This window comes from Nostoc sp. (assembly GCF_036916985.1).
In the GTDB taxonomy this organism is placed as follows: Bacteria; Cyanobacteriota; Cyanobacteriia; order Cyanobacteriales; family Nostocaceae; genus Nostoc.
The window spans coordinates 115,343-173,013 of record NZ_JBALFD010000014.1; the positions used below are offsets into that span (position 1 = coordinate 115,343).

46 protein-coding genes are annotated in these 57,671 nt (G+C 40.9%); 23 read left to right on the plus strand and 23 right to left on the minus strand.

Translation table 11 applies throughout. The features are described 5' to 3' along the window. Positions 1–167: 167 nt before the first annotated feature. The 7 genes from cax to V7L07_RS04150 all read left to right on the plus strand — a co-directional run bounded on the left by cax (position 168) and on the right by V7L07_RS04150 (position 9,982). A complete protein-coding gene (cax, locus tag V7L07_RS04120; RefSeq protein WP_335055325.1) occupies positions 168–1,259 on the plus strand; it encodes a calcium/proton exchanger in 1,092 nt (363 codons plus the stop codon). Positions 1,260–1,457: 198 nt separating this feature from the next. Next, positions 1,458–2,597 carry a serine/threonine-protein kinase gene (locus V7L07_RS04125; protein ID WP_335055327.1) on the plus strand — a complete coding sequence of 380 codons (1,140 nt, stop codon included), beginning with the start codon at positions 1,458–1,460 and terminating at the stop codon, positions 2,595–2,597. Between the two features lie 273 nt (positions 2,598–2,870). Then, positions 2,871–3,767: an alpha/beta hydrolase gene (locus V7L07_RS04130; RefSeq protein WP_335055329.1), complete on the plus strand. Its 897-nt coding sequence runs from the start codon at positions 2,871–2,873 to the stop codon at positions 3,765–3,767. A gap of 97 nt (positions 3,768–3,864) precedes the next feature. Next, complete coding sequence (locus tag V7L07_RS04135; protein WP_335055331.1) at positions 3,865–5,535, plus strand: phosphatidylglycerol lysyltransferase domain-containing protein; 1,671 nt, start codon at positions 3,865–3,867, stop codon at positions 5,533–5,535. A 329-nt stretch (positions 5,536–5,864) separates the two neighbouring features. Then, a complete protein-coding gene (locus V7L07_RS04140) occupies positions 5,865–7,256 on the plus strand; it encodes a hypothetical protein (protein ID WP_335055333.1) in 1,392 nt (463 codons plus the stop codon). A 556-nt stretch (positions 7,257–7,812) separates the two neighbouring features. After that, on the plus strand, positions 7,813–8,088 hold the full coding sequence (locus V7L07_RS04145) for a DUF485 domain-containing protein (RefSeq protein WP_334695823.1): 276 nt from the start codon (positions 7,813–7,815) through the stop codon (positions 8,086–8,088). Between the two features lie 325 nt (positions 8,089–8,413). After that, positions 8,414–9,982: a sodium:solute symporter family transporter gene (locus V7L07_RS04150; RefSeq protein ID WP_335055335.1), complete on the plus strand. Its 1,569-nt coding sequence runs from the start codon at positions 8,414–8,416 to the stop codon at positions 9,980–9,982. A gap of 216 nt (positions 9,983–10,198) precedes the next feature. Here the strand turns inward: V7L07_RS04150 and V7L07_RS04155 are convergent, their stop codons facing one another. Further along, complete coding sequence (locus V7L07_RS04155) at positions 10,199–11,041, minus strand: tetratricopeptide repeat protein (protein WP_335055337.1); 843 nt, start codon at positions 11,039–11,041, stop codon at positions 10,199–10,201. Between the two features lie 233 nt (positions 11,042–11,274). Continuing rightward, the gene (locus V7L07_RS04160; RefSeq protein WP_335055339.1) at positions 11,275–12,195 is read right to left on the minus strand and encodes a ribonuclease D; all 921 of its coding nucleotides are present in this window, start codon (positions 12,193–12,195) and stop codon (positions 11,275–11,277) included. A 465-nt stretch (positions 12,196–12,660) separates the two neighbouring features. On the opposite strand from V7L07_RS04160, the gene V7L07_RS04165 reads away from it, so the two are divergent. Further along, positions 12,661–13,134: a BON domain-containing protein gene (locus V7L07_RS04165; protein ID WP_335055340.1), complete on the plus strand. Its 474-nt coding sequence runs from the start codon at positions 12,661–12,663 to the stop codon at positions 13,132–13,134. Between the two features lie 124 nt (positions 13,135–13,258). On the opposite strand, the gene V7L07_RS04170 is transcribed toward V7L07_RS04165, so the two are convergent. Then, positions 13,259–13,897: a restriction endonuclease subunit R gene (locus V7L07_RS04170; RefSeq protein ID WP_335055342.1), complete on the minus strand. Its 639-nt coding sequence runs from the start codon at positions 13,895–13,897 to the stop codon at positions 13,259–13,261. A gap of 268 nt (positions 13,898–14,165) precedes the next feature. Between V7L07_RS04170 and smc the strand changes: the two genes are divergently transcribed. Then, positions 14,166–17,798 carry a chromosome segregation protein SMC gene (gene smc, locus V7L07_RS04175; protein ID WP_335055344.1) on the plus strand — a complete coding sequence of 1,211 codons (3,633 nt, stop codon included), beginning with the start codon at positions 14,166–14,168 and terminating at the stop codon, positions 17,796–17,798. A 200-nt stretch (positions 17,799–17,998) separates the two neighbouring features. After that, positions 17,999–18,994 carry a PRC-barrel domain-containing protein gene (locus V7L07_RS04180; RefSeq protein ID WP_335055346.1) on the plus strand — a complete coding sequence of 332 codons (996 nt, stop codon included), beginning with the start codon at positions 17,999–18,001 and terminating at the stop codon, positions 18,992–18,994. Between the two features lie 228 nt (positions 18,995–19,222). Here the strand turns inward: V7L07_RS04180 and V7L07_RS04185 are convergent, their stop codons facing one another. Then, the gene (locus V7L07_RS04185) at positions 19,223–19,489 is read right to left on the minus strand and encodes a DUF5615 family PIN-like protein (protein WP_335055348.1); all 267 of its coding nucleotides are present in this window, start codon (positions 19,487–19,489) and stop codon (positions 19,223–19,225) included. Continuing rightward, positions 19,489–19,824, minus strand: a complete 336-nt coding sequence (locus V7L07_RS04190) for a DUF433 domain-containing protein (RefSeq protein ID WP_335055350.1) — start codon at positions 19,822–19,824, stop codon at positions 19,489–19,491. Before V7L07_RS04190 ends, V7L07_RS04185 begins: the two co-directional genes overlap by 1 nt. Before the next feature lie 165 nt (positions 19,825–19,989). On the opposite strand from V7L07_RS04190, the gene V7L07_RS04195 reads away from it, so the two are divergent. Together V7L07_RS04195 and V7L07_RS33415 are read left to right on the plus strand one after the other, a co-directional pair. Then, complete coding sequence (locus V7L07_RS04195; protein ID WP_335055352.1) at positions 19,990–21,714, plus strand: ABC transporter ATP-binding protein; 1,725 nt, start codon at positions 19,990–19,992, stop codon at positions 21,712–21,714. Positions 21,715–22,065: 351 nt separating this feature from the next. Then, the gene (locus V7L07_RS33415) at positions 22,066–22,206 is read left to right on the plus strand and encodes a transposase (protein WP_442936005.1); all 141 of its coding nucleotides are present in this window, start codon (positions 22,066–22,068) and stop codon (positions 22,204–22,206) included. A 115-nt stretch (positions 22,207–22,321) separates the two neighbouring features. Here V7L07_RS33415 and V7L07_RS04200 read toward each other — a convergent pair whose 3' ends face one another. From V7L07_RS04200 to V7L07_RS04210, 3 genes are all read right to left on the minus strand, one after another. Continuing rightward, positions 22,322–23,536, minus strand: coding sequence for an SUMF1/EgtB/PvdO family nonheme iron enzyme (locus V7L07_RS04200; protein WP_335055355.1), 1,215 nt, complete (start codon positions 23,534–23,536; stop codon positions 22,322–22,324). A 179-nt stretch (positions 23,537–23,715) separates the two neighbouring features. Beyond that, positions 23,716–24,261: a single-stranded DNA-binding protein gene (locus V7L07_RS04205; RefSeq protein ID WP_335055357.1), complete on the minus strand. Its 546-nt coding sequence runs from the start codon at positions 24,259–24,261 to the stop codon at positions 23,716–23,718. Between the two features lie 271 nt (positions 24,262–24,532). Next, entirely contained in the window at positions 24,533–25,789 is a 1,257-nt protein-coding gene (locus tag V7L07_RS04210; protein WP_335055359.1) for an FAD-dependent oxidoreductase, read from the minus strand. 228 nt (positions 25,790–26,017) lie between these two features. Between V7L07_RS04210 and V7L07_RS04215 the strand changes: the two genes are divergently transcribed. Continuing rightward, positions 26,018–27,340 (plus strand): ABC transporter ATP-binding protein, encoded by a 1,323-nt coding sequence (locus V7L07_RS04215; RefSeq protein WP_335055361.1) that lies wholly within the window; start codon positions 26,018–26,020, stop codon positions 27,338–27,340. Positions 27,341–27,342: 2 nt separating this feature from the next. On the opposite strand, the gene V7L07_RS04220 is transcribed toward V7L07_RS04215, so the two are convergent. The 7 genes from V7L07_RS04220 to fldA all read right to left on the minus strand — a co-directional run bounded on the left by V7L07_RS04220 (position 27,343) and on the right by fldA (position 34,588). Continuing rightward, positions 27,343–27,714 carry a DUF5615 family PIN-like protein gene (locus V7L07_RS04220; RefSeq protein ID WP_335055363.1) on the minus strand — a complete coding sequence of 124 codons (372 nt, stop codon included), beginning with the start codon at positions 27,712–27,714 and terminating at the stop codon, positions 27,343–27,345. Then, positions 27,711–27,941: a DUF433 domain-containing protein gene (locus V7L07_RS04225; protein ID WP_292741094.1), complete on the minus strand. Its 231-nt coding sequence runs from the start codon at positions 27,939–27,941 to the stop codon at positions 27,711–27,713. Before V7L07_RS04225 ends, V7L07_RS04220 begins: the two co-directional genes overlap by 4 nt. A gap of 77 nt (positions 27,942–28,018) precedes the next feature. Next, entirely contained in the window at positions 28,019–31,729 is a 3,711-nt protein-coding gene (locus V7L07_RS04230) for a helicase-related protein (protein WP_335055365.1), read from the minus strand. Continuing rightward, the gene (locus V7L07_RS04235) at positions 31,719–32,102 is read right to left on the minus strand and encodes a hypothetical protein (protein ID WP_335055367.1); all 384 of its coding nucleotides are present in this window, start codon (positions 32,100–32,102) and stop codon (positions 31,719–31,721) included. The genes V7L07_RS04230 and V7L07_RS04235 overlap by 11 nt, the downstream gene beginning before the upstream one ends. Further along, complete coding sequence (locus V7L07_RS04240) at positions 32,045–32,617, minus strand: hypothetical protein (RefSeq protein ID WP_335055369.1); 573 nt, start codon at positions 32,615–32,617, stop codon at positions 32,045–32,047. The genes V7L07_RS04235 and V7L07_RS04240 overlap by 58 nt, the downstream gene beginning before the upstream one ends. A gap of 636 nt (positions 32,618–33,253) precedes the next feature. Beyond that, entirely contained in the window at positions 33,254–34,006 is a 753-nt protein-coding gene (locus V7L07_RS04245; protein ID WP_335055371.1) for an alpha/beta fold hydrolase, read from the minus strand. Positions 34,007–34,075: 69 nt separating this feature from the next. After that, complete coding sequence (fldA, locus tag V7L07_RS04250; protein ID WP_335055373.1) at positions 34,076–34,588, minus strand: flavodoxin FldA; 513 nt, start codon at positions 34,586–34,588, stop codon at positions 34,076–34,078. A 1,329-nt stretch (positions 34,589–35,917) separates the two neighbouring features. Here fldA and V7L07_RS04255 point away from each other — a divergent pair. Beyond that, on the plus strand, positions 35,918–36,355 hold the full coding sequence (locus tag V7L07_RS04255) for an NUDIX hydrolase (protein WP_335055375.1): 438 nt from the start codon (positions 35,918–35,920) through the stop codon (positions 36,353–36,355). Positions 36,356–36,568: 213 nt separating this feature from the next. Here the strand turns inward: V7L07_RS04255 and V7L07_RS04260 are convergent, their stop codons facing one another. The 3 genes from V7L07_RS04260 to pip all read right to left on the minus strand — a co-directional run bounded on the left by V7L07_RS04260 (position 36,569) and on the right by pip (position 39,812). After that, positions 36,569–37,360: a GH25 family lysozyme gene (locus tag V7L07_RS04260; protein ID WP_335055377.1), complete on the minus strand. Its 792-nt coding sequence runs from the start codon at positions 37,358–37,360 to the stop codon at positions 36,569–36,571. Positions 37,361–37,461: 101 nt separating this feature from the next. Continuing rightward, complete coding sequence (locus V7L07_RS04265) at positions 37,462–38,103, minus strand: DUF4232 domain-containing protein (RefSeq protein ID WP_335055379.1); 642 nt, start codon at positions 38,101–38,103, stop codon at positions 37,462–37,464. A 770-nt stretch (positions 38,104–38,873) separates the two neighbouring features. Continuing rightward, positions 38,874–39,812: a prolyl aminopeptidase gene (pip, locus tag V7L07_RS04270; RefSeq protein WP_335055381.1), complete on the minus strand. Its 939-nt coding sequence runs from the start codon at positions 39,810–39,812 to the stop codon at positions 38,874–38,876. A 1-nt stretch (position 39,813) separates the two neighbouring features. Between pip and V7L07_RS04275 the strand changes: the two genes are divergently transcribed. The 5 genes from V7L07_RS04275 to V7L07_RS04295 all read left to right on the plus strand — a co-directional run bounded on the left by V7L07_RS04275 (position 39,814) and on the right by V7L07_RS04295 (position 47,735). Next, positions 39,814–39,951, plus strand: coding sequence for a hypothetical protein (locus tag V7L07_RS04275; protein ID WP_335055383.1), 138 nt, complete (start codon positions 39,814–39,816; stop codon positions 39,949–39,951). A gap of 85 nt (positions 39,952–40,036) precedes the next feature. Further along, positions 40,037–40,678, plus strand: a complete 642-nt coding sequence (locus tag V7L07_RS04280; RefSeq protein ID WP_335055385.1) for a hypothetical protein — start codon at positions 40,037–40,039, stop codon at positions 40,676–40,678. Between the two features lie 349 nt (positions 40,679–41,027). Further along, positions 41,028–46,583, plus strand: a complete 5,556-nt coding sequence (locus V7L07_RS04285) for a PAS domain S-box protein (RefSeq protein ID WP_335055387.1) — start codon at positions 41,028–41,030, stop codon at positions 46,581–46,583. Continuing rightward, the gene (locus V7L07_RS04290) at positions 46,580–47,125 is read left to right on the plus strand and encodes a hypothetical protein (RefSeq protein WP_335055389.1); all 546 of its coding nucleotides are present in this window, start codon (positions 46,580–46,582) and stop codon (positions 47,123–47,125) included. The genes V7L07_RS04285 and V7L07_RS04290 overlap by 4 nt, the downstream gene beginning before the upstream one ends. Before the next feature lie 145 nt (positions 47,126–47,270). After that, positions 47,271–47,735 (plus strand): CYTH domain-containing protein, encoded by a 465-nt coding sequence (locus V7L07_RS04295; RefSeq protein ID WP_335055391.1) that lies wholly within the window; start codon positions 47,271–47,273, stop codon positions 47,733–47,735. Positions 47,736–48,426: 691 nt separating this feature from the next. Here the strand turns inward: V7L07_RS04295 and V7L07_RS04300 are convergent. The 3 genes from V7L07_RS04300 to V7L07_RS04310 form a co-directional block, all read right to left on the minus strand. Next, entirely contained in the window at positions 48,427–48,741 is a 315-nt protein-coding gene (locus V7L07_RS04300; protein WP_335055393.1) for an RNA recognition motif domain-containing protein, read from the minus strand. A 392-nt stretch (positions 48,742–49,133) separates the two neighbouring features. Beyond that, positions 49,134–49,991 (minus strand): 3'(2'),5'-bisphosphate nucleotidase CysQ family protein, encoded by an 858-nt coding sequence (locus V7L07_RS04305; protein ID WP_335055395.1) that lies wholly within the window; start codon positions 49,989–49,991, stop codon positions 49,134–49,136. Beyond that, positions 49,991–50,884, minus strand: a complete 894-nt coding sequence (locus tag V7L07_RS04310; RefSeq protein ID WP_335055396.1) for a sugar kinase — start codon at positions 50,882–50,884, stop codon at positions 49,991–49,993. The genes V7L07_RS04305 and V7L07_RS04310 overlap by 1 nt, the downstream gene beginning before the upstream one ends. 119 nt (positions 50,885–51,003) lie before the next feature. On the opposite strand from V7L07_RS04310, the gene rsmI reads away from it, so the two are divergent. After that, the gene (gene rsmI / locus V7L07_RS04315) at positions 51,004–51,864 is read left to right on the plus strand and encodes a 16S rRNA (cytidine(1402)-2'-O)-methyltransferase (RefSeq protein WP_335055398.1); all 861 of its coding nucleotides are present in this window, start codon (positions 51,004–51,006) and stop codon (positions 51,862–51,864) included. Between the two features lie 156 nt (positions 51,865–52,020). Here the strand turns inward: rsmI and V7L07_RS04320 are convergent, their stop codons facing one another. Next, on the minus strand, positions 52,021–52,875 hold the full coding sequence (locus V7L07_RS04320) for a phosphate/phosphite/phosphonate ABC transporter substrate-binding protein (RefSeq protein ID WP_335055400.1): 855 nt from the start codon (positions 52,873–52,875) through the stop codon (positions 52,021–52,023). Between the two features lie 204 nt (positions 52,876–53,079). On the opposite strand from V7L07_RS04320, the gene V7L07_RS04325 reads away from it, so the two are divergent. Further along, complete coding sequence (locus V7L07_RS04325) at positions 53,080–53,994, plus strand: Tll0287-like domain-containing protein (protein WP_335055402.1); 915 nt, start codon at positions 53,080–53,082, stop codon at positions 53,992–53,994. A 147-nt stretch (positions 53,995–54,141) separates the two neighbouring features. On the opposite strand, the gene V7L07_RS04330 is transcribed toward V7L07_RS04325, so the two are convergent. Beyond that, positions 54,142–54,747: a flavin reductase family protein gene (locus V7L07_RS04330; protein WP_335055404.1), complete on the minus strand. Its 606-nt coding sequence runs from the start codon at positions 54,745–54,747 to the stop codon at positions 54,142–54,144. Between the two features lie 294 nt (positions 54,748–55,041). On the opposite strand from V7L07_RS04330, the gene V7L07_RS04335 reads away from it, so the two are divergent. Together V7L07_RS04335 and V7L07_RS04340 are read left to right on the plus strand one after the other, a co-directional pair. Next, positions 55,042–56,352: an LLM class flavin-dependent oxidoreductase gene (locus V7L07_RS04335; RefSeq protein WP_335055406.1), complete on the plus strand. Its 1,311-nt coding sequence runs from the start codon at positions 55,042–55,044 to the stop codon at positions 56,350–56,352. 99 nt (positions 56,353–56,451) lie between these two features. Continuing rightward, entirely contained in the window at positions 56,452–57,507 is a 1,056-nt protein-coding gene (locus tag V7L07_RS04340) for an LLM class flavin-dependent oxidoreductase (RefSeq protein ID WP_335055408.1), read from the plus strand. Positions 57,508–57,671 lie beyond the last annotated feature (164 nt).

The window sequence follows — 57,671 nt, forward strand, 5'->3', positions numbered from 1 at the left end:
AGTGCTGAGTGCTGAGTAGTGAGTGCTGAGTAGGGAGTAGGAAAGCAAAGAGATGCTCCCGATGGACAAGAATAATAACTTTTAACTCCTAACTCCTAACTCAGCACTCAGCACTCAGTACTCATAACTCAGCACTCCGATAAGATACCCTCAACCCAAAACAAGAAATGTCAACCAAAAACATTATTCTTTTCGCTTTACTACTGTTCATCCCGGTTTCTGTCGCAGCCCACTTTCTGGAGTGGGGAGAATTGATAGTTTTCATTACAGCTGGATTAGCAATTTTGCCCTTAGCAGCTTGGATGGGTACAGCCACAGAAGAAATTGCTGTCGTAGTCGGGCCATCATTGGGGGGCTTGTTAAATGCCACTTTTGGGAATGCTACAGAACTAATCATCGCCCTAGTGGCATTGAACGCTGGGTTAATCGATGTAGTCAAAGCCAGTATCACGGGATCGATTATTAGCAACTTACTACTGGTGATGGGTTTTTCCATGCTTTTGGGAGGACTGCGCTATAAAGAACAGACGTTTCAGCCAATTGTGGCGCGGGTAAATGCTGCTTCGATGAATTTGGCGGTGATTGCCATTTTGATGCCAACGGCGATGAATTACACTTCTCAAGGAATTAACGAAGAAACACTGCAAAATCTTTCTATTGCTGTTGCTGTAGTATTAATCCTGGTTTACGCCCTAACGCTGCTATTTTCGATGAAAACCCACTCTTATTTATATGATGTGGGTGTAGCGGAGACAGAAGAAGAGGAAACACCACACGCGAAACCAAATATGATGTTGTGGATTGGCGTGTTGCTAGTATGTACCTTGCTAGTGGCAATTGAGTCAGAAATGCTAGTAGATTCTCTGGAAGTGGCTACATCTCAGCTAGGTTTGACGGCGCTGTTTACAGGGGTGATATTGGTTCCCATCGTCGGTAACGCGGCTGAACACGCCACAGCAGTCACCGTGGCGATGAAAGATAAGATGGATCTTTCCCTTTCGGTAGCTGTGGGATCAAGTATGCAGATTGCCCTATTTGTCGCACCCGTGTTAGTTATAGCAGGGCGGATATTAGGTCAACCAATGGATTTGGATTTCAAACCCTTTGAATTAGTAGCTGTGGTTGTGTCAGTGTTGATTGCCAACAGTATTAGTTCTGATGGTAAGTCCAATTGGCTAGAAGGCACTTTGTTATTAGCTGCCTATACAGTATTGGGGTTTGCTTTCTACTTCCATCCAGTTATAGAAAGTATAGGGTAGTTAACAGTGCGTAGGCGTAGCCTGTCGTAGACATCGCGAGTCAATTTTAGATTTTAGATTCTTTTGGTTCTAAGCCTCTTTTTCAACCCTTCTGGGTGACACAAATCCAAAATCCAAAATCCAAAATTTAAAATCTGTTAATTACCCCCTTTTGCCTGGGACAGTGGAAAATAAAGAGATATAAGAGCGATCGCCTGTATGAGCTACTGCCTTAATCCCCATTGTCCCAAGCCTGAAAATCCCGATCATGTCAATTTTTGTGTGACTTGCGGTTCTAAGTTACTCCTCAAAGAACGTTACCGTGCTATCAAACCAATCGGACAAGGTGGTTTTGGCAAAACTTTCTTAGCTGTGGATGAAGATAAACCCTCCAAACCACGCTGCGTAATTAAGCAATTTTATCCCCAATCCCAAGGCACGAACACTCTTGCAAAAGCTGTAGAGTTATTTAATCAAGAAGCGGTGCAGTTAGATGAATTGGGCAAACATCCCCAAATTCCTGAACTACTGGCATATTTTACCCAAGAAGCCCGACAGTATCTTGTACAAGAATTTATTGATGGGCAAAACTTAGCCCAGGAATTAGCACATAAAGGGGCTTTTAGTGAAACGCAAATCTGGCAACTATTAAATGATTTATTGTCAGTTTTGCAATTTTGTCACGCCAGACACGTAATTCACCGTGATATTAAGCCAGAAAATATTATTTTACGTAGCAGTGATAGCAAACTAGTATTGGTAGATTTTGGTGCGGCTAAATCTGCCACTGGTACTGCTTTAAATAGAACGGGTACTAGTATTGGTAGTCCAGAATATGTTGCACCTGAACAGATGAGAGGTAGGGCTGTTTTCGCTAGCGATATTTACAGTTTGGGTGCTACTTGTGTGAATTTATTAACCCAGCGATCGCCTTTCGATTCTTATGATACTCAAAACGATACATGGGTTTGGCAGCAATACTTGCAAACTCCGATTAGTAATCCGTTGAGTCGTATTCTGAACAAGATGCTAGAAAGTATTCCAGTTCGGCGTTATCAAACAGTCGATGAAGTTCTCAAAAACTTAAATCAATACTCACAAGTTGCAGCCATACCAGCGATTGCGGCAAAGCCTATCCCTCAACCGCCACCCAATTCTCCACCCGCTTTTTTATCGAAATCTCCTAGTCAACTTGAGAAGGAATTAGAAGAAATGAAAACCCAATTTATGGGTAGCAGTAAACCTCAAGCAAATAAAGTACAGCCACCAAAGCCCACATCTCAGCCTCCTAGTACAAATAAAATAGATCAAGAATTAGAAGAATTAAAAGCTAAATTTCTTGGTAATAACAACCCCTAAAATACACTATGACTTATCTCCTAAACCTTATTTATGTTAAAACTTAGAGTTTTTTAAAAGATATATTTATGTAGGTTGGGTGGAGTGAAACGCAACCCAACATTACCACCAAATTTTATGTTGGGTTACGCTATTGCTGCACCCAACCTCCAAAACTACGGTTCTCAAGGTAGACGAGGTTTAACAGACTATGGTGTATATACATCTCCGTGTAAAACAAAAATCGTTATAGTAAGTTCTAATATAGGTAATTTTTTTAAATGCTAAAAAAATATGAAGATTTATAAACTTTTAATTATCTTGGTAGGAGCGATCGCACTCCTTACCAGCGCTGGTTATTATTATGTATTCATCTTAGGCGCGCCCCAACTAGACCCACCCCAAGAAGAGGCCAATACTGGGCTAAAGTTTCAATTAACTAGCTTCAACTCCCAAGCGATGGGTGCAATCCGTAATTACGGCGTGATTTTGCCCCCTGGTTATAGCAAAAATCCGCAAAAGCGATACCCTGTAATCTTCTTGCTACACGGTGGTCATGATGATGCCCGTGCTTATGTTGATAAATATGCACTCTTAGACGTACTGCATGAACTTTATCAAAGTCAAAAATTACCACCATCGATTGTGATTACACCCGATGGTAATGATAATCGCGGTTCCAGTCCTTTATATGACCCCGATTACTTTGATGGGGCAAATGGTAAAGTGGGAACTTTAATTGGGTCAGAATTAGTGCAAGTTGTCAAGTCGCGCTACCGCACTTTAGAAAAACCCCAGTCTTGGGCGCTGGGAGGTTTGTCTTCTGGAGGATGGGGGGCTTTTAATATTGGGTTACGGCATCTTAACAACTTCCAGATATTGTTTAGCCATAGCGGTTATTTTACCGATAACAGTGGTTCACAAAATAGTCCCCAACAAATTGTGCAGCAGCTATCACCCCAAGATCGGAAGCAATTGCGTGTTTACCTGGATGCGGGTATGAACGATAGTAATTTACTAGCTTCTACCAAAGCTTTTAACGAAACCTTGAATCAGTTAGGCATTGCTCACGTATTTTATGCGTTTCCTGGAGGTCATGGTTTGTCTGGTGCAGATATCGGCTGGAACTACTTTCACAAACATCTTAAAGATTCGCTATCGTATGTAGGTGAACAGTTTAAAAAAAGTTAGGAGTTAGGAGTTAGGAGTTAAGAGTTTTAACGCCAAAACAAATGACCAATGACCAATGACCAATGACCAATGACCAATGACCAATGACTAATGACTAATGACCAATAATTTAAAAACTCAGATTGGACTTTGGAGTGCGGCATTCCTTACAGGTTTAGTCGGAGTAGTAAATTTGTTATCAGCAGTGACACCTAATCTGTATGGTAGAAATCACTGGTTGAAGGAATTTTTGCCATTTGATATCCGGGCCAGTGGTCATGTATTTACAGCCCTAACTGGGTTTATTTTACTAACACTTGCTACTAACTTATTACGCCGAAAAAAAATAGCCTGGTTGCTTACCATTGGTTTACTAGTAATTTCCATTTTCAGCCATTTGCTGAAGGGATTGGACTATGAAGAAAGTCTACTCTCTGGAGTTTTACTGGGACAATTAATCTTGATGCGTCATTATTTCACGGCGCAGTCAGACCGTCCTTCTATCGCACGGGGAGTCAGAGTACTTATAGGCGCTTTATTATTTACTCTGGCATATGGAACTATTGGATTTTATTTGTTAGACGGCAAATTTTCCGAGAATTTTAATTGGCGTGAAGCGATAATTCAGACTTTGGCGATGTTCTTCACTGCGGATAATTGGGGACTGCAACCAAAGAGTCGATTTGGAGAATTTTTTGCTAACTCCATTTATATTATTGCAGGAGTTACTATTGCTTATGCAATGCTAATGTTATTGCAACCTGTGTTTTGGGGGAATCTAGCAACTACAAATGAGCGAAAAAGAGCTAAAGAAATTGTTGAGCAATATGGATGTTCTTCTTTAGCAGCGATCGCACTCTTAAATGATAAGAGTTATTATTTCAGTCCTTCTGGTAACAGTGTAATTGCTTATGTTCCCAAGGGACGGGGTGCGATCGCTTTAGGAGATCCCATTGGCCCTGTTGAAGACCGCAAAGAGACAATTGTTGCTTTCCGAGAGTTTTGCCAGCGTAATGACTGGTATCCTGGCTTTTATCAAACTTTGCCCGATGATATTGAGCTTTACCAGTCATTGGGGTTTAGAGTACTCAAGATTGGAGAAGAAGCGATCGTTGATCTGAAAAGTTTTACGTTACAAGGTAAAGCCGGCAAAAACTTTAGACCATCAATCAGTCGTTTAACTAAACTAGGATACAGAATCGACTTTTACCAACCACCTATCGCCAATGATTTATTGCACCTCCTCAAACCTGTCAGTGATGAATGGCTAAAGATGGTACAAGGTTCGGAAAAACAATTTTCTTTGGGTTGGTTTGATGAAGCCTACCTGCGAGAGTGCGAGATTGCTGTAGTGCATAATCCTGAAGGTCAGATCAGCGCCTTTGCGAACATTCTCCGGGAGTACCAACTCAACGAAGCCACTATTGACATGATGCGACATCGCTCATCTCTTGAAAATGGCACAATGGACTTTTTATTTATTTCCCTACTCCAACATTTTAAAGAGGGTGGCTACGACAGCTTTAATTTTGGTCTTTCTGCCCTTGCGGGAGTTGGAGACAACCCAGAATCACGCCGCTTAGAAAAAGTATTGCACTATCTTTATGGGCACTTGAATCGCTTCTACAACTTCAAGGGATTGCACGCTTACAAAGAGAAGTTCCGCCCCCGTTGGGAACCGCGTTATTTGGTTTACCCCAGTTTAACCGCCTTACCGGATGTAGTTGTGGCATTGATTCGCGCAGATTCAGGCGATCGCCTCTTCGATTATTTCAAACCCGGAGCATGAACTACTCATACTGCTACGAGCTACATCTACACAACTTGGCATTTTTGTGATACAATTGTACTATAAAAGTATGAATGTCCGGTGAGTATGCAGCGCGAAATTTACCAGACATGCCCAAAACTTGTAGTAAATGAACGCCCATAGTAGCTAGTAGTCTGTCCCATTAATTTTGTTGGGCTGCTAGATCCCCGACTTCTTCAAGAAGTCGGGGATCTGAACACCACTAACCTCTCAAAACTTTTGGGAGGTTAGAGAGACGCGATAAATCGCCGTCTCTACAGGGAATTGAATTTTGAATTGTTAATGACCTTTATGTAGAAGGTAGCAATATGACGAATAATCAAATTTCTCTGGTAGAATTAATCCAAATTTTTACACAGTACCGCAACAATATTATCGTCAATATCAAGCACCTAGAAGAACATTATCAAAGAACAGGTATCAAGCGTGTTAAAGGTGTTAGAAACGAAAATGGGGAACTGCTTAAACCTTGGTTAAGAACAGAATATATTGATAATGCTGAGTATGTAAGTATGGGCGATTTTCAGTTTAATCGCAATACTGCTACTCTCAATATGCTTATCAAACGTAAAGTCAAACTTGCCAAATTTGAAGACAAAACCCCTACTATTGAGGTAGCAGGTTTGCTAGTGACTGACCTCAATACCTTTAATAACTATACAATTGTCAGTGACGGCAAAATTAATGTAAAGTCTTTAGTAGTCAAAATCAGCAGTAAAAAAGCCTTTGACTTACTCAAAGAAAAAGGAATACTGGATGCAGAAGAATTTGACTTCCGTGCTGAACATACCATTCAGTTAGATGACTTGCCCCTTGTAGCTGCTAATAGTTATTACAGCAGCATTGATGGACTATTCAATGAACTAGCAGAAATTAAAGTACTTGTTAGTATTATTTCTGCTCACTTAAGAAAGGAGTCAGATGTATTTGTAGCAGGACAGTTAGATGAGTTTAAAAAGCACTATCTGTCTAAAAATGTTTACATTAACTTCCCTACAACTAATGAATACACAGATATTCATGAAGCTTTAGTTAATGGTACTATTGAGTCAAGATTGAGCTATAAAATTGATGTCGGTAGTCAAGATATTCTTAACCTCAGTAAGTTTCATTCTGCTAACAAGTTTCTGAATAAAATGTATCGTCTTTATGATAGAATAACTGGAGAAATTTTCATCAAGCCTAGTTTTGAGATGGCATTGAATGAAAATCTTGCTTTTCGGCACAGGCTATTATCATCACGCACCAAGATTACAAAAGTTGACGAATTGATGAAACCAATTTTTGATGATTTTCTTGGACTTGAGCAAAATGGTATTGTTGGAGGTATTCTTAAGAAAGTTGGTGCTGATAGTTTGGCGCAGTTATTTCAGGAGAAACAAACTGGTAAGCAGATCAACAAAGAGGAAATGGTTGCAGCTTTAACAGTGGCAAATAAAAAGTTAGAACAATATGCAGAAAATATCTACCAAGATAAAATATCTCCCTTGGTATTTTACATAGGTTCTACTGGTTTATTGCCAGATCAAATGCAAGCAATAGCTATGACGGCTGAGGAAGCTGCTGCTAAATACCCAAATTTGCAATTTTCTAAAGATGAGCAAGAAGGTACTTTTTTTGCAGTTGACGATAGTATTATCAGCATCTATGTAAAAACTGAATATTACAGCAAACTTATTTCTGTAGGTGTAGACAATTAGATTGGATATACTAATCTAATTTGATTTGTGAGAATGCAAATATTAGAATCCCGACTTATTTGATAAGTCGGGATTCAATACGCTTAGTTTAAGGTTTTTTGATGAAAATTATAGATCACAAAGGCGCAATTCATCGCGTCTCTTCTTTTAACCGAACTTGAAGGATTTTAAAACCTGGTAGCAACTACGTATTTATTTTAAGTTTTAGTATATAAAAATTTAATACTTGAGTTTAGTAGAAAGAATACTGTATAATAGACTACTTAAGGTACTGGGTTGGAAACCACAGATATAGCAATCTGATTTGATTTTTGAACTTATTGGCGTAAGTAAGAGTAGGGAATTTCTTACAACTCAGATAGGATTGCCATATAGTTTTATGTTTTTGTGACTCAAGACAGAGCCGCTATTGTCTTGTTATTTTGATATATCACTTTGCAAAGTTAATTTTATTACCTGATATAGCAATAGATTTACTAATAATCTTTAAGAAAATTACGCAGAAATCAACTTCAATGAGACAATCTGACCTAATCTTCTCAAGCGAAAGGAAGACATGAACGATCGCACAAAGGCTCTTCAGGCTCTCGCCGCTGAACGTTGGCGGATATCCCTGATTCTCAGTGGAGCCATGATGTTTATTTACTTCGGCTTTATCCTATTAATCGCGTTCAATAAGCCCCTGCTGGGGTCATTAGTATTTCCTGGCCTTAGCCTGGGAATTTTACTAGGGGCGCTGGTAATTGTCTCAGCATGGGTATTAATTTTTATCTACGTGCGTTGGGCAAATAGCAGTTACGATGACCAAATCGCAAGGCTGACACGCAAGTGAAAATTGGGCATGGGGATGAGCGAGTAGGGAAGAAGCAAGGGAGCAGGGGGAGAAATCAATTCAAAATTCAAAATGACGCTCTCTACGAGACGCTAAAAGCGTAGCTTGCTTCTCTGAAAGAGTACGCAGACTCGCTCTAAGCGTTCGCGCAGCGTCTCGTAGAGAAGCCATGCCGTTGGCGGAGCCTCTCGTAGAGAAGGCTTTACGCTGCGCTAACAAAATTCAAAATTAAAGAACTTCTGCCTCCTCTTTCCCAATGCTCAATGCCCAATAGCAATTTCTAGTCCCAAATTCAAAAATACTAAACCTACTAAACCAAAAAAGCATGAATAGTGTGTGGTTCAATCTGCCACTGGCGGCTGATATTACCAGTCTTGGTCACTTTAACCCGTTAGCGATCGCTTTCTTCTTTCTATTTGTTATCAGTTCTTTAGGCATTACCTATTGGGCGGCAAAGCTCACCAAAAATACAGCACAGTTTTATACAGCTGGCGGTAAAATTAGCGGTTTCCAAAATGGGCTGGCCCTAGCAGGAGACTTCATGAGTGCAGCTAGCTTTTTAGGTATCGCTGGGCTGGTGGCACTCAACGGCTTTGATGGCTTGATTTATTCTATCGGCTTCCTGGTGGGCTGGCCGATTGTTATGTTCTTAATTGCCGAACCACTACGTAACTTAGGTAAATATACTTTTGCCGATGTAGTGGCTTATCGCTTGCAGCAAAAGCCTGTACGTATCGCCTCTGCGATTGGAACGCTGGTAGTAATTAGCTTTTACTTAATTGCCCAAATGGTAGGTGCTGGAGAGCTAATTAAACTGTTGTTTGGCTTTGATTATGAATTAGCTGTGGTCATTGTCGGTTGTGTGATGATGGCTTATGTGATTTTTGGTGGGATGATTGCCACCACCTGGGTACAAATTATCAAAGCAGTTCTGTTGCTCGGCGGAACTATCTTACTAGCTATTTTGGTACTGGCACAATTTGGCTTTAACCCACTTGCTCTTTTCGCTGCTGCATCTGAGAAGTATACAGGTGTATTAGCTCCGGGCAAACTGGTTTCTAACCCCTTGGATGCTATCTCTTTGGGACTATCCTTGATGTTCGGCACTGCTGGATTACCTCACATCCTAATGCGTTTCTACACAGTACCCGATGCCAAAGCAGCGCGGCTCTCTGTTACTTATGCCACAGCTATTATTGGCGTTTTTTATCTCCTTACCTTCATTCTGGGCTTTGGAGCAATGGTATTGGTAGGTAAAGATGCGATCGAGAAAATTGGTACTGGTGGTAACATGGCTGCGCCGATGTTGGCAGAATTTCTCGGTGGTGATGCTTTCTTAGGTTTTATTGCGGCTGTTTCCTTTGCAACAATTTTGGCGGTTGTCGCTGGGTTGACACTCTCAGGTGCAGCTGCACTGTCTCATGATTTGTGGGTAAACGTGGTGCGTTCGGGTCATGCTGACGAGTCAGAACAACTGAAAGTAGCTCGCGGTGCGACAATGCTTTTGGGGTTAGTGGCCATATTCCTGGGTATTTTATTTAAAGGTCAAAACGTCGCTTATATGGTAGGTTTAGCATTTGCGATCGCTGCTAGTGCAAACTTCCCAGCATTGCTTTTATCAATGCTTTGGCGACGCTTCACTACCAACGGTGCGGTTGCAAGTATGTTAGTAGGTACTGTCTCCTCTTTAGTACTGATTTATTTGTCGCCTACGATTCAAGTAACGATTCTTAAGCACGCTTCTGCACCCTTTCCGCTAAAAAATCCTGGATTAATCAGTATCCCACTAGCGTTTATTGTGGCGATTGTGGTTTCCCTATTGAGTACTGAACAGCAGGCACAGGAAAAATTTGCGGAAGTTGAGGATCGGATTCATATTGGTTCTGGGATGTGATTTTGTTAACGGACAAATAAGGCGAATAGAATTGCCTGCGGCACACTGCGTGAACGCGGCTACACAAACATAGACGCTTTGCGGCTTCCCGCAGGGTAGTCCGCCTGCGCGGACTAAGAAAGAAAATTGAGGATTTTTAACCCACGGAGGTGGGTTTTGCCTGTGTAGTCGCGGTTTCTAACCGCCCTTTTAATGTTAAATTGACTTGGCTTTTCCCTACTGCCCAAGTTCTTTGATGTTATTCATCACTTGTTGGTATAAGTCGTTGTTACCCTGACTTTGAAAAATGTTTGCTGCTTGTTGTAAGTCTTTGAGTGCCCCTTGTTTGTCTCCGTTAGTGGCGCGGGCGTTTCCCCGGTTATTGTAGGCAGGGGCAAAGTTAGGATTGAGGCGAATGGCTTGATTGTAATCTGCGATCGCACCCTTAGGATCTCCATTGGCAGCACGGGCATTTCCTCGGTTATTGTAGGCGATCGCATATCTGGGGTTGAGGAGAATTGCTTGACCAAGATCGTCTATTGCCCCTTTTTTATCTCCATTGGCGGCGCGGGCATTTCCTCGGTTATTGTAGGCTTCGGCATAGTTGGGATTGAGGCGAATCGCTTCACTGTAATCTTTGACTGCTTCTCTGTTACCTCCTAATGAGGCGCGGGCATTTCCTAAGTTATTGTAGGCTTCAGCGTCATTAGGGTTGATGCGGAGTGCTTGATTGTAATCTGCGATCGCTTTTTCCTTGTCTCCCAAATCGAAGTAGACTAATCCCCGTCCATTGTAGGCAGCGCCATATTGAGAATTTTGACTAATTGCCTTACTATATGATGCGATCGCAGCTTGCAAGTCGCCATTTAAATGCTGATTCTTTCCCTGAAGATAGAATTCTCCACCTTTAGAAGTTGTAGCTGAACGACGGTTAGGTTGACTGACTCCTATTTCTGTCACCAACACATTGTCATTCTTACTACAAGAAATACTGCTAGTTGCAGCCAATGTAGTAAAAATAGCTATGGTAAATAAAGTATTTACCCTTGTTCGGTTTTGCCCAAATAAACGCCGTCTCATAAGTTAATATAAACTGCCATATTACCTAAATCGAATTAATACCAAAACCTAGACTTTAATTCTTTAACTCAATAATTATTTTAACTTTTAATAGACCTTTAAAGTTAATTGACAAATTTCCCTAATATCTTATAGATTTATCAGGGAAGGTACGAGAAAATAATTATTAAATTTCCAGATTTATGCTTTACAATAACTCTATAAATTCCGACATTTGTAGCCTGATGAACAATTTACTCATCCTCCGCTTCAGTCTCTTGAGTTTTGGGAATTAGTCGCCAAGAGGTATTTTTGTCAATATCTACAGACAATTGTTCTAGATTTTGCCCTAAATCTTTTTGGAGTTTCTGAGTTAGTGTAATCGGAAAATCTAAATTAATACCTTGAGTTTGTGCTAGCCTTGCCAATTCGGTAAATGTAGCTTTGATTGTAGTGCGCTCATAACTAGTCAGCTTATAATCATAAGTTTCAGATATATTCTGAGCCTGCATAGCTTTTTTTATACGTTCTTGCAAATGCTCAAATTCTGAATTCAACAACTTCCATTGCTGCTCAACTTGCGAGTATCTGGTACTTAGTGATATTAAGTCTTCCGTTGCGGGTTCGGGGCTGGCTTGGGCTTGTAATCGTAACAAGTTTAAGTGGATTTGAGCAAGATAAATACAATCTAAGTAAGCATACTCTATCTGTTCTTCAGTCAGGGGGCGTTTTCCCCAATCGCTTGTTTGTTCTTGTTTATCGATATTATTAAAGCTACAAAGTGCTGTAGCTATAGTCTTAAGTTGGTAGTTGGGTAATGGTAAAAGATAGTAGGGAATTTTTTTTGCCATTTCCAAAGTGCAAGTAATATTTTTGGCTTTCTTGTTACCGAGAAGCTTTAGATCATAACTGGCGTTGTGAAAAACTTTTTCAATAGCAGAATTTATCATAATTTCTTCAATAAATTCAGCTATAATATTAGGCTGATCTAAGACATCTAAAAGATAGACGCGATCGCCACTCATATCTTGAGGATTATCTAATACCTGAATCAGTGACAGTCGGGGATTACGACTTTTATAGTCAGCGACTTCTGTATCTATCCACAGTGTTTTAGCACTGGTATATTCAGCAACAATGGCACGAATTTCGCTAGCGGAAGTAAGGTAGGGCATTGGCTAATATTTCCTGATATTTAGGGCATTGTCAGTAAGCCATAGTTTTCTAAAGTAACATTTTGTTGGTAAATTTGTTCGCACAGGATTGCAAAAACGCTGAAGTTTGGAATTCGTCATAGACATCGCCAAACTGACTCAAATCTGATAATATCGAGTCACGACTGTAAAGCGGTACAGTCTCAGCTTAATAAAGCTTCTTAGCATCTGCCTTAAATTGACAGATAACCACAGACTGTATGCAGACTATACTGGTCAGCAACCGTTAGGAAAATTGAATTGGTGCTTTTCAAAAGTGGCTGCAAAATCTTAGCCTCAAGAAATCGTCCAAGTTTCAATTTTAAGTAACCTGGGTGCTTGCTTGGGTACTTTTACTGCCTCAGATTTAATTGCTTTTTAACATCTGCTCCTCACCATGACACACACATTAATTAATTGCTTCAAGTACTCAATTCGGAGATGATAATGAAAAAGCTAATTCCATTACTAGTTAGTAGCATTTTGGTAGTTGGTACTTTTGGCTGTCAAGACGCTCCTAAAACTGGTTCGGAAACTCCTAGCACTACAAATGAAGCCGCTCAAGCACCAGCAAAACCAGCTTCTCAGACAAATCAAACCACGGAGAAAACTACTTCCAAAATTCCAGCAACACAAACCACTCCTTTAGTAGCTAGCGCAGGTACTAAAGTTAAAACCAATACTGAGAAAACCGCAGCAACAAAAGCTAAGGGCGACTTAAAAACCGAAGTTAGTCAAAAATTGAACAAAGGCTTACCAGGTAATAAGTTACAAGTTGAAAATAAAGAGGGTGAAATTATCCTCAAAGGCACAGCGACTTCTGCTGAAGAACTCAAGAAAGCTGAAACCTTGGCTAAGGAAGTTCAAGGTGTGAAGACAGTGAAGGTAGAAGCAAAAGTTGAAACTGTGAAAAAACCATAACAGAATAACTGAAGCTATCAGTTAACAGTTAGATTCATCATCAAAGATAAACAGGATTTACGTCTGCGTAAGCCCTGTTTATTTTACTTAAATAAGAGTGAAAAATTGGTAAAATAAGATTGAACTACAACAGGCAAATCGATTTAAGAACTTGTAACAACTCGATTGAAGATGTAGAGCGAGTTATATCTAGTTTTGGCAATAATTGGTACACAGGAGGATTCCCTTGCTGCATATAGACAAACTGGTAATCCATACCGTTAGTAGTCACGCCCCAAACTGATGTTTGATTTTCTAGACTTTTGTAGGCATAAGTGAGCAACTGGGGTAATCCTTCCAAAGCATTAAAACTACTATTTTTAGATTCAATTACTAATATCAAAAAAGGCGTAGTTACTATTCTTTTTTGAGTCTTGCTAACAGCTAAAAGATCCATCCGTCCTTTGATATTTGCATCTTCATCTTCTATAGAGATGTCAGCTATATTTTCTTCTAATGTAATTTTAATGCTGGACTGATAGAAACCAGCTAATTTCAGTAATGGTGCAAGAAAGAGAAATTTTATTTGTCCTTCAGAGATTTTACCCTCTGAGTAGTATTCATGGTATATATTACGGATTACCTGTAATTCCTGATGCTCAAATTCTGTGAGATTTGTTAGCGATAGCAATGATGTAAATGAGTCATTTAACTGTTCTGTTAATTTTAGAAGGCTTTGAACATCTTTCAGACTAAGATTTCTTGCGTCTAAAGTAATTGTCATTGATTTACCTTTTCCTGGTTTAACTCAAATAAAATTGGAATCAGTTGATCTAGTTGCTGTTGATGGTGTGCAATTAAATCTCATGCTCGTGCTAACTCTAGTAGTATTGTAGTTTTCTCTGAACCACGATTCTCCTGACTTCCTCTGTCCTAGCCTGCGGCTTGCTGCTACGCGCGTCTACGATAATCCTAAATTTCCCCTCTACCCTCTTGCGAATTTTTAATTAGTTGATACACTTGTTCTTCATTAGCCCAGTGAACCAGCGCCTATGGTGCATATCAAGCGCGTGGAACTTACCAACTTCAAATCCTTCGGTGGCACTACCTCAGTCCCTTTGCTACCGGGGTGTACTGTCATATCTGGGCCAAATGGTTCGGGTAAGTCAAATATTTTAGATGCACTGCTATTTTGCCTCGGACTCTCCAGTTCTAAGGGAATGCGAGCCGATCGCTTGCCAGATTTAGTAAATAACACTCAAACAGCTAAAGGACGCGCTTCTATTGAGGCTAGCGTCACTGTGACATTTGATTTGTCGGATGAAATCTCACACAAAGATACAAAGCCGCAAAGGGAGGAAGTAGAGGAAGTAGGGGAAGTAGGGGAAGAAAATCCAAAATCTAAAATCCAAAATCCAAAATCGGCAGAGTGGAGCGTCACTAGAAGGCTAAGAGTCACTCACCAAGGGACTTACACCTCGAATTACTATATCAATGGTGAAGCTTGCACATTGACAGAACTGCATGGGGAATTAAGTAACCTGCGGGTTTATCCTGAAGGCTACAACGTGGTGCTACAAGGGGATGTCACCAGCATTATCTCGATGAATGCGCGAGAACGGCGGGAAATTATTGATGAATTGGCTGGGGTGGCGGCATTTGATCGCAAAATTGTCCAAGCCAAATCAACTTTAGATGAGGTGAAGGAAAAGGAAGATAGCTGTCGGATTATTGAAACTGAATTAACTGCACAGCGCGATCGCCTTTCCCAAGATCGGGCAAAAGCTGAGAAATATCAAAAACTCCGCACAGAATTTCTGGCGAAACAATCTTGGGAAGCTGTTTTATCATGGCGATCGCTACAAGCGCAACAAGAAAAGTTAGTTCACGAAATTCAAACAGGCGATCGCAATTTTACTGAACTCACTACCCAACTCACAAACCTAAATTCCCAAATCGTCCAAAAAACTGCTGAACTAGAACAACTCAACGCCCATGTCAAAGCCTTGGGAGAAGACGAACTTTTGGCGGTACAATCTACCCTTGCCACCCAAGAAGCAGAACGAAAACAACTCCAGCGTCAGCTAACCGAATTACAAACAGCTTCCCAAGAAACTGCCAAACGTCTAACTCAGACTCAGCAAGAAATTCAAAAACATCACCATTCCCTAGAAGAAATTGCCGAAACACACATTGTAGAGACGCGATTCATCGCGTCTTCCCAGCAGCAAAGAAATGAAGCACAGCAAGCTTTAGAAAGTTCCCGCGAAGCCGCCGCCGAAATCGCCTCAGCTTCCGAAGCATGGGTGCAGCAACAAACAGCATTCAACCGTCAAATTGAAGCTTTGCTGCACACCCTAGAACCGCAACGCACCGAACAAGCACAACTGAGGGAACGCAATAATCAGTTACAGCAACTTATCCAAGAGCAAACTCAGTTAATTGAACGCGACGAACCGCTTTTAGCAGAAAAACAAACTGAGTGTTATCGAGTTGAAACAGAATTTAACGCCTCTAGCGAACCCATCCAAAATTTAGCTCAAAATCTCTCAGCCACCGAACAAGAACTGCAAATCCAACAGGAAACCCAAAAACGGTTACTTTCTGAACAACGAGAAAAACAACGCCAGTTGGATAAAATCGAGGCGCAAGCGCAAGCACAGCAAGAAGTCCAAGGAACCCAAGCGAGTAAAGTCATTTTACAATCGGGAATACCTGGACTTTGTGGTTTAGTTGTGCAGTTGGGAAAGGTGGAACCCCGCCATCAGCTAGCTTTGGAAATGGCTGCTGGGGGACGCTTGGGACATATTGTGGTGGAAGATGACAGCATCGCCGCAGCGGGTATTGAACTCCTCAAACAGAAACGTGCAGGGAGAGCGACTTTTTTACCGCTAAATAAAATTCACGCTCCCAAATTTACTCAAGATGCAACGCTGCGTTTTGCTAGCGGCTTCGTTAACTATGCTGTGAACTTAGTTGATTGCGATCGCCGTTACAAAGATGTCTTCAGTTATGTTTTTGGTAACACAGTAGTATTTGCCAGCCTTGAGGCGGCGCGGAAAAATTTAGGACTGTATCGCATTGTCACCTTAGACGGGGAATTGTTGGAAACCAGTGGTGCAATGACTGGTGGTAGTAACAGCAATCGTTCAGCGTTGCGGTTTGGTAATGCGGAAGCGGCGGAATCTGATGAAGCGATCGCTTTAAAAAGTCGTTTGGTGGATATTGAGCGGGTTTTAGAGCGTTGTACTGAAGCGATCGCAACTTTGTCAACCAGAACCAAAAAACTCACCCAGGAACTCACAGAATCGCGTCAGGCGCGGCGCGAACAGCAGTTGCAATTGGAACAGTTGCAGAAAGACATTAAGAGTTTAACAACGCAATTAGAGGGGACGCGATCGCAACTCGCCCAAAACAGCCAAAAGTTAGCCACTGCTCAATCCCGATTAGAAATTTTAGAGCGGGAATTACCGGGACAAGAAAATGAGTTGCAACAATTGCGACACGCCTTAGCAGAGTTGGAAGCGTCTCAAACTCCCAGTGAATGGCAACAAATCCAGGCAACCATTAAAATTCAAGAGCAACAATTACAACAACGCGAAACAGCGTTACGAGAAGCTGAACAAAGATTAAAAAATTTAGAAAATCAGCAACAACGTTTGCAAGAAAAAATTCAAGAAGGGGAGGAGCGAATTAGCCAATATCATCACGAACAAGAGGCGCAACAAAATCAACTAAATACCCTCAGCACTCAGCACTCAGCACTCAGCACTCTCATCACCCAAACCCGCGCCAATCTCAGCCTTATGGAGCAGAATTTGGGAGAAGAGAAACAAAAACGTGACGCTACAGAACTGGAAGTGCGATCGCATCTTTTACGCCAACAACAATTGGAATGGGAAATCCAAAAACTCCAAGAAACCCAAGAGAAGCGGCGAGAGGAACTAATTGCACTGCAAACTCAATTGCGGGATGTGGGAGCAGAATTGCCCAATCCGTTGCCTGAAGTTCCAGACAAGGTAGATTTAGAAGAATTGCAGAAAGAATTGCGATCGCTTACCAAACGCTTACAGGCAATGGAACCTGTTAATATGCTGGCGTTGGAAGAATACGAACGCACTCAAAACCGTCTCCAAGAACTCACCCAAAAATTAGAAACACTAGAAGGAGAACGCACCGAACTACTTTTGCGGATTGAAAACTTTACCACATTGCGGCAACTTGCCTTTAAAGAAGCTTTCGATGCCGTTAATGAAAACTTTCAATCAATTTTTGCCATTCTTTCCGACGGCGACGGCTTCTTACAACTCGAAAATCCCGAAGATCCCTTTAGCAGTGGATTGAATTTAGTCGCGCACCCCAAAGGCAAACCCGTACAGCGCCTAGCTTCCATGTCTGGGGGAGAAAAATCACTCACAGCCTTGAGCTTTATCTTTGCCCTGCAACGCTACCGTCCATCGCCATTTTACGCCTTTGACGAAGTAGATATGTTCCTAGATGGGGCAAACGTAGAACGATTAGCTAGAATGATTAAACAACAGTCACAACAAGCGCAATTTATAGTTGTGAGTTTGCGTCGTCCGATGATAGAATCAGCCGAACGCACAATTGGCGTTACTCAAGCACGAGGAGCTTACACTCAAGTTTTGGGGATTAAGTTACAATCATCCAATACATCTGCTTGAGTTTTTGTTAATAATAGTGTATAGATAAACCACGTAATGTCCGACTTTCTCTCAAACCTAACCCCCAACCTCTTCCCTACCAGCGAAAGAGAGCAAAAATCAAAGCCTCTCATCCACTGTGAGAGAGAAATTGAAGCGGGGTTCCAAGGAGAAGTCGCACATCGCGTTAAACCGGATTCGAGATCAGGACTCGGTATAGAATGACCTCCGAACAGATAATTAGGCGTTCCGACATATTAAATACCCAGGTGATTACCCGCGACAACGGCAAGCGGCTAGGCATCATCAGTCAAGTCTGGGTAGATATCGATCAAAGAGAGGTTGTGGCTCTTGGTTTGCGAGACAGCCTGATCTCCATTTCGGGCATACCGCGCTATATGTACCTCAACAACATCAGCCAGATTGGTGATGTCATCTTGGTTGATAACGAAGATGTCATTGAAGATATCGAAGTTGAATCTCTCAGTAATCTGATTAACTGGGAAGTAATCACAGAAACAGGTGAAGTATTAGGCAAAGTTCGGGGCTTCAAGTTCAACGGCGAAAACGGGAAGCTTGAATCTATAGTCATTGCTTCTTTAGGATTGCCCCAAATTCCCGATCAATTTGTCAGTACTTACGAGTTCTCAGTAGATGAAATTGTCAGCACTGGCCCCAATCGGTTAATTGTGTTTGAGGGAGCCGAAGAACGGGTAAACCAGTTGACAGTTGGTTTACTAGAGCGCTTGGGTATCGGTAAAGCGCCGTGGGAACGCGATGCAGAAGAAGAATACGGCTACACTCCACCACGTACAATTGCACCACCCAATCAACTACCTAGTGGAGTACCATTGCAACCACCCAGGCAAAAAGTTCGCGCCCCCGAACCCGTAGCGCGGGAAGAAGAATGGAATGAAGACTATGTGGAAGAGGAAAGGCCACAGCGTCAGGTAATGAAGGCGCGGCAGTATGAGTCTATTCAATACGAAGAAGACGAGGAAGAAGATAACTGGAGCGAAGCAACGGGCAACGACAGGTATCAACAACCGCAACCGCTAAAGTATGAAGCCCAGCCTTATAGCAAGCCTTATGTTGACGAATACGATGATTATGACGACGTAGATGGCGATGCTTGGGAAGATGCGCCGAAGCCTGTGAATATTCCCAAGAAAGTCAAGGAAAGGCAGCCAGAATACGAAGAAGAAGGCGGATATTAATTAATTCGTAATTCGTAGTTCGTAATTTTCGGCTTAAATTACAAATTATTTCTCTGGTAAATTCAGCCCTCTCTTTGCAAGCAAGGAGGGGGCTAATTTTTGAGGATAAGTGAGGGATTGGAGAATGTACTATCGGCTCAGAGGTAGATATTCAATTCGATCCTGGTATTCATCCTCAAACGAAGCTTCCACAATGATGATTAATTCTTCAACAGTTTGTCCAATGCTTCAGTTTGCATCAATGGTGAAAATTCCGGGAATATGACGACCTGAAGCTAAATGGTCAGTCAAATGTCCGGGCATAGACTTACGGTTATTCGTCACCAAAATAAATCCATTGGTTTCGCACCAAATCAAGATATCTGGATCTGGAGTGCCCTTGGGTGGCACATCTAAATCCCCAATGATTCGCACGACCAATTCAGGGTTGCGCCGCACAAGTTGGGAGCGATATGTAGGATTCAGATGTTCATCCAACAGATACCGGATTGCCATTAGCTTTCCTGTAAATGCTTTGGAGCTTTTTCTTCCTGCATCCGCCGAAACCTCATCCTGGCAGGAGATGGATTTTGCTGTTGCTCTTCGCGTATGGTTCGGGAAAATTCCAACCAATCTACCAGATACGCATCAACTTCTGAACGATGATGCAAGTAATACAAAATCGTGGCGTAAACCTGTTCCAACGTCACCGTATGAAATTGTTCGGCAATTTCTTCTGGTGTTTTGCAGTGATAGATATACTCGTAAAGAATGCTCTCAATCCCAATGCGGGTTCCTTGGAGTCGGATGTCATTTGGTGCAAGGGCGTTGAAATACTCTTCCAGTTTCATAAAGCAAGATTGCTCGAATGAACATTCCACTTCAATCATAGAAGAACACCGGGAAACTCTATGATGAATGCTAAAACAGTTTGTAACTAATTAGTTAAGTGTTTAGAAACTCACGAAAAACTGCTAGCGTCAAACAAAGTAAAATATCGTTGTGGACTTTCAAGCTTGAAAACCCGTTCTAATTACTGGCTACTACTGCCTTATATCCGACTCCAGTGGCAAACCATCGCCAAGGGACTTATTGGCATTTTGGGATACGTGCTAGCGACACTAGTATTGATCAATGTCGCTGGTAAATTGGCAATTCCCTTTGCCCAAGGTAATGTAGTAGCGATCGCTCAAATAACTGGTAGTTGTGCTTTAGTATTTCTTATCAGAGGCTTGTTTCAGTCTATACAAGATATGTATATGGCAAAAGCTGCTCTGAGAGTTGCTTTTCATCTCCGCCAACAAGTCTACGCCCATCTGCAAAAGCTAAATCTCAGCTATTTTGAAACTGCAAAAGCAGGTGATTTATCTTACCGCCTCACAGAAGATGTTGACCGAGTTGGCGAAGTGGTAAATAAAGTATTTCACGACTTTATCCCTTGCATTTTGCAGTTGGTAGCAATTCCGATTTACATGATTTACCTAAATTGGCAACTGACACTCGCAACAGTGATAGTTGCGCCACTGATGGGTATTTTAGTCGGCTGGTTTGGGGAACGGTTACGCAAGTATTCCTTAAAAAGTCAAAATCGGGTGTCGGGTTTATCAGCCATCCTCTCAGAAGTTTTCAACGGTATTCGTTTGGTACAGGCTTTTGCTGCCGAAAATTACGAAATCGCCCGCTTTGGCCATGAAGCAGAACGCAGCCTGAAAGCGAAATACTCAGCCGAACAGCTAAAAGCAATTCAGATTCCCATCATCGGATTTTTGGAAGCCTTAAGTGCGTTATCGTTACTGATTGTGGGAGCGTGGCAAATCTCCCAAGGTAACTTGACAGTGGCGAATTTTTTCAGTTATCTGGCGGCGGCGGCGCTGTTAATCGATCCCATTGGTCATACTACTAACAACTACAACGAATTTAAGCAGGGTGAAGCATCTGTTGACCGCGTTTTTGAATTGATGGCGATTCAACCGACGGTGATTGAAAAGACAAATGCGATCGCTCTCCCCCCAGTCAAAGGCAAGGTAGAATATCGTCATATTTCCTTCGCCTATAAGCCAGGTGAACCCGTATTAAAAGATATCAGCTTATTGGTATCGCCAGGTGAAGCGATCGCACTTGTGGGTGCTTCTGGTGCTGGTAAAACCACATTTGTCAATCTCCTCCCCCGTTTTTACGACCCCGAAGTTGGTCAAATCTTCATTGACGATGTTGATATTCGAGATGTCAAGCTACATAGTCTGCGGCGACAAATTGGGATTGTTCCTCAAGAAACCATCATGTTTTCAGGAACGATTGCCCAAAATATCGCCTTTGGACAAGATATTTTTGACATAAAAGCAGTTAAAGAGGCGGCAAAAATTGCTAATGCCCATCAATTTATTAGCCAACTACCAGAAGGTTATAAGACTTGGGTAGGCGAACGTGGGGTAAACTTGTCAGGTGGACAAAGACAAAGAATTGCGATCGCTCGTGCTGTTCTGCTCAATCCCCAAATCTTGATTCTTGATGAGGCGACATCAGCATTAGATTCCGAGTCAGAAGCATTGGTACAGGAAGCGCTGGAAAGATTGATGGAAAAACGCACAGTATTTATTATTGCTCACCGTTTATCGACAGTTAGAAGGTGCGATCGTATCTTAGTTCTCGAACAAGGGCAAATTGTCGAATCGGGAACCCATGAAGAATTATTAGCTCTAGAGCATCGCTATGCGCGGTTTTATGCCCAGCAGTTTAGCTAGTCAGAATTGCTTGACCAGGTTTTTTGAAAATTTTACTTTATCAATTTCTGTTCTGTTACGATAGAACAATCAACCTGCACAGACAGTCTGTACAGGTTAAGCAAGAATATACTTAATTCAACTTACAAGTGTAAAGGAAACTCTTGATACTTATGGTTTCTACTACTTATACTTACACACAAGCACGAGAAAAGCTGTCTGAACTGTGCCAGAAAGTTACTTCAGAACGCATAATGGAGCCATGTTGCGGCTGATGCCCAAAGAACCGGACGTACTAGGGTAATTGTGCAGGATAACGGGCCTATACACCGATGCAAAGAAGTACAAAAGCTGTAGTCAAAATGGGAACAGATGGGTTTGTACATCTTCTTTTTACCCGAATATTGCTCCGAAATGAACCCCATTGAATTGGAGTGGCAACACCTTAAGAAAAATGAACTATGTGGGCAAATATTCGATGATGAGCACCACCATTGCTTACGCTGTAATTGATGGTATTCAAGCTAGGGGAAAAAAAGGAAACTACAGTACAGAGCGTGTCAAATTTAACTCCAATTCTTCAGGTTAAATTTTTGTTACATACTTATAAATTTTCCCACCCACCTACTTACATCAAAGTGCAAACAACCCGAAAACCAAATCTACTATCAGTAACGCTTGCCATTTCAGAAAAGCGAGATGCAGAACGACAGCAATTTGGAGAAGAATCCCAAGAACCACCACGCAAAATTCGATATTCTTCATTGCCATCATTTAACCATACACTCCCATCTAAAGGTGCGCCTTGATAGTCTTCGTGTTCGTAATCAGCACACCACTCCCAAACTAGCCCGTGCATATCGCATAATCCAAAAGCATTAGCTGGAAAACTACCAACCTCTATTGTCTGCTGGTAATAAAAAGTATGAATATTTTCGTTATGTCCACAATAATTGGCTAAATTAGGCGTAATTATTTTGCCAAAATGAAATGGAGTTGATGTTTGAGCGCGACAAGCGTATTCCCATTCAGCTTCGCTAGGTAAACGATATTTTCTTCTTGTTTGTCGTGAAAGTCGCTCACAAAACTCTTGTGCATCATGCCAAGAAACTCTTTCTACAGGTAAGTTATCTCCCTTAAAACAAGATGGTTCCACTTTAAGACAGCGTTTAATTTTTGGAAGCTTTGCAATAACTCTCCACTGTGCTTGAGTAATAGGATACTTACCCATACAAAAGGGTTTTAAAGTGACTATGTGCTGGGGACGTTCATCTTCAAGTGATTCAGATTCATCTTGAGGTGCGCCCATTTGAAATTTACCACTACCAATAGAAACTATTTCCAATACAATGCCATCTGCTAGACTCTCTATAAAATACTCAGCTTGTTTAAAATAACGCTTCGTTTCTATTCCTTGAGTGTCTATAGTTACAACTTCAAACTCGAACTTTGTGATAGCTGGTATTGTTGGAGGAGGAAGCAGTGGTGTTTGTACATTAGTTATAACTACAAACTTTTCATTTGTATCTGTAGGAGAAATATTAGATATAAGAGAAATCGGGGAATTTGCTTGTGAAGCTGTTTCAATGCTGATTTTCTGGAGTATTTCTTGTATCTGTCGAAGGATTGCGGTCGTTTCTTCATTAATACCTTCGTTGATGATGCGATCGCCAATATGAATATTGTTGCTATCAGAGGTATTAACTATATATTTAGCTGACTGTACCAAATGCTGATTACTACTATTTTCTAGCCATCGTCGCAGTAGAGCAATATCCTTTTTATCTTTTTTACCATCTATGATGCGGTTAAGTATCGTGATTAACTCGTGAGGTGTAGTCATTCAATACCATCAAGTGTTATAAACATTTATTAAAAATAGTGTAACTTTCTCTATCTCACTCGATAGCTAAACTAAGTGATCGCAGACAAAAAATAGCACATCCTAAAGGATGGCTATTTGTAGAAATTGTCTAATTGTGATGTTAGTTAGCAAATTGAATACAGGCTCAACTACCAACTTTAGAACGGAATGTCATCTGGATCTGGTTCTTGCTCTTTCACTGCTGGATAAGTGGTTCGCTCATAATTTGTGGGTTGGGATACGGGTTCGTAACTTGGCGCTGGGGTAGGTGCTGGACGTGCTGACTCGTAAGTGGGAACCTCTTTCTGTGGAGGACGAGATGCTGAAGGTGTTTGTCGTGGAGCAGTTTCAGTGAATGATGGGGTTACGGTTGCAGAGGGTAATGGATCGGTATCAAAACTACCTCCAACAGATTGAATTTGCTGCACCGTCAATTCAGCGCGTTTTTCTTTAAAACCTTCTTGACGCTCAACAGTATTCATCGTTAAACGTCCTACCAAGATGACGCGATCGCCTTGGTGGTAGTTTTGCTGAATTTCTGTCGCTAAATTCCCCCAGCCGACAACTTTCAGCGTGGCTGGCGGATCTTCTGGTTTCTGAGAATTGGGAAACTGCACTAGCATTTCCGTGACTCCCAGATTATCCGCTGTATAGCGGAGTTGCGGCTCGTTAATAATTTCCGCCATCAAAACGCAGCTGTTCATTAAAATTACTCCTGACTGTAAAAAGTGCTAATTGAAAAAGAGAGGGTTTTTCTATGTAGTGCCAATTAATATCTAGATATGTTTAATTGTTTGCATTTTTTAATAATGCCTGAGTTTTTAGTTATTTCTAGCATAAAAGCCAAGCGATCGCTTTGAACAGCATTGAGTATACTGTTCGCCACCCTCGCTTGACTAAATTGAGCATTCAATTCTGCATGAGTAGTATAATTGTACCACCCATTTCAGAAATAGAAAAAATTATTGGCAAAAATTAAGTCTTGACGTGAACCGGAAAAACACCCAAGGCGATCAACCTGGCGGGAAGGTCGCGCAAGATGGGTAAGCGCAAAAACGCAGGTGGTACAAAGGTACGATTTGAATTGAGAACTGGGGCAAATACCCGCTTTTGGATAAAAGTTTGAAACGCCTGAATGATGCGTGTGGGCAACTCGCGTTGATGCTGTACTTTTGCTAGGTCGCTAGGTTGTACTTGGCGCTTCTTGAGTGGTTTGCTGAGTGCATTCGCCGTAATTACAGCATCTTGAATCGCGTAGTTAATCCCAACTCCACCAACGGGGGACATTATATGAGCTGCATCACCGATGAGTAGCAGCCCTGGACGATACCAGCGTTTGACGCGGCTGGACTCCACTGAGAGAAAAGCTATTTGTGACCAATCATGTAAATTTTGAATGCGTTGCTGGAATTCTGGCAACACTTCGACAACAGATTTTTTTAATTCCTCCAAACCCTCAGCCCGTAATTGTTGATAGCCTCCCTTAGGGATGACATAAGCAACTTGCCACTCATCACCACGGTCAAGCATGGCGATGATATTACCTTGACCAAAGCGCCCCATTCCCCCTTCAGGGTCTTCTGGCTGACGCAGTAGGCGAAACCAAAGGACATCCATTGGTGGCGAGGTTTCGATTGATTCAAACTCACCCAGGTGGCGTAAACGTGAGTGGCGACCATCTGCACCCACTGTCAGTATTGCCCGAATTTCATGCCAGCCACCCCCTCCCCGATAGCGGACACCTTGAATTACGCCATTTTCGGCAATTAATTCCTGTACATTCGCACCCATCACCAGATGGAAACTAGGATATTTTTGTGCTTCTTGGGTGATGAACTCCAGGAATTTCACCTGCGGAAGCATCGTAATGTAGGGGTAGCGGGTTTTCAGATGACTAAAATCTGCGAATGTGACAGTATCTTGAGCAGTTTGAATACTAATTTGGCGCATTTTGGTATGGGGAAGTTGTAACAAGCGATCGCTAAGTCCCAATTCCTCCATAATTTCCATCACCGATGGATGAATCGTATCGCCGCGAAAGTCGCGATCGAAGTCTTTGTGTGCTTCCAGCAACATCACAGAAATGCCTTGACGCGCTAACAACAGTGCTAATACTGCTCCTGCTGGGCCCCCACCCACAATGCAACAATCTGTGGTTTGTACGTCTACAATGTCATGGATAGGATTAATACTTGGGTCTTGGGAAAGATTTTTAGGTATATCGGTAGTCATCACAACACCTCCTGACAGCCCTAAAATTTAGGGTAGTTTGCTTTTGATGGTGCAAGCTATTTTTTTAACTTTTCGTATTTACTCTAAACGTGTATTATGATTGGCGCTAAACTGTCATTGGTCATTTGTCATTTGTCCAATGCCCCTTAAGAGTGCTGAGTGGGGAATCTCATTTCTTTACTCGGAACTCGGAACTGTTTTGCCCCATGCCCAATCCCCAAATTAGTTGTGTCCCAAGTTGTTTTAGAAAACGTTTATAAAAGTTTTTCCTCACGTAAAGGGGAAAGTGTTACCTCACAAACCCAATCTCCCCTCACATCTGGGGATAAAGCTGATGCAGGGCAAGATCGTGCCGGAAGTGTCAACGTCTTGCGGCGGATTAACCTGACGATCGCAGATGGCGAGTTTATGGTGCTGGTAGGCCCTTCTGGTTGTGGTAAAAGCACCTTGCTACGGTTAATCGCCGGCTTAGAGGTGATGACCGGCGGTAATATTTGGGTAGGCGATCGCTTGATCAATGACCTACCACCAAAGGAACGCGACATCGCAATGGTGTTTCAAAATTATGCCCTCTATCCGCACATGACGGTGTATGATAACATCGCGTTTGGGTTACGCCGTAGGGGAAGCAGGGGAGCAGAGGAGCAGAGGAGCAGAGGAGAAAATACTTCTTCGTCTCAATATCTTCAGGCGTGGACGGAAAATCTTTTTGTGGGGGCGACCAGAAAGTTACCTAAAGGATTACGCTACACTTCTGACAAAGAACGGGCGGTGAATGAACAGGTGCGTAGTGTTGCTCAATTGTTGCAAATCGAAACATTGCTGAATCGCTTACCCAAACAGCTATCTGGGGGACAAAGACAACGGGTTGCATTGGGAAGAGCGATCGCCCGTGACCCCCAAGTATTCTTAATGGATGAACCGCTTTCTAACTTAGATGCGAAACTGCGGGCGGAAACCCGCGCCCAAATTGTCAAATTGCAGCGCCAACTGGGGACAACGACGATTTACGTTACCCATGACCAAACCGAAGCGATGACAATGGGCGATCGCATTGCGATTATGTCTGAGGGTAAAATTCAGCAAGTCGCTTCTCCCTTAGAACTTTACAACCGTCCTGCCAACCTTTTTGTAGCAGAGTTCATTGGTTCCCCACCGATGAATTTTATTCCTGTAGAATTTCATGCGCCGCAGTTGATTACTCATCCCCAGTTGCGTTTCACCCTTCCAGAAGTTTGGGGAAAAGCTTTACAAAAATATGATGGGAAAACTCTAATTTTAGGTATTCGTCCAGAACATTTGAACTTGAGTATGCCTGCTACCAAAAATCTACCTGTACAAGTAGATTTGGTAGAAAATCTCGGTAACGATTCCTTTCTCGCCGTTAAGATTGCCGAACCAGGATCTCAACCTGCCACTACAGCCAATTACCTACAAGTGCGAATACCACCAGACCGATTTGTACAACCTGGTGAGCAACTTTGGTTATCGCTAACTCCAGAAAAAATTCACTTTTTTGACCCAGAAACCGAGTTAGCAATATTTCCCTAATACTATCCGCGCCTAATTGGTAGAATACGCACTCTGGATTGGGCTTGGTCAACAGTGACCAATGCGCCTGTCTCTAGTGAAGACTCAAACTGATTCAGGGCTGAAATAACTAGATTTTCTATACTTTTTGGCAAAACATCCTGGGTACGAACCTGAATAACACTAGGAGTATCGACACCTGTCGCAGCTAGCAGGGAACCAAAGTCTAAATCGTGAGTAAAGACGATATATCCATTAGTTCTTGCCCACTCCATAATTATTGAATCTTTCTCACGGGGATCGCCAACCGTAGACCAGTGGACAGCAGCAATATTGTACCTCTCAAAAACCGCAACCCAATCAGGAGAAAGGTTCATATCAATCAAAATTTTCATGCACTTCTAAGAGGAACTTCAATCTCTTCAGCCCGCCATGCAGCGTAGGCAAGTGCCTCATAGATGTCGGCTTCTTCGAGGTAGGGATACGCTTTGAGGATGTCGCTATTACTGTGACCAGATGCCATTAAGCCGACGACAGTTCCAACGGTGACACGCATTCCCCGAATGCAGGGTTTACCACCCATCACTTCAGGATTGCGAGTAATTCTAGTGAGATTTTGCATAATTTTTGTAGAGTAGGAGTAGGGTTATTGGATTGAGCATCCCAACTTTCACAAGTACGATCAAATTTCATTGGAAATCAATCTTCTTGAGAAAGAATTAAATTTAGAATATTCATTTCTTTAGACTGGAATATTTGATTTTCATTAAATAGGTTTTTACCTAATTTATCCATTGCACCACTATTGAAAACTACGTAAGGAATATTTTGATAATTAGAGTCAATAGGCAAAATATTATATGCTAAAGCAAGTGTAGAAACGTACCGAGCTAAAATATCCCGTAAAGACAGATTATCAATTTTTCTCTCATTTTCAAAATAATCTTCAAAAGCCTGAAAAGATAAAAATGTCTGTATAGGTAAAGCATAATAACGTTCTGACGAAAGAGAAGTTTGGGTTAATTTTTGTGAGCGTTCTAATTCACTAAAAATTGTTCTAGTCAAGTCTATTAAAGAATAAGCAGCACTAATAATTTGTTTTGGATATTTTCCTGACTTTACTAAAAGTTGAAGTTGTTTGATAAAATCTTCATTTCGCTTTTGATCGAGAATTTTTTCTAAGTCAATATAATTAGTTTCTTTAACTAGTTTCTCTGATAACGGTACAATGAGTAAACTACCTCTAACGTATGTTTTTTCAATTGGTGGTAGACTCAGTAAATTATCAAGGCTAGTCTCAATTTTTGATAAAAAATTAAATCCAATTGAAACATAGGATACTTCTTGAGTTTCAGAAAGTGATTTATTTTGAGAATAAGGGCTGATTTGAGTTTTTTGAATAGAAAGTAATTCAGATAAATTTTGCTCTATATTTTTCAAGATATTATCTCTAGGTTGTTTTTTTACCTCCTTTTGAATTTGCCGTAATAATGTAGCCAATGTACCAATAAATGTCTCCCCTGCTTGGCTAATTGCTTTACCACCAATAGGAATAATAACGTATCGTTTTCTACCAATTTCCCCTGATCCCATAATCCGGGTCATAATAGATGCTTTCAGGATAATCAGAATATTTAATACATTCAGACAAGCTTCTTTTAATGAAAGATTTGTAAGTTGTTCTGATTCAGCAGCACTTAAACTTTTTCCATTATCATCTACTTTTTTTGGGTAGTATATCGCTTTATCAGACAAGTAAAAATTTAAATATTTACTACCCTTGTCTAGTTCACCACCTCGCCCACGGTAAATTACTTGGATAATTTCCATCAAATTTTGCTCAATTTGAAAGCTAGGTATCTGCACAAGAATATATTTAGTTTGGGTAAAAGATAGACCGCGAGATGCAGAAGCAGTCATAAAAACTACTTTGACTGTATTTTGGTATTTCTGAATTTCAGCTTCTTCTTTATCTGATAAACTGGCATGTATTTCTAAATATTCTTGATGCAGAGTAAAGCTAGGTCTTAGCTGATAAATTTTAGTAATTAATTGCTTGAGAGTATCTTTATTTTGGATATAGACTATAATCTGCCCATCATTTTCATCTAGCAATTTTAAAATATCTTCTTCAATTTTTTTAGCTACCTTAGTATCTAAAGTAAAAGTTTCATCTGTAATGTCTTCTGAGCTTAGTGACTGGACAAATATGTGATAATTAAATATCAGCTTGTCAGCAGGGTAAGAATTTGCATTTATCAGACTTGCAGGCTTACTCAAAAATTGAAATTCATTAAAAGATAAACATTGACCAACTGAATCTGAAACTTGTCTAACAAATATTCTATCTCCCTGAATTTGATTTTGGGAAAGATGATTTTCAACTACGTCTTGTATTGTCAGTGACGCGTCAGCAGTAATCACTTTCAGATTAAAGCCGTATTCAGGATTTAACAAATCATATTCTTCAACAAAATCTAAAACGCCATGTAGAAAAGCAACTCCCTCTTGGGAACCTGTAATTTCGTCAATCATAATGAAAATATTTTTCATCCGACTGGCGATTTCTTTCATCTTCTTTGGAATAATCCCAGGAGGCTTTTTAGAAGAATTATAAGCACTACTAAATATTCTACCGAAATGCTTTAAAGTATTACCGTAGCGAGTTTCCTTTAAAGACTGCATTGAGGCTGTAGCAATAATATTATTAGGTAAATCAGGATTAATGATACAGGTGTGAATTGCTTCACACAAACTTGCTAAGACTCCAACCTCACGTGGTTTTTCTACTTGTACCAAGTTATCTGTACGTCTAACCAAGCGACTAGGAAAGTCAGATACTTTGTCTTTTAAATTTCTAGCATCTAAAAATTTTACTTGCCCTATTTGATGTTCGTCAGTCAGGTTATTATTATAGTACTCAATAACGTAACCTCCATTGGCATCATCAAGTATTCTTTTATTGGTATTAATACAAATTAAATTGTCCGAAACTAATTTTAAGCTATTTTCCTCTGTAAACTTGTCAATAATATCTCGGTTAACCTGAATTCGAGGACTGACGTATATTAGCATTGAACCCTCATGCAAGTGGTCAATAATTTGCTTTGCAACTGCTGTAGTTTTACCAATTCCAGGATTCCCCGTCAAAAACAGCAATGGTATTCTAGAATCTGCAAGGGTTCGATGTATCAACTCTGCATGAGCATTTCTAAATTCTGTTTCTTTTAGGTCTAGCGATCGCTTAATAGATTCAGGTACAATACCGGCCGTATTAAAAAAATCTTGCCCTGCTTCAAATACTTCAGTATTTTCGATATAATTTATTGTATCTTTTTTTGTTTCAACTATATCTTTGACAAACCTGTTGCCATCCTGAAAGTTTCTAGCTGCATTACTTTTAATGACTTCAAGTAACGTGTTCCGGCTGTCATTAATATCTTTGTCACTCTTATTTTTGTATATTTCATAACAATTTTTTAAGATTTCCAGGCTATTTTCAGCATTGTCTTTTTCTTTAGTCAAAGCAATGCCGTTAATCATTCTGTCACTATAGCCAAAGCAATTAAATTTAACTGCATCAGTTCGTGATATTTTACCTGATGACAGTAAAAATTTATAAAAACTCCAAGCATAACTAGAAGCTTGGATAACCTTCACGGCTTCCTTGTCTTTAGTCTTGAAAGCACAGAAGAAGCGAGTCAATTCTTTAGAATATATCTCGTTAAGTTTATTGTTATTGTCGCTACTATTTCCAGTATCGATACCGAGTCCACAAAAACTAGACTTGGAACGCACATAATTTAACTCAGTATTTAATGATTCTACCAAACTTTGAATGTTATTTAAATCAGTTATAGAATGAATAGCTGAAGTTGTAAAAGTGGATAAGTCTACAACTAAAATTCGATACTTACCCATGTACCGCAGCAATAAGAGAGTATCTGCTTTGAGAAATTCTCCACCATCCATATAACGGCTAATATCTACGTTTTCAAAGCCCTGAATTTCTAAAATTTCCTTGTAGCAGTCAGGAGGATATCTCTCTAAATTTTTGATACCAAAGGCATTTTCATTGTGGAAATCACACTGAAAATAGATAATTTCTATTTTGCTTTTAGTTAGCCAGCCAGATGCTTCTATATATTCTCGCACAAAGCTGTAGCCCGAAGTCCATCCTTTTTGAATAAATAATTTTACCCAGTCACCAATAATTTCTTGATGAGATTTATCTATGAAATTATTAGCTATAGACTTTTGGATATTATGCAAATATAACTTACTTAAAGGCTGAAGATAAACATCGCCGTAGTAATGTTTTAACTTGGAATGCTGAAAGTAAGTTAAAATGCCGATATTAAAACTTATTTCAAATACTCGACCTAAATTAATGCCTAAATCATTTACCATAAAGCGCACTCCTAATTTCGGTCAAAAAGGCTAAGTTATTAAACTTAACATTCTTCACCGAGTAAGTATAAGTAGATATTTTACCGATACCTTCGTCACCAATTAGTTTACTATAAGGGTTCAGCTTGAGAGCAATATTTCGATTTACTTCGTATGGAGAAAAATGAAATAAAGCAATGTATTGTAAAATCGTCTTTTGTAAAGGCGAATCTTTATTTAATAACCCTTCTATAATATCTTTCGTATCACCTAAGTTATAAATATTTAATAAAGTACTGTAACAAACTACACTATTAAATATAGTCCGCTCTTTATCTACAGAACGGCCTGTAAAGAGGTTGAGAAAAACTCTGGTTTGTTGGCTTTTATCCACAGATAACTTTTCCAATGATTAACAGGCTTATCAAGTAAATAACTTACTTCATAATCGGGATCATCTAAATCTGGATCGTTGATATAATTTATTAATAATCTCAGCCGCTTAATTAATGTTTCTAAACATGCAAAACCCTGTGCATTTGAATTATGTAGACTAGTTTTTGCACATTCTATTCTCAAATAATCCAAATAATCTATTTTGATATCTCGTAGTAGTCTCGGAAGAGATTCAGTGTCTACTATTTTTTGAAATTCAGTAAGTTCAGATTCTTTTTGCTCTGATATATTGTCTAAAATTTCTGTCAGCTGTTGCCAATCTTGTGAATCGGGTCTACTTATAGTATCTATGTAGCTTTTAAGGCTCTCTAAAAGCCTACTATTAAAATTAGATAATGGTGTGCAAAGATTGTCTAAGGAAGATTGAGTTTCGTTTTCTCCACAAGCAGTAACAAGTTGTCTTCTCAATTCATCTCTAATGGCTTGGATTTTAGAATAAAATTCTGTTTCCAACTTAAAAATTTACGGTTGCTGCTTTAATACCTATATTCTGTGTTAAAGGACTTTGTGGACGTTGATTGGTATTGGTAGCAATTTCATAAACTGAGATTCTGAGTTTATTTCCATCTGGAGAAAATTTAAATAGTGGTTTTTGTTTAATTAATTCTAAAATTTTGTCTAGTAATGGAATGTAATCTAATTTTGCTAATGGATTTCAGCTTTCCTCAATAGAATGTCTTGATGTTGATGTCATGATGCAACCACTGTTTAGAAAGATTTCAATTTTGTGACTTACCCTAAAAGATTGATGCACTTAAACAGCAGCCAACAGAGTAAGCTGGCAGAATGAATTCTGAGTTTGTAAGACTTATCTTATAACCCAAAAATTTTAATTCAGCCATATCGTTAGTTTTGAAGACTTACGCTTATCTGGTGAATATTATAGTATAAATGTACCAAAAAATTGCTTTTGAAAAAAAGTTTAAAATTCTTAATTTTTAGTAAAATAGTTTGTTAATCAATTTGGTAAAAAAGTGCTTTCAACTGTAAAGTAGTGATGCCTACGGCGGCAAGCTACGCACCTACACCCCAAATTTCACAAGTGCGTAGCCGTAAGGCTTGTCCTTAGACATCGCACTCTCAAAGTTATTAATTTGTAGAAGCACTAAAAGATAGTGCAGATGCTGCCAGTAAATGCGGATGGTGGTGTTGCCAAAAACTCAAAATCTGTTCACCAACCTGTTGAGGATAGAAGTAGTGAAAAAAATGATATCCTTCTGGGCATTCCCAGAGCTTATCTTCTGGTTTTAACCAATTTAACCAGTCATGCAATGCAGTTGGGTTGACTACCGGATCGCTCTTGCTACCACATACCATCATCGGCATAGAAACTCCACCCTTGGGTAAATAAACCAACTTAAACAAAGAGTGTGATGATGGAGATTGTTCTAAATCTTTATCTAAGGTAGCGACTAACTTCTTAGTAGTATGAGGTGGTTGATTTCCAAAAAGACTGCGGACATTGCTTGCCAAAACTAACTCACGGCTGATGTTAAAAAGTTGTCGTTGATAGTAATAATGAGCTTGCCAATTGTTTGCAGGTTGAGCTGCTACAGCCAGCAGAGTTAGCGATCGCACTTTTTGCGGAAATCGCCGCGCAAAGGTTAAGGCGATCGCACCACCTATAGCATGACCGGCTAAATGTACGGGGCGATCGCGCCATTCTAAAAAGTCATATAGCAACTCCACAGCTTGATCTATGGAACTAGCTTCATCTTTAGTTTGCTGATATTCCCACTGGGCGACACTCGTATACCCAGATAAATATTCAAGTAATGGTTTATCAAAACGCTGCAAAGCAGGACTAGCACTTAACCATAAAACATCAAATGGATCGGACATATAATACCTATAAATTCTAAATTATCAATTTCAATAAAGGCGCACAGCTAGCTGTGCGCCCCTATTAGTCTACAAACCAAATTCTGTCTTTAACTGAGTAACCCAAGTTTTAATTCGCTCATCTGTTAGATCAGATTGACTACCTTGATCGAGTGCCAATCCGACAAATTTGCCATTTCTCAAGGCTCTAGAATTCTCAAAGTCATATCCCTCAGTTGGCCAGTAACCGACAGTTTTACCGCCTCGTTGGGAAATTTTTTCTTCGATAATTCCAATTGCATCCTGGAAGTTATCGCTATAGCCATATTGGTCTCCATCACCAAAATAGGCAACCAGCTTTCCACTAAAATCTATTTCATCGAGATCGGGGAAAAAGCTATCCCAATCACTCTGAAGTTGACCAATATCCCAAGTGGGAGAGCCAATAATCAGCAAATCATACTCATTAAAAGTGCTAGTATCTGCCTCGTAAATGGGATGTAATGTTACAACATCACCACCGAACTCATCCCGAATTTTTTCAGCATCAGATTCAGTGTTACCAGTTTGAGTACCGTAAAACAAACCAATTTTTTTCGACATATTGTTTGTCACCTGATAAATAAATAGTTGTGTGAGCAAAAGGACTTAGGCAACAATAGCCACTCATCCTGTACGTAAATCTCACATAAGTTGATGCAACTTAGGTTGCTTAATCCAGCCTTCCCTGTTTACCAAGACATCGACTCCAGTGTTTGAATATAGCGTTATCTCCATCAGAAAGTTTGTAAATAGCTGAAATACACGAGCATCTTATTGAGTATATATCTCAATAAAACTGAAGATATACTACCAGATTTATTGAGATTATTTTTCATTTAAGATGAGTTAACTTTTGTTAAGTATTTCAGAAAACAAACCGAAAGCTAGACTAGGCAACAAGAATTCTCGTACCTTAATTGGTTAGAAGCCTTGCGCCGAATCTTAATAGAAGTAGTGGAACACCCTAACAAAAGAATTTCTCGCATACTGGAGTTTATGCTAAAAGCGATATAAGACTTGATTTTGGAGGAATTATGTGGTATGCCATTTGGACTAAACTCAAAGTACGATAACTCGATAAAGTTATCGTACTTTATATATTAAGAGTGAACAACGCACTCTGCAAGAGGATAATTTAAATCAAACGGAGATTGTCCCTTATGCCAAAAGACTGGTTTGAATGGCACGACCTCTACAATAGTGAACCGACATTGTAGCAGTGACTACAAATTAATTATTCGGAAGTATATTTCTCATAGCTTGGATGCATCTTTACCGGGAATCATTCGTGTCGTCAGTGTTTGTACGGGTGATGGGAGGGGATTTATTGAGAAGGCTATCCAAGCACTCCCGTGCAAAAGATGTGTGTGTACGCACGTTAGAAGCTGTGAATTTAGCATAACAAGTACAGTAGATGCATATATTTTGGCATTAAGTCAACGTGAGTTCGACAAGTCTTATTTAACCTCTCCCCCAGCCCCTCTCCGTGTCGGAGAGGGGAGCAAAAAGCTTAATTTTTCGTTGCTCCTCCCTTTCCGTTTCGGAGAGGGAGATTGGGAGGGAGAGGTTCTTGGAACTCACGTTAAGTCAAAGTATTTAATGTTGTGAAGATCGCTACATTTGTCAATCAGCCATCAGGAGTACACATTTTACAGCAGTTAATTTTATATTTGTAATCTTGTCAATCTAGCGATTTTCATACCCTGCGGGTTTATGGGTGTGCGCCCCTAGTTAAACAATCAAAAACTTCAATAATTAACTCTTATAGGTAAAAAACCACTTTTAACCTTTTCATAACCGAAGATTAATCAAAATTTATCCGGTATCATCTCTCGACTTTCTGAAGTAAACATTGTACAAAAAAGCTAGGCCGTAGAGGATGCAAATTACATGAGTCGAAAAGTCAGCAAAGTGTTTAAACAGTCTGGGGTGATTCCTTACAGAGTGAACAATGGTAAAATTGAAATCTTGCTAATTACCACCCGTGATTTTCAACACTGGGTAATTCCGAAAGGAGATATTCCTAATGGCATGAGTCCGCCTGCTTCAGCAGCTAAAGAGGCGTGGGAAGAAGCAGGAGTTATTGGGCATGTAGATGTGAAGGAACTGGGCACTTATAAATACCGCAAACAAGGCAAAAGTTACCGCGTCAAGATGTATTTATTACCAGTCGAGATGCTGAGTGAAGATTATCCAGAAGCAAGTAAAAGAAAACGGCAGTGGGTAGAAGTGAATAAAGCTATCAGGCGGGTTAAATTCAATTCACTAAAACGAATCCTTAAAGGTTTTTTCCAAGTCAAGTCTCACTTCTGTGCATTTCGATATTAGTTAGATATTGAAATACACATTATTTTGAGCCTATAAGACCAAAGTGAGGTTTTTTAGAATTAGCTATACTTAAGACCACACAAGGGGCTTAAGCCCCTGATTAAAAGTGTTCCTATAGCTGCCTGCGACTTCAGTTGTCGGGTATTTTAGACAAAGTAGAATGCACTCATTTGACAGTGAATATGCGTCTATTTATTGAGTGTAAAATCAGTTTTAAATCCATAGTAAAGTTACCCAAGTTTTTATACCGACAATTCCATCAGCCTGCAATTTCTTAGATGTTTGAAAACTAACAACTGCGTTTTTAACTAACTCAGAAAAATGCCCATCAATGGCATCAGTATATAATCCAATATCTTTTAGTTGCTGTTGTAATTGTTTTACTCTTAGTCCAGAATCTCCTAGCTGCAATCCATTGAATCTATTCAAATCGGCTCGACCACTAACACCACTAACACCAGATATATCACCTTCATATTGATGAATTAAGTATTGCCCCTGCCAAGCACTAGGAATACTTGGGTTTTTGGCTCCGTAGTGGGCAATCCATAACGGATAACTAGCAAAATCTGATGGATTACCTATTTCTGCCCAGAAACTAGGGAAGGTATAAATAATTGGTTTGATTGGTTTTTTTGTTTGTTGCAAAAGGGCTTTTTCTACCTCTGCTAACCACTGCTTCGCTGCACTAATTACTGCTTGGCTACTTACTTTATCAGTTATCTCTACATCCAGAACTGGTGGTAAGTCTCCTGGTTCTAATTTGCCCAATGTTTTTAAGAATTCCTTCGCTTGCTGAACTGGGTCAGATGTATGGGGGTGAAAGAAATGATAAGCACCCCGAATAATACCAGCAGCTTTCGTGGTCTGCCAGTGATGAGCAAAAGCAGAATCTTTTATGCTAACTCCTTCTGTAGCTTTGACAAAGGCAAAAGTTTTACCAGAGTTTTTTACTGCTGTCCAATCTACTCTGCCGTCTTGATCGGCAACATCAATTCCTTCCATAGAATTTCTTAACCTTTGTGATTAGTACAATAGTGAACTTATCAGAGGCTTTGATTAAATTTATGCTTTTTCTGGGTATTTGAGTAAATTACAGAAATCTATTAGGGTTGAGTAGCAACAGAACGTACTGGAGTCACTCTAACTTTGCCTGTACAAGGCTTGATTTCTTCTGCAAGGGTAAGGTTTTGGGAGGTATTCGGAGGCGTGATTTCGATTTTACTAGATATTGGGCAGCGTTCCTGTGGGGAACTAACATGGTTATATGCTATCTGAAATGATGCTTGTTTTCCAGGGGCTAGAGTTACTTGTTGTCGAGGTTGCCTACTCGAAAAGTAAGTGCCCTTGGAGCGAATAACTTTAATCCCCTGTAAGGGTTGATCTTTTGCATCCAGTAGTGCCAATCCCGGATAACCGTTGAGGTTACAAGGGGATGAGCCATTATTGGTGAAGGCGTAGGTGAGTGCAACATTCCCAACGCCAGCATCTTCGGAGACTCGGCGCACTGACAATTGGCTAGTTTCACAGCGCGTCGGATTCGTGGAAATAGTGGCTTCAGGGGTGGAATGCTCTATAGGTTTTGCAGTCGGTGTAGGTGTTGAAGACAACACAGCTTCTTTCGTTGGTTGTTCGGTGCTTGCTGGCAAGGCTTGCGGCTGTTTTGTAACAGAGGAAGAACCGACACAGCCAGTTGTCAACGCAGTTAGGAGCAACAACATACTGCTTTCCACAATTAGAATTCGCATATCTTCTTTTTTTGTAGTGAACTACTTACACTGATGGTTTACATACAGTGTAAGTTTCCAAAGTAACAAGAGTTAGCGTTGCTGTGTATATACTATCTTTTATAGTGCAATACGCTTGGGTTAAGGGCTACTGGCAAAAATTTTGGGTTTTCGAGACGCGATAAATCGCCGTCTCTACAAGTGTTTTGTTGCTCATTCTGAACTGTATTGTTTTAGAGGTTGTTTGAAAAGTCTAAATTAATACTAGCCCCAGCGATTAGAAATCGCGGCTACACGAGACTTTAACCCACCTTTCCTACGGAACGCTACGCGAACGTGGGTTGAAGACCTTGATTTTGTGTTAACGTGAGTTCGATGAACCTCTCCCTCCCAACCTCCCTCTCCGAAACGGAAAGGGAGGAGCAACGAAAAATTGAGCTTTTTGCTCCCCTCTCCGTGTCGGAGAGGGGCTGGGGGAGAGGTCAAATAAGACTTGTCGAACTCACGTTGTGTTAGTCCGCACAGACGGAGAATGCTAGTGTAGTAGCGAATTATATGAGACTGTTGGTCAATTCACGGTGGGTTTGATCCCTCACCCCTAAAACATTGGTTTGGCGTTGCTTTCCCGCCCTGAAATAAATTTCGGGCTAATAGCTCAAGTCCGTTTCAACGGACTGAAATTAGAGTAATGATGGGTTAGTTAGACCCCCTATTAATTCGCCAACAGTCTCATAAAATTCGCCCAAAACTTTTCAAATATACTCTTATATCTGTTAGTTAATTCAACCGAATTAAATATTATCTGTTGCTTCAATTAAAGCACTACGAATTCCTGGCTCACTCATCGAATGCCCAGCATCAGGAACCACTATAAATTCGGCTTCTGGCCAAGCACGATGTAATTCCCAAGCTGATATCATTGGGCAAACTACATCATAGCGTCCCTGAACAATTACAGCCGGAATATGGCGGTTACGGTCTACATTTAAGAGTAATTGATCTTCTGTTTCTAAAAATCCCTTATTCATAAAGTAATGGCATTCAATCCGTGCGAAAGCTGAAGCAAATTCACTTTCACCAAACTTTTGCATAAGTTCTGGGTCTAAAAACAGTCTACTGGTACTACCTTCCCAAATTGACCAAGCACGCGCTGCTGTTAATTGAATTTCTAAATCTGGACTAGTTAAGCGTTTGTAATATGCTGCGATCAGATCGTCACGTTCATCTACGGGAATTGGTTTGAGATATTCTTCCCAAGCATCAGGAAAAATATAGCTAGTACCCTCTTGGTAAAACCAGCGCAACTCTTTTTGCCTCAGCATGAAGATTCCACGCAGAATTAATGCCGTACAGCGAGAGGGATGGGTTTGACTGTAGGCTAATGATAAAGTGCTACCCCAGCTACCACCAAAAACCGCCCACTTTTCTATACCTAAATGTTGGCGCAGTTTTTCGATATCACTGACTAAATCCCAAGTGGTGTTTTCTCGTAATTCAGCATGGGGCCTACTTTGACCGCAACCGCGCTGGTCAAACATCACTAACCGCCATTTTTCGGGGTGGAAATATTGCCGATAAAAAGCTGGACATCCACCACCAGGGCCCCCATGCAGTAAAACGATGGGTTGACCTTGGGGGTTCCCTGACTCTTCAAAATGAATGGTATGAAGGTCGGAAACCTTTAAATAACCTTCTAAATAAGGCTCGATCGCTGGGTAAAGTTCTCGCATTTTGGATATTCTATCAGTAATGTTGTTGTTGCGATCGCTTGTCTTTGTGAAACAACTTCAGTCTTTTCACCTCAACACCTGGGTGCTTTCGGAAAAAGCTAGACTACCTCTGTTTTTGGCAAAGGTATGGGAATCTTAAGTGCAGGATTTAGATATTGATAGTATAGGACAGTAATTCAATGGCGTACTATTCTAATTCAGCCCCGTTCCGCTTGCGGATATATATGAAACAGAATCGTAATTCTCAAGTTTTTATTGGTTATCCTTTAGCAAACCCTACCGAATGGATACAAATTTTCAATTTTAATAACACAGAATTAATTTGTGGAAAACAGAGATTTGATATAAATGATGTCCGTTCGTTTATTATTGCCTATCCCAGTGGTGAAATATTAGATGGAGAACTAGTATTTTACCCACTTCCTCAAGGAATATATTATATTGAAAATGAAAAAAATATCAAATCAGAAATTCTTATTCCAGAAAATCTCAAGGAAGGAAACCAACTTTTAAAAGTAGTACATAAAAAAGCAGTAGATGAAAAAAGAAATAATTATTATTCAACTAAATTAATAAATATATCTCCAGAAAAAATTAGAGTCATCAAATTTGCTGGCTATACACAATACCACGGAATGTATATTCTTAATACTATTACTGGTGGTTATTTCAGCGAACAAAATTTTCGAGAGTGGTATGGTGTTGATGAAGACGGTTGGATAAAACCTGGACAAACAGTAATAGACCCAAATAATTATGGTGGCCGCAAGGGTTATTGGGTTTACTTTTGTGTAAATGAGAGCGGTAAAGAATTCATTGCAGGAGCGCAATTTCAAGGAGTAAGTCTTTGGTGGAAGCTATGGTAATTATAGCTATTTTCAATAAATAGATATCTGGTGAAAACAGAGTATTCTTGATTTTGAGATGCCTACAGCTAGTAATTTGTCCCATTAATTTTGACGGTTAGAGAGACGCGATAAATCGCCGTCTCTACAGGTAATTTGTCCATCAATTATTTATTGACAGACTACTAGCTACACCTACGCATTTTTGTAAAATTTTGAAGAGAGTATGTAGTTTTGCTGTAGTCTAGCATTCCAGCGATCAACTAAGGATACAATCACTATACAGATTTATTAATGCTATTGTTAGCACAAAATTGTTAATTTGTAAAGTATTTAACTCATAATACGAATTATTTAAGAGGAGTCGTTGATGAGTACACAACAGCTAGAGCAAGTAAAGCAATTGCAAGCCATTGTGAACAAGATGGAAGTAACGCTGGGTGCGATCGCTGATGCTGTAGTCTGGGTAGGAGAAGACCGACTCATTCAATGGTGCAATTCTAGCTTTGAGTCTCTGGTAAACCAACCTCACGATACTGTCTACGGTGCGAAGTTAACTGACTTACTACCCCTGACACAATTAGGACAACCAGTTGCTTTATCCTGTTATCCTGATGTGCAGGTACTCAATGGAGATTATGAAACAACAAATTATCAGTTGCAGCAAGATGGGCAGACTTTAACGCTGCAAATCTCCGGTAGCTGTATGGGATTGAGTGGCGATCGCTGTACAATACTAGTAATTCGGGATATCACGCTGACTCAACAAACTCAAGAATCCTTACAAGAGATTGAGGAGCGGTTGCAGACATTAATTAATGCCACACCCGATATTATCTGTTTAAAAGACGGCGAGGGAAAATGGCTGCTGTCAAACCAGGCTAACCTCGAATTTTTAGAGCTACAAGGCGTTGATTATCAAGGTAAAACAGACTCAGAATTAGCAGAATTTAGCAATTTTTATCATGATGCTTTGGTCAACTGCGACAAAACAGATGAAGAAGCTTGGCAATTGGGATGTGTGCATCGGGTAGAAGAGGCTATCCCTCGCCCTGATGGAACAATGAGCAGTTTAGATATGATTAAAGCTCCCCTATTTCACCAAGATGGTAAACGCAAAGCTTTGGTAGTTTTAGGGCGGGATCTGAGCGAACGTAAACAAACTCAAGTAGCTTTAGAAAATTCTCTATCTTTGTTAAGCGCGATCTTTGAATCGATTCAAGATGGTATCTTAGTAGTCGATAGCTCAAGTAATATCACTAGTTATAACCAAAAGTTCTTAGAAATGTGGTCAATTCCACCAGAACTTTTGACAGAACCAGATCATCCTCAGCGACTAGCATATCTGGCAAACCAGCTAAAAGACCCTGATGTTTTTTTGCAACGAGTCCGAGAATTATACTCACAGCCGGAATTAGTTAGTTACGACTGGTTAGAACTAGAAGATGGCAGAGTATTTGAGCGCTACTCTTGTCCTCAGCGCATCGGCGAACAGATTATTGGTAGAGTGTGGAGTTTCCGCGACATCACCCAGCGCCAAAGGGCAGAAGCAGCACTGCGACAAAGTGAATTACAATACCGCAGTATTTTTGAAGCAATTAATGATGGACTATTTATTATTGAGATGGAGACTGAAAAAGTCGCCGAAATTAATCCGGCGGCTTGTCAAATGCACGGTTATTCTTATGAAGAATTTCTCAGTTTACATCCATCTGTTTATATTCATCCAGACTCACATCCCGTCTTTCTAGAGTTTGTTGAAAAAACACGAGATGGTGACCAATTTTATGGGCAAGCAGTTGATATCTGCAAAGATGGCACTTTAATAAATGTGGAAGTCAAAGGAACGACCTGCATTTACAATGGCAAGCGACACATTTTAGCAATAGTGCGGGATATTACGGCTCGCAAACGCACCGAGGAAGCCTTACGCCAAAGCGAAGCCCAGTACCGCGATTTGGTGCAAACAGCCAACTGTATCATTCTGCGTTGGGATGGCAATGGTGACATCATATTTTTAAATGACTACGGTCAAAGGCTTTTTGGTTTTGATTTAGATGAAATTATCGGACGTAATGTTATTGGCACAATTGTTCCAGAAACCGAAACTTCCGGGCGCGACTTGCAGACATTAATGGTTGATATTTGTCAGCACCCAGAAAACTATCTATTTAACGAAAACGAAAATTTATGTAAAAATGGCGATCGCGTCTGGATAGTCTGGGCGAATAAACCCATTTTAGATGCCCAAGGAAACTTAATTGAAATTCTTTCAGTCGGCACTGATGCCACAGAACGCAAACGCGCCGAAGCAGCCCTCCAGGAAAATGAGTTAAAATTCCGTAGCATTGTTGAAAATGCCAACGATCTGATATTCATCCTCTCGCCAGAGGGAATTTTTACTTATCACTCGCCAAATGTAACTGCACTTATGGGCTACAGCCTAGAGGAAATCGAAGGTCATTCTGTGGTGGAGTTTACCAAACCGGAAGACTTAGCAACTAGCGCCGCCGCTTTACAAAGGGCGATAACTGGCGAAAAGCTGACTAATATTGAAGTGCGATTGCGACACCAGAATGGTAGCTGGCGATGGTTCAACTTTAATACTTCCACTATTAATACTCCCAACGGTGAAATTGCGATCGCCGGTGTGGGACGCGACATTACAGAACGCAAGCAAGCAGAAGAAGCCTTGCGTCGTAGTGAAATGAAATACCGCAACATCTTTGAAAATTCCCAAGTCGGGATTTTTCGTACCTGGCAAAAAGATGGATTGATTATCGATGCGAATCAACGTGGTGCTGAGATATTAGGTTTTACCTCTGCGGCTGACTTAATTGGCAAGTATTTCACAACTGATTTATATGTCAATCCAGAAGATCGCGTGCAAATGTTAGCAGAGTTAGAAGAGTCAGGTGAAGTTCGCAATTTTGAAGTAGCACTACGACGCTTGGATGGATCTGTTGTTTGGGTATTGTTGTCACTCCGTCTCAACGCAGACGAATCCTGTTTAGATTGCGTCTTTACAGATATTAGCGATCGCAAACAGCAAGAGCAAGCTTTACGCTTAATTGTTGAGGGTACAGCAGCGAAAACAGGCAATGAATTTTTCAATTCCTGCGTTCGTTACCTTGCTGAAGTATTACAAGTTCAATATGCTCTAGTGACTGAGTTTAATGATGACTCAAGAACGAAAGTCCGCACTTTGGCATTTTGGTCTTGTGGGGCTATTAACGAGAACTTGGAATATGAGTTGCAGGGTACTCCTTGCGAATACACCTTGCAAGGTAAAATGTGTCACTACCCTCAAGCAGTGCAAACAACTTTCCCAGAAGATGCCGATTTAGTGAGGATGAATGCCGAAAGCTTTTTTGGCGTTCCTCTCACCAGTTCATCCGGCGAAATCATTGGACATCTAGCAGTGATTGATGTCAAACCTATGAAGCCCGATCCGGGACGAGAACTGATTGTGAAAATTTTTGCCGCCCGTGCCGGTGCCGAATTAGAACGCAAACAAGCAGAAGCCGCCTTACAGCAAAGCGAGTTAAAGTTTCGCACCATCGTGGAAAAGGTCAACGATGTGCTATTTGTGATCACTCCTGACGGGGTTTTCAACTATATTTCTCCTAATATCTTGAATACCACCGGATTTGCCCCCAGCGAAATTGAGGGTAATTCCTTGGCATTCTTTACTCATCCCGATGATGTGCCAAAATGTCAAGAAGTTGCCCAAAGTATCCTGGCAACAGGTGAGGGAATTTCGGGGACTGAATACCGCGCGAAACATCGTAGTCAAGGATGGGTTTGGCTAACTAGTAACGCAGTCCGTACCCAAGATGCCCAAGGTAATTTTCAGATTGTCGGTGTAGCTCGTGATATTAGCGATCGCAAACAAGCAGAAGCAGCCTTGCAACGTCGGACTCAAGCCGAAAGTTTAATCAGCAGCATTTCTCGGCAATTTATTGACCAAGATTTAGCAACAGCAATTAATTTTACACTGCAAGCGATCGCTCAATTTATTGATGCTGAACACAGTTGCATTTTTGAATGCTCCCAGGATAAAAGTGAATTCAACCTGATCCATGAATGGTGTGGCGAAGATGTTGCACCATTGATTGATATTGCCAGAGGTTCGCCTGTGGAAGTTTTCCCCTATTTCTACGAGCCGATTCTCCGTGGTAAGCATCGACAAATCTCTTGTGTGGAAGATTTACCCCTGCATTTACCTGAGCGAATACTTTTTGAAAGTATGTCGTTTCAGTCTATACTCGCTGTGCCAATGGTTCATGCTGGCAGAGTAGTTGGGTTTGTTGGTGCAGCAATGATTCACTACTCAAAAACCTGGAACCAAGAAGATATTAATCTATTAAAACTGGTAGGTGAAATAATTGCGATCGGTCGAGCTAGACACCAGGCAGAAGAAGCGCTAAGAATTGCCAAAGAAGCAGCCGAAACTGCCAACCGAGCCAAAAGTGCTTTCCTCGCTAACATGAGCCACGAACTGCGTACCCCTTTAAATGCGATTCTGGGTTTTTCCCAATTAATGGAGCGAGACACTAGCCTTAACTCAAATCAGCGTGAATCATTAACTACCATTAACCGCAGTGGAGAACACTTACTCAACTTAATTAACGATGTCTTGGAAATGTCCAAAATTGAAGCTGGGCAAATCATTTTCAACCCCGAAGACTTTGACCTATATCTGCTGTTGCAAACACTACAAGAAATGTTCAAAGTGCGGACACAGGCAAAGCAATTGTTTCTCAAATTTGAAATGGCTCCCAACCTCCCCCGCTACATCCAAACAGATGAAGGTAAACTCCGCCAAGTCTTAATCAATCTTTTGGGTAACGCCGTCAAGTTTACTCAGACTGGCGGAGTAACGTTGCGGGTAAGCTTAGGGAGCGGCGAGCAGGGAGAAAATTCCTCTCCTCTGCCCCCCGCACCCTGCCCCTCTGCCTCTTCCCCATCCCTACACTTTGAAATCCAAGACACTGGACGGGGAATAGCAGCAGAAGAAATGAATAACCTGTTTCAGCCTTTTGTTCAGACAACAAGTGGTATTCAAACGAAGGAAGGAACTGGACTCGGACTGACTATCAGCCGTCAATTTGTGCGGTTACTGGGAGGCGATATTAACTTGACAAGTAGCCCTGGGCAAGGATCTACTTTTAGTTTTGATATCCAAGTGAATTTAGCCGCAGCTTTGAAAGCTGCACCCAAATTAAATAAGGGACGCGTACTCAAACTGGCAGCAAACCAGCCATCTTACCGTATTCTCGTAGTTGATGACCGTAAAGAAAACCGCGATCTCATAGTGCAACTTCTTGGTAGTATTGGTTTTGAAATTCAGGCTGCGAATAATGGACAAGAAGCGATCGCTATTTGGCATACCTGGCAACCTCACTTAATTTGGATGGATATGCGGATGCCTGTAATGAATGGCTACGATGCAACCAAAGAGATTAGAGCCAGGGAAAAAAATACAACTACAAATCTCCGCACTGTAATTATTGCCCTAACTGCCAGTGCTTTTGAAGAACAACAGGCAAGTATCTTAGCCGCAGGTTGCGACGATTTGGTTCGTAAGCCATTTCGTGAGCAAGTGATTTTTGAAAAAATCGCTGAATATTTGCAGGTACGTTATATATATGCAGAAGAGAACAGGCAAGATCCAACAAACAACAACCTAGAGAATATTCAATCTTCTATCTTGGATCTTCGCTCTGCAATTACCCTTATGCCTACCCAATGGCTAACAGAACTTAATCAAGCAGCTATTGAAGTCGATGCTGAAAGAATTTTCCAACTAATTGAGCAAATTCCACAAACTCATTCTGTTTTGGCAGAGAAATTGGCAAATTTAGTCCGTAGCTTCTGCTTTGATGAAATTATCGACCTAACCGAGGAAAATATCCAATTATGAACAGCAAAATTAAATTCTTGACTTTTGCCACCGTAATGCTAACAGTTTCTTCTCAAACTATCAGCATAGTTGTAGCACAGGCGAAACTAACAAACCAATCAAAGCTGTTTATCAACGGCATTGGTGCAGTACAAATTGGCATGACTGTTCCCCAAGCAACAAAGGCTGCTGGTACTAAACTAGTAGGTGATTCACCAAATAACAATTGCTATTATGTTAAGCCACAAAATGAACCGAAAAATCTTTCGTTCATGGTGACAAAAGGTCGTATTTCTAGAGTAGATGTGCGGCAAAATACTCAGATTACTACTCTCAAAGGCGCAAAAATTGGCGACACTGAAGCGCGAATCAAGTCCCTTTACCCAGGACAAATTAAAGTCACACCTCATAAATACGTCCAAAATGGACATTACCTAACTTTCATCCCCAAAGATCGCGCTGATCAGAACTACCGTGTAGTCTTTGAAACTGATGGTAAGCTTGTCACTCAGTTCAGAGCGGGTAAATTACCAGAAGTTGAATATGTTGAAGGCTGTTCTTAATTTAACTATTTCAGCTTTTTAAAGGCGATTAGACAATCTTGAATGCAAAATACCGACTCAGTTACCCAGTATTAACAATTGAACCCAACGTCTACATAAGATAAGCGGCTGCGCCCCATTCTCAGTAAATAATCTGGTAAATAAAATGGCAAAAGAAATAGAGCGGAAATATTTAGTGAGAGGAGATAGCTGGAGAGAATTAGCTGAAGGTAGTGTATATCGTCAAGGATATATTGCCACACAAGATAAAGCGACTGTACGTATACGTATAGTCGGGGAAAAAAGTTATTTGACCATTAAAGGCCCTAATATTAAATATTCAAGATTAGAGTTTGAGTATCCTATTCCTGTTGAAGATGCTCAAGAAATACTTGAAACATTATGCGAACGTCCTTTTATCGAAAAAATCAGATATAAAATAGAGTCGGGTGGTTTAATTTGGGAAATAGATGAGTTTGATGGTGTTAATAAAGGATTGATATTAGCAGAAGTTGAACTCAGTGATGAAAATCAACAAATTGAACTACCAACCTGGATTGGACAAGAAGTTTCTGATGATTCCAGATATTTCAACAGCAATTTAGTAAAACACCCTTTTTCACAATGGTAATGCCTGAAATATCGAGAACATCCCGATTTTATAAAAATATCTAACCAATAGAATGAGACTGTTGGCGAATTCATGTAAACCGCAATTTCTGGAGTGAGAAGCTACGACATCTCAAGCGTTGAGGATAGCGATCGCAATTCGCCAACAGAGTCATAAATTAGCCGCTACAGAAACGTAGGCAAAGCCTTTCCACAGAGGTATACTAAAAACGGATGATTGCTAGACTTTTGCCCAGGCAAAAATCTTTGTATATCAATACTTCTGGCGATTTTAAAACTAAAGCTGCAACCCGTCTTTAGTATACAATCTTAGAGGTTGTTTGAAAAGTATTTCGCTGTGACTTTAGACACTTTTAGATCCCCCCTAACCCCCCTTAAAAAGGGGGGAACCGGAGTTAAAGTCCCCCTTTTTAACGGGGATTTAGGGGGATCTAGAACGTTTTGCTACCAAGAAGAGGACTTTTCAAACATCCTATTATATCGCAAGGTGTAAGAGGATGTTTGAAAAGTCTAATTTATTACTAGTCCTGGCGATTAGAAATCGCGGCTACACGAGACTTTACCCACCTTTCCTACGGAACGCTACGCGAACGTGGGTTAAAGACTAGATACAAAATCAAATATTCCAGCAGAATTGAGCCTTTGGCTTTATCTGCTGGAGACTCTAAATGTGAAATTTTCAGGAACCGACTTTAGTAGCGATTATTGTTGCGGCGGGCATTATTACCGCCACCCCAGCTACCACGAGAAGAGTTACTTCTTTCCTCACGAGGTTTAGCTTTGTTGACTTTCAAATCACGTCCCATCCACTCAGCACCATCAAGTGCATCAATGGCAGCTTGTTCTTGGGTGTCTGATTCCATTTCTACAAAAGCGAACCCACGCGGCCGGCCTGTTTCCCGATCTGTGGGTAGTTGAACACGACTTACTTTTCCGTATTCTGCAAAAGCCTGCTTGAGGTCATCCTCTGTAACCTGATAGGACAGGTTTCCGACGTAAATTGACATAGAAATCTCCGAATTCAGGGAGTGTAGAGAGTTAAATTCGGAGAGACGGTTTTTAGAAATCAAAACTAGTTACTCAACCGAAAATAATCTTTATGTCCATGAGTGTAGCACAGCCTCTAGCCTTTGAATATCGTCCGATCGTGAATTTTATTGACAAATAGAACCTTTAGGACAGGTTCGCAAACCTTCCAACGACAGGCTTTTGTTGTTTGTACTATAAAAGTTACACTTTTAACAGGAAATCGATATTTAGTTAGCGATCGCTCAGATATGTAGTGTTTTGAAAATGGCGATATGGACTAAGGGCGAAGATTATTAGTAGTTCTGGTGAATATACCATGACTAACTGTTTTAAAAACAAAATTAAAAAATATTCATCTTCAAATATCCCATTAGCTCTGGTCAAAGTGCGCTAAAATCCTTTCTGCTTCCTGACACAGCAATTCGTGATATTCACCATTACTAGCCAGCAAACCTCCCCATTGATTAATATCACCAGTGTTATACTGCAACGGAGTACCATCGAAGTGAGTAAATTTACCACCAGCTTCCGTTAAAATCAATTCTGGGGCTGCTATGTCCCAATCTTTGGGCGCAGACTTACCAGAAAGAGAAATGTAGATATCTGCATCTTGCTCGACAATGGTGGCGATTTTACAGCCTACACTACCCACAGATTTCTGATTTTGAGAGGGTAAGTTTTGTAATAAGTGATCTAAGCGTTGGTTGCGGTGGGAGCGACTAACAACTAAGGTTAAATCTTCAATTCCTTTGCCTGACGAAACTTGTAAAGGAACAGATCCATCAGGGGTTTCTACAAATGTACCTCCACCTTTGGTAGCGTAATATAACTTTTGAGTCTCTGGTACTGCCACCACTGCTAATACTGGGCGTGTTTCCTTGACTAAAGCAATGTGAACTGCATAATCCCCGGTTTTTTCGATAAAGTCTCGTGTACCATCCAAAGGATCAATGATCCATACCCAAGGGGTGGAATGCGTATCAATATTTGACGATTGATAAGTTTCTTCACTGATGTAAGCAAAATCTTCGTTACCTAAAGTTGCTTGTAGCCTCTGCAAAATGTATTGACTTACGGCAACATCGGCAACGGTAACAGGCTCATTCTCCTTGTACTGTACTTCTAGGTTTGGGTCTTTTGCAGTGCCGTGATAATACGATCGCAGTATTTCTGCTGCACCCCAACCTACCTCACGAGCGATCGCTAATATTTCTTGTAAGTCTTTCATTAATTTAATTCCATCCAGCGCCGTGTACCAAACAATTTACAAGAATCAGCAGCAATATTAGCTGCTAGTCCTAGTGCATCAGTAAAACTTTCCCTTAAAATGTAATGACAGAAAGCACCGTGGAAAATATCTCCAGCCCCTAAGGTATCAACCGCTTGAATCTGCGGCACATCTACGATACCAGTTTTAGTGCAACTCAAGTATTCAATTGGGTTTTGTCCGTGGGTAATGGCGATGTGAGGAATATCAAATCCACTGAGATAAGCAAAAACATCTTCTCTAGTCTGGCAGTTGGGGGGATAAAAATTAGCTGAACAGATGGCATAATCTACAAATGGCAGAATTTGCTCAAATCCAGGCTTCCAACTACCAGCATCAATTACTATTGGAATATTCTTGGCTTTAGCCATTTGGGCTAGAGCATAACTAACCGCCATCTGATGCCCATCAATCAGTAATATATTGACATTTTGCAAAATATCTGCTGGTATAGATGCGCTGCTGACTTGAATTTTAACAGCATTAATGGAAACCACAGATCGTTCACCTGTGGATTGGGTGACAATAATTGAAGATACAGGCGGTGCTAAATCAGTGGTAGGCTCAAGGTCTGCGATCGCAACTTTATAATTTGCCAAATCACCTCGAATTAGCTGCGTCATCGGGTGAGAACCCACTACACCCAAGACTGTAGCTTGATTACCTAAATAGCTAAAAGTCACAGCCGCGTTGGTAGCTGGCCCCCCTGCCGCTACAGTATAGTCAGTAGCGACAATCTTCTGGTTACTCTTAGGTGCAGACTCAGCCAGGTAAATCAAATCCAAGGTTACTAAACCTACAAATAACCCACGATCCGATTTTGGATTTTGGATTTTGGATTTTGGATTATCCATTTCTCATATATGTTCTTAATTATTTTTAACTCTTGTACAAACGCGATTTATCGCGTCTCTCCTGTCTCTCCGGCACAGACGCGATGAATAGCGTCTCTACAAACTCCTAACTCTTGCTCATGCAAACCGATCCAAAACCAGGAACACTTTACGTTGTCGGCACACCAATTGGCAACCTGGAAGATATAACCTTTCGGGCGGTGCGAATTTTACAGACTGTGGATATCATTGCTGCCGAAGACACACGTCATACAGGGAAACTGCTACAGCATTTTCAAGTTAAGACACCCCAGGTAAGTTACCATGAACACAATCGTACTAGCCGCATCCCAGAATTATTAGAGCATTTAGTTAATCATAAAGCGATCGCTCTGGTGAGTGATGCTGGGATGCCAGGTATTTCTGATCCTGGATATGAACTGGTGAAAGCCTGTATTGAGGCGGGAATTCCAGTAGTTCCCATTCCTGGCGCTAGTGCAGCAATTACCGCTTTGAGTGCAGCTGGATTACCAACGGATCGGTTTGTCTTTGAAGGCTTCCTCCCGTCTAAAAGTCAACAGAGACAGGAACATTTAGAATCTCTGCAAACAGAATCTCGCACATTGATTTTCTATGAATCGCCCCACCGCTTGCGAGATACTTTACAAGACTTAGCTCTTGTTTGGGGAAGCGATCGCCAAATTGTGCTAGGACGGGAGCTAACTAAATTGTATGAAGAATTTTGGCGGGGGACAATTGCCGAGGCGATCGCTCACTACACCCAACGAGAACCCCAAGGTGAATATACATTAGTAGTGGCAGGAGTTCCACTCAGTCAGCCCCAGCTGACAGAAGAGGAGTTGATAGCCGAATTGAAACAGTTAATTAGTCAGGGAATATCGCGATCGCAAGCTAGTCGTCAGTTAGCAAAAGCTACTTTTCTTCCCCGTCGCCAACTCTACCAACTAGCTCTTTCTATAGTTTTTAGTCCTGAGTCTTGAAGAAGAATTCAGAATTCCGGAGTCAGAATAGTTAAAGAATCAGAAAAACATTTGATGAATAAATATACTAATTATTCTAGATTTCTTATAAATTCTGTTAGCGGATAGCTAAGGTTTAGCCCATTCTGACTCCTGAATTCTGTTTTGTTAACTTCCTCAAAATAAACGCACAGGCTTTATTTGCAGCTTAGAGCTAATCGAGCTTACCCGATCAACAACAGAAATCATGTATTTGTAATCTGGTACTTGTCCATTGGTTACATACCCCACTTCTTGAGCTAAACCTGAAGGTGAATCACTCATCACTTTGCGGATAAACTCTTGACGGTTAAGTTCTATATTAGGCCCAATCAAGACCACGCCTAATGGTACATAGTGCGGATCTTTAAATAGTATGCGAAATTCAGTCGGGGCCAACTGCGAACTGTATAGACTTAATTCCGCCTCCGAAACGGCACAGGCGATCGCTTTTCCTTGAGCGACGAATTCCAGCGCAGCTTTGGGTGTGGGTGCAAATAGTATGTCAGCTAGTGTTGTACCATAAAGATTGTAAAGAGGGAAATAATATCCTGTTGCTGAACCTAACTGTCCTAAAGCCACTGTTTGACCTTGTAGTTGTTTCAACTCAGTTATCGGATTGTCTTTGCGAACAACGAAGATAGAACGCAAATTACTAATACCTATTAAAGGAAATAAGGGAACATATTGGTAGCGTGCGATCGCGATCGCAGCTAAACCCGGTGGAGCAAATACTAATGACCAAGCACGAGCCTCAAGGCGCTCAACCGCTCTATTTTCATTAAAAACAGGCTCTAGCTGAATATAGGCATTTGTCTTTTCACCCAAGTAAGTATTGAATTTAGCATATTGGTTAATTATCTGTTCGCCTCCACCATAGTTGATCGCACCAATAGTTAACGTACCTTCAAATTCTTTTTTGGCTTGGCAGGCAGCAAATGTCAAACCTAGCAGATTAAACAGAAATAAACGACGAGGAAATCGCAAAAACATCACTAATTATGGTTGAGAAAAAGTAACTTGGTCTTCAGGATTAATGTTAGATAAGTTTGACTACCGCCTAAATAATTTGTATTGTAGTCAAAAATAAATATTTATTAATATTTATTTAGATGTTGTTGAGATGCTTTCTAACAGGTTTAAATAAATAAATATTAAAATTAAACAAACTCAATTATCACCTTCATTGCTGAGATTATGTTAAACAAAATTACGTTAAATAACTTAAAAATAGGTGCTAAATTTAACTTACTTTTAATATTAGTTTTCATCATCAGTATTTTGGGAAGTGGCATTGCCTTATCCAGTGTACTTCAAGGGAGAGCGCAAAATGAAGTAACTTCTCAAGCGCAGATTCTCATCCAAATGGTGAATGCAGTTAGAGACTATACACAAAATCGCATAGATCCTCTATTAGAACCTAGACTAGATACTAATCCAACGTTCATGCCTGAAGTAGTACCAACTTTTTCATCTAAAGAGGTTTTTGAGAATTTTCGTAAAAAGCCTGAATTTAAAAACTTTTTTCATAAAGATGCAACACTTAATCCAACTAATTTAGCGGATAAAGCTGATAATTTTGAAACTCAACTTGTAGAACGTTTTCGCAACGAACCCAATACTCTAGAAATTACAGGCTTTCGTAAATTGTCAGAAGGCGAAGTATTTTACATTGCACGACCACTAAAGATTACACAAGAGAAATGCTTGCGATGTCATTCTACACCAGATCAGGCTCCTAAGAGTCAGTTGGTAAATTATGGCTCAGAAAATGGTTTTGGCTGGCAACTCAATCAGATTGTTTCTGCCCAAATAATCTCTGTTCCTTCTCAAGAGATTTTTGCTAATGCCAAACGGACTTGGATATTGATCATGGGACTTTTAATTACGATCTTTGCGATCGTAATTTTCTTAATTAACTTCTTAATCAAAAAATATGTAATTCAGCGGATCAGAAAAATAGAGAAAATCGCCCAAAAAGTTAGTGTCGGTGATATGAGCGCTGATTTTGAAGAAAGCTCTAATGATGAAATTGCTGGATTAGCAGAAGCATTTAATCGAATGAAAGCTAGCTTGAAAATAGCTCTGGAAATGCTCAATAGCGAAAGCTGATACTATTTTGGATTATGAAAGAGTCACGTCGCTTCTCTACGAAACGCCAAGGGCGAACGCTCGAATTCAAAATGACGCTCGATGACTCGCTAACGCTGCGCTAACAAAATTCAAAATTAATGATCCCCATAAATAAGTCCTAACTTTTTAAGTTGGGCGAGTAATTTCATACAAATCCTGGGTGCGGGTGTACCAGTTACCCGAAAGACGACCGATCGCGTGCAATTTTGCCGCATCGATTGTATTTTGTGGTGTCAGTAAATCATCCCGGATATGCCACAGCACCGCCTCAGCAATAATTAATCCCGATTGGCTACCTTCATTCCCTACATAAACTACCTGCTTCAGCACACACTCAATATTAATGGGTGATTCTGCAACTCGTGGTGGGCGCACCAGTTTTGAGGGAGCAGGAGTTAGTCCCGCTACTTGAAATTCGTCCACATCTGGCGGAAAGTCGCCAGATGTAGTGTTCATCTGTTCCCCCAATTCTTCAACAACTATGTTGACTACCAGTTCACCCGACTGCTCTACATTCAATAAAGTATCTTTTTTAACACCGCGCCGTAGTCCTGTGGAAATGGCTAGAGTCGGTGGGTTAGCTGTCACACCCATAAAAAAACTGAAAGGTGCGACATTCGGCGTACCATCGCTAGCGATCGTTGACACCCAAGCGATCGGTCGAGGAACCACTGAACCAACCAGTAATTGATAGGTATTTCGTGGGTCGTTCTGGGAGGGATCGATAATCATTGAGATTTTCCTCGCTAAAAATTACAGTTTTTCAAAACTCGATCTTGCCGAAGAGAAGCTTTCCGCCTTAATTGTGCGTAATTTTCATTGCCGCATCTTGCTTTTTCTCGCTATCTGTGAGATGTTCGTACTCAGTCCTAAACTACGGTTAGTCTATCAAATTAGTGTAGTTTTTATATGTTCATTAATCCCAATGCTCACCTATTGAGTCTCATTTATATGTTAGAGCTACCAGCACAAGGGTGAAGCCAGTTATGTCAGAAAAACGTTGGAAAAAAGACAGGAGCTTTCAAGATGAGACAAATACATCTAGCAGGTTTCTTACTTGCTTCACAAGTTGTTCACTCTCATGCAGTTTGGCGTCACCCTAGAACTGAACTAGGCTTTCTCGAACCTGAATATTATCAGAATATTGCCCGTGTTCTGGAACGTGGCAAGTTTGATTTGGTGTTTTTCGCTGACTCTTTAACGATGCCCGATACATACGGTGGTAGTTTTGTCGAGAGTCTGAAATATGGCGCTCAAGGGGCACTCAGGCTAGATCCACTAGTGCTGGCGACTGCGATGGCAGTTGTTACCAAGCATATTGGTATTGGTATTACCCGTTCCACTACTTACTATCAACCCTACGATCTAGCGCGGGGATTTGCCACCCTCGACCACATTAGCCGGGGGCGGGCTGCTTGGAATGTGGTGACATCCAGTAGGGCTAGCGAAGCAGGGAATTTTGGCTTCGATGAGCATCTAGAACACGATCTTCGCTACGATCGCGCCGATGAATTTCTCGAAGTTGCCTCCAAACTTTGGGGTAGCTGGGAAGAAGGGGCATTAGTTCTAGATAAAGAAAACGGCATCTTTGCTGACCCCTCAAAGGTGAATTATGTCCATCATGTGGGGAAATGGTTAAAGTCACGGGGGCCGTTGACAGTGCCTCGCTCTCCCCAAGGTCGTCCGGTGATTATTCAAGCCGGTGCTTCTAATAAAGGTAGAGAGTTTGCTGCCAAATGGGCAGAATTAATTTTTGAAATTAGTCCCAATCCCACACTCATGAAATCTTACTACCAAGATATTAAAACCCGTATGGCTAAATATGGGCGTAACCCAGATACATGTAAAATTCTACCTGCGGTGATGCCTTTTGTTGGTGAGACAGAAACTATTGCCAAAGAAAAGCAAGTTTTTCACAACGAATTAGTGCATCCGATGGCTGGTTTATTAACTATGTCCAATCATTTAAATGTTGATTTATCGCAATATTCTTTAGATGAATATGTAGAAAAAGTTGAAGCTCAAGATTATCAAAAACTGTTATCTGTGCTTCAAAGACTGAGTTTAGATAAAACTATAACACTCAAAGAATTAGGCAAAATTTATGGCAGAAGTCTAGCTGTACCGCAACTGGTTGGGACTCCCATTCAAATTGCTGACAAACTAGAAACCCTATTTCGTGAAGAGGCTGGAGATGGTTTTGTGATTTCACCTGCTTATCTTCCCGGTTCTTTTGATGAGTTTGTCGATTTAGTGATACCAGAATTACAAAAACGTGGATTATTCCGTAAAGAATATACGGGCAATACTTTAAAGGATTCTTTAGGACTTAATTAAGTAATTCGTAATTCGTAATTGGGATTTAGACTCCCAGAACTAGTTAATAGTTAGAGCGGAATTTGTAACTAACTTTTTTTATTTTACTAGGAGGTAATTATGACAGAACCACGTTATGGGATTTGGGCACCTGTCGGAGGCAATTTTGGCCCTCTCAATACACCTGAAGAACCTGTGGATGCAAGTTATGAGCGCACGCGATCGCTTATTTTAGAAGCAGAGCGTTTGGGATACGCCAGCACTTTGGTAGCACAGCACATCGCCAACCCCCGCAGTCTGGAACTGGAGCAGCTAGAAACCTGGACGGCATCTGCGGCCTTGGCTGAAGCCACAGAACGAATTGAGATTATCGCCGCCATTAAGCCTCTGCTGTTCCATCCGGCAGTTTTGGCGAAAATGGCGCTGGGCATTGATGCCATTAGTAATGGACGTTTTGCCATAAATTTAATCAGTGCTTGGTTCCGCCCAGAGATGGAACGGACTAATATTCCCTTCCCGCCCCACGATGAACGTTACCGCTATTCGGGTGAGTGGCTACGGGTTGTTAAGTCCCTCTGGAGTGGCGAGAGGGTTAACTTCCAAGGTCAATACTTCAAAATAGAGGATTTGAGTTTTCGACCCACTCCCATTGCCCAACCGCACCCTCCTATCTACCTTGGTGGGGCATCTGATCCGGCGCAAATACTAGTTGCAGAACAGGGAGATATTTACTTCATCAACGGTCAACCCATTGAGGATGTCCGCAAGGTAATTAAACAAGTTTTAAGTAGACCGAGAACCCTACCCAAACCAGTGCGCTTTGGTTTATCAGCCTTTGTAATTGCTCGTTCCACCGATGCCGAAGCCCAAGCAGAACTTGAGCGACTTTTGGTACTCCAGAAGCAAGAAGAACACTTGAAATTAAGTGTTGCCAAAGGAGTTGATCCAGAAGCAGTGATGTTTCAACTCTTCGCCAAAAATCCTGCTGTTGGCGGCAATGGTGGCACAGCAGCCGGTCTAGTTGGTAGTTACGACACTGTGGCTACACGAGTTGCAGATTTTGTTGATGCCGGAATCGAGACTTTCATGCTGCAATTCAATCCCTTTGCCCCGGAAATGACACGCTTTGCCCAAGAAATTATGCCGCGAGTGCGCTCTTTGCAACTTGTGGCTTAAAATTACAGCGCCTTTCAAGTTAGGAGACGCGATAAATCGCCGTCTCCCTCTCCCTTGCTCCCTGCACCCTGCTCCCCTGCCGCCTCAATGTGCAAACTATAATCACAACAGCTTACTATTCCCCACTCCTGCTTGTTCAATCAAAAGGTAATTCTGGGAAACCT

What these genes read in the sequence shown, in the direction of transcription:
- cax (WP_335055325.1), top strand. Translation starts at nt 168, where the DNA reads ATGTCAACCAAAAACATTATTCTTTTCGCTTTACTACTGTTCATCCCG.
- V7L07_RS04125 (WP_335055327.1), top strand. Translation starts at nt 1,458, where the DNA reads ATGAGCTACTGCCTTAATCCCCATTGTCCCAAGCCTGAAAATCCCGAT.
- V7L07_RS04130 (WP_335055329.1), top strand. Translation starts at nt 2,871, where the DNA reads ATGAAGATTTATAAACTTTTAATTATCTTGGTAGGAGCGATCGCACTC.
- V7L07_RS04135 (WP_335055331.1), top strand. Translation starts at nt 3,865, where the DNA reads ATGACCAATAATTTAAAAACTCAGATTGGACTTTGGAGTGCGGCATTC.
- V7L07_RS04140 (WP_335055333.1), top strand. Translation starts at nt 5,865, where the DNA reads ATGACGAATAATCAAATTTCTCTGGTAGAATTAATCCAAATTTTTACA.
- V7L07_RS04145 (WP_334695823.1), top strand. Translation starts at nt 7,813, where the DNA reads ATGAACGATCGCACAAAGGCTCTTCAGGCTCTCGCCGCTGAACGTTGG.
- V7L07_RS04150 (WP_335055335.1), top strand. Translation starts at nt 8,414, where the DNA reads ATGAATAGTGTGTGGTTCAATCTGCCACTGGCGGCTGATATTACCAGT.
- V7L07_RS04155 (WP_335055337.1), bottom strand. Translation starts at nt 11,041, where the DNA reads ATGAGACGGCGTTTATTTGGGCAAAACCGAACAAGGGTAAATACTTTA.
- V7L07_RS04160 (WP_335055339.1), bottom strand. Translation starts at nt 12,195, where the DNA reads ATGCCCTACCTTACTTCCGCTAGCGAAATTCGTGCCATTGTTGCTGAA.
- V7L07_RS04165 (WP_335055340.1), top strand. Translation starts at nt 12,661, where the DNA reads ATGAAAAAGCTAATTCCATTACTAGTTAGTAGCATTTTGGTAGTTGGT.
- V7L07_RS04170 (WP_335055342.1), bottom strand. Translation starts at nt 13,897, where the DNA reads ATGACAATTACTTTAGACGCAAGAAATCTTAGTCTGAAAGATGTTCAA.
- smc (WP_335055344.1), top strand. Translation starts at nt 14,166, where the DNA reads ATGGTGCATATCAAGCGCGTGGAACTTACCAACTTCAAATCCTTCGGT.
- V7L07_RS04180 (WP_335055346.1), top strand. Translation starts at nt 17,999, where the DNA reads ATGACCTCCGAACAGATAATTAGGCGTTCCGACATATTAAATACCCAG.
- V7L07_RS04185 (WP_335055348.1), bottom strand. Translation starts at nt 19,489, where the DNA reads ATGGCAATCCGGTATCTGTTGGATGAACATCTGAATCCTACATATCGC.
- V7L07_RS04190 (WP_335055350.1), bottom strand. Translation starts at nt 19,824, where the DNA reads ATGAAACTGGAAGAGTATTTCAACGCCCTTGCACCAAATGACATCCGA.
- V7L07_RS33415 (WP_442936005.1), top strand. Translation starts at nt 22,066, where the DNA reads ATGGGTTTGTACATCTTCTTTTTACCCGAATATTGCTCCGAAATGAAC.
- V7L07_RS04200 (WP_335055355.1), bottom strand. Translation starts at nt 23,536, where the DNA reads ATGACTACACCTCACGAGTTAATCACGATACTTAACCGCATCATAGAT.
- V7L07_RS04205 (WP_335055357.1), bottom strand. Translation starts at nt 24,261, where the DNA reads ATGAACAGCTGCGTTTTGATGGCGGAAATTATTAACGAGCCGCAACTC.
- V7L07_RS04210 (WP_335055359.1), bottom strand. Translation starts at nt 25,789, where the DNA reads ATGACTACCGATATACCTAAAAATCTTTCCCAAGACCCAAGTATTAAT.
- V7L07_RS04220 (WP_335055363.1), bottom strand. Translation starts at nt 27,714, where the DNA reads ATGAAAATTTTGATTGATATGAACCTTTCTCCTGATTGGGTTGCGGTT.
- V7L07_RS04225 (WP_292741094.1), bottom strand. Translation starts at nt 27,941, where the DNA reads ATGCAAAATCTCACTAGAATTACTCGCAATCCTGAAGTGATGGGTGGT.
- V7L07_RS04230 (WP_335055365.1), bottom strand. Translation starts at nt 31,729, where the DNA reads ATGGTAAATGATTTAGGCATTAATTTAGGTCGAGTATTTGAAATAAGT.
- V7L07_RS04245 (WP_335055371.1), bottom strand. Translation starts at nt 34,006, where the DNA reads ATGTCCGATCCATTTGATGTTTTATGGTTAAGTGCTAGTCCTGCTTTG.
- fldA (WP_335055373.1), bottom strand. Translation starts at nt 34,588, where the DNA reads ATGTCGAAAAAAATTGGTTTGTTTTACGGTACTCAAACTGGTAACACT.
- V7L07_RS04255 (WP_335055375.1), top strand. Translation starts at nt 35,918, where the DNA reads ATGAGTCGAAAAGTCAGCAAAGTGTTTAAACAGTCTGGGGTGATTCCT.
- V7L07_RS04260 (WP_335055377.1), bottom strand. Translation starts at nt 37,360, where the DNA reads ATGGAAGGAATTGATGTTGCCGATCAAGACGGCAGAGTAGATTGGACA.
- V7L07_RS04265 (WP_335055379.1), bottom strand. Translation starts at nt 38,103, where the DNA reads ATGCGAATTCTAATTGTGGAAAGCAGTATGTTGTTGCTCCTAACTGCG.
- pip (WP_335055381.1), bottom strand. Translation starts at nt 39,812, where the DNA reads ATGCGAGAACTTTACCCAGCGATCGAGCCTTATTTAGAAGGTTATTTA.
- V7L07_RS04280 (WP_335055385.1), top strand. Translation starts at nt 40,037, where the DNA reads ATGAAACAGAATCGTAATTCTCAAGTTTTTATTGGTTATCCTTTAGCA.
- V7L07_RS04285 (WP_335055387.1), top strand. Translation starts at nt 41,028, where the DNA reads ATGAGTACACAACAGCTAGAGCAAGTAAAGCAATTGCAAGCCATTGTG.
- V7L07_RS04290 (WP_335055389.1), top strand. Translation starts at nt 46,580, where the DNA reads ATGAACAGCAAAATTAAATTCTTGACTTTTGCCACCGTAATGCTAACA.
- V7L07_RS04295 (WP_335055391.1), top strand. Translation starts at nt 47,271, where the DNA reads ATGGCAAAAGAAATAGAGCGGAAATATTTAGTGAGAGGAGATAGCTGG.
- V7L07_RS04300 (WP_335055393.1), bottom strand. Translation starts at nt 48,741, where the DNA reads ATGTCAATTTACGTCGGAAACCTGTCCTATCAGGTTACAGAGGATGAC.
- V7L07_RS04305 (WP_335055395.1), bottom strand. Translation starts at nt 49,991, where the DNA reads ATGAAAGACTTACAAGAAATATTAGCGATCGCTCGTGAGGTAGGTTGG.
- V7L07_RS04310 (WP_335055396.1), bottom strand. Translation starts at nt 50,884, where the DNA reads ATGGATAATCCAAAATCCAAAATCCAAAATCCAAAATCGGATCGTGGG.
- rsmI (WP_335055398.1), top strand. Translation starts at nt 51,004, where the DNA reads ATGCAAACCGATCCAAAACCAGGAACACTTTACGTTGTCGGCACACCA.
- V7L07_RS04320 (WP_335055400.1), bottom strand. Translation starts at nt 52,875, where the DNA reads ATGTTTTTGCGATTTCCTCGTCGTTTATTTCTGTTTAATCTGCTAGGT.
- V7L07_RS04325 (WP_335055402.1), top strand. Translation starts at nt 53,080, where the DNA reads ATGTTAAACAAAATTACGTTAAATAACTTAAAAATAGGTGCTAAATTT.
- V7L07_RS04330 (WP_335055404.1), bottom strand. Translation starts at nt 54,747, where the DNA reads ATGATTATCGATCCCTCCCAGAACGACCCACGAAATACCTATCAATTA.
- V7L07_RS04335 (WP_335055406.1), top strand. Translation starts at nt 55,042, where the DNA reads ATGAGACAAATACATCTAGCAGGTTTCTTACTTGCTTCACAAGTTGTT.
- V7L07_RS04340 (WP_335055408.1), top strand. Translation starts at nt 56,452, where the DNA reads ATGACAGAACCACGTTATGGGATTTGGGCACCTGTCGGAGGCAATTTT.